The following is a 57,671-nucleotide window of genomic DNA, read 5'->3' on the forward strand; positions in this document are numbered from 1 at the left end:
GATCGCAGCAGTGAAAAGAGGAGAAAAGAAAACACAGGTAAGTCGTTTTTTTAAAATTAGTCGCAACACGTTAGCTCTATGGCTAAAAAAAGAAAGAGAAACAGGAGACTATCAAGCCAGCCCACCTGTAAGAGTAGGAACTGAACCGAAAATTAAAGACCTAGAAAAATTTCGAGAATTTGCCAAAGAAAATAGTGGCAAAACTCAAAAGCAAATGGCTCAATTATGGGGGTGTGGTGCGACGCAACAGAATATTAGTTATGCTTGCCGAAAACTGGGTATAAGCCGAAAAAAAAACTTATGGGTATCGGGAACGAGATGAAGAAAAAAGACGAGAATTTCTTCAAAAACTCGAAAAAATAGAGAAGAGCAGAAAAGTTTATGTAGATGAAGCAGGATTTGATAATCGAGAGGATTACCCATATGGCTACAGCCCAATAGGGGAAAGATGTTATGCACTCAAATCAGGAAAAAAAAGAGAAAGAGTCAGTTGGCTATCAGCATTAAAAGAAGGAAAATTATTGGCTCCTTTAACCTTTGATGGCTCATGTAATAGAGATTTATTTGAAGCCTGGTTAAAGAATTTTTTGCTGCCTGTGCTAGAAACCGGAGACATTATTATTATTGATAATGCCAGCTTTCATAAAGGGGAATCTATTAAAGAACTTGTGGAAAGGGCTGGATGTGAAATTTGGTATCTGCCTACCTATTCTCCCGATTTGAACAAGATTGAAAACTGGTGGGCTGTTTTAAAGACATGGATGAAACAGAGATTACACGAATTTCAAACCGTCAGAGAATGCGTGGATGCTGCCTTTAGGAATTGTCCTAACGTATGCGCGTAGCGCTATATCTCGATGGCATTGGTCAAGCTGAATCCGAATATTTCCCAACAGTAGCCCAATTTATCTCTCATTTGGCTACCCATTTACCAGATAATATTCTGATTATTAAAGGTTTGATTACTTACTCGCCGATGAATCGTCCCTTGACAAAAGGCAGAGTTCTTTCTTTTTTTTGGCGTTTAGCAGATCGCTTACAAAGTTCTAAATCCACAGGCATTTTTGGGGCTTTAATTGCTGCCACAATTAATATTCGCAATACTTTAATTGTTACTGTTTCTGCTGACCAACGCTACGGTCCAATTTATAATCAAGGAACAGCACAAGTAATGTATAACAGTTTAATTGCTCATGGCTATCAATCTGGTAGTGGCGTACCAATTACTCTTCTAGGTTATAGTGGTGGCGGACAAATTGCTATGGGTACTGCACCTTATTTGAAACAAGCACTAGCTGCACCAATTGAAGTTATTTCTATCTCCGGGGTCTTAAGTGGCAATATTAATATCTTAGAATTGGAGCATCTTTATCATCTGGTTGGCGAAAAAGATTTAGTTGAAAAGGAAGGAGCAATCTTTTTTCCACGACGCTGGCGGCTCTTTTTTTTATCCTATTGGAATAAAGCAAAACAACAAGGGAAAATTAGTTTTATTTCTTTAGGTGCTGTGGGTCATAATGGTGCTGGCGGTCCTTTCGATCCGAATCAATTTCTTCGTGATGGTCGCACTCATTTGCAGCAAACTGTGGAATTGGTTGCAGATATTATTCGAGGGCTACCTACTCGAAAAAAAAATACCGCCGTTAAAAAAAACGACAGTATTTCCAAAAAAAGGTGAATGTATATACTTAAATTTACCAAAGTGCGCGGATCGCCGGTTGAACTTGTTGGCGTTCCTCCCTTACTTCTCGCACTTGTTCAACTTCTTCTCGAACTTCAACTTGTTCTCGGACTTCAGGAACAGTTGTTCTTTGTCTGACTCGGGTTTCTTCTTCAATTACTACTCGTTGGCGAACTGTACCTGTTTGCTGTTGTGTCTCAACTCTAGTTTCTGCCGCACGAGTACGCATTCTCGCTTCTAGGGCTGCACTACTCGACTCGGAAACTCGCACCGCCGAACGTCCTGCGAGAGTTACTTCTTGGGCTGCATAAACCATCTCCCCGTCTTCTTCCATCCCTCGGACGCTAAAGGCTACATCCATTTCTCGTCTTAATCCTAGCTCGATCTGATCGAGTTTGGAAATTCTGATATCTTTTAGGTCGCCATCTTCGGTTCTTATCCGGACGATATTACCGACAATCTCTTCGATTTCGCCTTCAATTGTCATGGTTTCACCATTTTCCACTTGACTGATAAGCTGGTTGTCAGGGGTGGAAACATCGGGAAGAGCGATCGCTGCTTCTGTTGCTCCTAGAGAAAGGATCGCAGCTAATCCTACTTTGGCGATAATTTGACGTTTTAACATCCGTTCGCTACCTCACATCTACAATTTTTCCAGACGCAATCGCTCGTTTAAAAGATTCACGCGATCGCGTCTTATCCTTAATCTAAATTACCAGAACTAATTTTACTCGACTCTGTTGGTAATTTAACTTCGGATTGATATAGCATAATCTATAAAAGTCAATAGTTTATTTTTAGCTTGAGCTTTGACTGCGAACATCTACCTTAAGAGAGGAGTCTAAAATCTTAGTTGAAGCTAAAAATTTCCTGAGAACTTAAAAACGATCGAAATGGTAACAGATAAAGGCAAGTTTAAGAATTTTCTGCGGCTTTGTTGTCATGCAGCTATACCGTTAATTTTTTTCCCACCGCAGGTAGAAGCATCAGCCATAAATTCTAACGGCGATCTTGCTACCAACAATATCCTACCTGCAATCCAAATACCAGAGACAAACATACCCGAATTACCACCTCTAGGTGAAGCGGATGAATATCTTCCTCGAGAAGAAAATTTTTCTGAACCTGTTTCTGTTGTTACTCGTTTAGTCATTAAATTAGGATCGCGTCGTGTTTATGTTTATCAAGGTAAAAATGAACTTGTCAGCTATCCAATCGCGATCGGTAGGGCTGGCTGGGAAACTCCTACAGGTAGTTTTCAAGTAATGCAAAAAATGCGCGATCCGGTTTGGGAACATCCTTTAACAGGTGAGTTAGTTCCTCCCGGACCAAATAATCCTTTAGGCGATCGCTGGATCGGTTTTTGGACAGATGGAACTAATTATATTGGCTTTCATGGTACTCCTGACGAACAACTCGTCGGACAAGCAGTTTCTCACGGCTGCATCCGTATGTTTAACCAAGATGTTCGGGCTTTATTTGAAAAGGTAACTGTCGGAACTCCGGTTATTGTCGAACCTTAATTTAGTTACCAATTATCTGCTTTTATTAGTCATCAGTTCCTCATCCCAAATTTTAATTTCCCATGACTAAACCTATTGAAATTACAGTTAAACTTTTTGCTGTTTACCAGGAAGTTTATAAGGTTCCAGAATTGAACTTACAATTTCCTCCTCAAACACCAGTTTCTACTGTTTTAGATCGTTTGCTATCCGAACATCCCGAACTCGAAAAATGGCGCGATCTAACTCGTTTTGGCATTAATTTACAATTTGTTGAACCAGATCGACTTTTACAAGAGGGGGATGAAGTTGTTTTGATTCCTCCGGTTAGCGGTGGCTGATTTTCACGTAGCCGCATTTAATTGTAGAGACGTTGCATTTTAGTCTCTACATCAGTTAAGAGTATCTCGTCTCCCAGTCCCCAATCCCCAATCCCCAGTCCCCAATCCCCAGTCCTCAACTAATCCCGACAAAAAAAGTCGGGTATGATTGACTGGCTTTTTTGTCTGTGTTACTATCAGGCGACGAGAGATGGAAAAAGAGAGAAAACTAAGATGACCCAGGCAATTGAAACCAAGAAAATCAAGACTACAGCCAACTTCGACAAGTTAATCTGTAAAGAATGCGGCGCAGAATACGAACCAAAGGCATTGCACGTCTGTGAGTTTTGTTTTGGTCCGTTGGAAGTAAGCTATAACTATGATGCGATTCGCACTCAGGTTTCTCGCGAAAGTATTGCTAAAGGACCAAATTCGATTTGGCGCTATCGCGATTTCTTACCTGTAGCCAGCGATAATTTCATCGATGTCGGTACGGGAATGACACCATTGGTGAAGTCGAACCGCTTGGCAAGACGCTTGGGGCTAAAAAATCTTTATATTAAAAATGATGCCGTAAATATGCCTACCCTGAGCTTTAAAGATCGGGTGGTATCCGTGGCTTTGAGTCGCGCTAGAGAATTAGGTTTTTCGACAGTTTCCTGCGCTAGTACGGGTAACTTAGCTAATTCTACCGCCGCGATCGCCGCTCACGCAGGTCTAGAATGTTGCGTGTTTATTCCTGCTGACTTGGAAGCTGGCAAAGTTCTCGGTACGCTAATTTATAATCCTACAGTTATGGCAGTTAAAGGCAACTACGACCAAGTTAATCGCCTTTGCTGTGAAGTCGCCAATACACATGGTTGGGGATTTGTCAACATTAATTTACGTCCTTATTATTCCGAAGGATCGAAAACATTAGGCTTTGAAGTCGCCGAACAACTCGGTTGGAAACTACCCGATCGCGTCGTCGTTCCCATCGCTTCAGGATCGCAATACACGAAAATATATAAAGGCTTCCAAGAACTAATTAAAGTTGGTTTAGTCGAAGACAAAGAAGTTCGTTTCAGTGGCGCACAAGCAGAAGGTTGTTCCCCCGTCGCCCAAGCATACCAAGAAGAAAGAGACTTCGTCACCCCAGTTAAGCCGAATACGATCGCCAAATCAATCGCGATCGGCAACCCAGCCGACGGTGTTTACGCCTTAGAAATAGCCAGAAAAACAAACGGTCAAATTGAATCCGTCACCGATGCCGAAATCGTCGAAGGAATGAAACTTTTAGCCGAAACCGAAGGTATTTTCACCGAAACCGCAGGGGGAACCACGATCGCCGTGCTGAAAAAACTTGCCGAAGCAGGTAAAATCGATCCCGACGAAACCACCGTTGCTTACATCACCGGAAACGGACTGAAAACCCAAGAAGCAGTCCAAGGTTACATCGGCGAACCCCTGACAATCGATGCTCAATTAGATAGCTTCGAGCGAGCTTGGGAACGGGCGCAAACCCTCGAACGCCTAGAATGGCAACAAGTGTTAATCTAGTAAATTGTTTGCTTGACAACTTCAAAAACTATAATCTTTTAATTCACGAAGAGAGCGATCGTCTATGGCTGTTAAAGTATTAATTCCCACCGCGTTGCAAAAATTCACCGAAAATCAAGCAGTAATCGAAGCTACAGGTACTAATGTAGCCGAATTACTCGACGCTTTAGAAACAAGTTGTCCCGGTTTCAAAGGACGACTGCGCGACGAAAGCGGACAACCGCGCCGCTTTTTGAACTTATACGTCAATAGTGAAGATATTCGCTTTCTCGACGGAACCAAAACCCAACTTAATGACGGCGACGAAGTTAGCATCGTTCCTGCGGTAGCTGGTGGTTGAAAAGGAAAAGTAGGGTGGGCAACAGCCCACTCTGCTTAACTTTGGGTAAAATAGGATATTCTAGTTGCACTCTAGAAGTGTCAAGCGTCGCAAATCAATCAATTGAATTACTTGAAAGTAATATTTCTCAACGGCTAAAACAACGCAACTACAAACCTATCGTTATTAAAAATGGCAGAAGAGAACAACCAGAACCAAGAAAAAGAGCAAAATAATCAACAGCAAGCTGACGAAAAAACAGCGAAAGCTCAAGCTGCTAAAGAAAAGAAAGCTGCTGCTGCGAAAGCGAAAGCGAAAGCGAAAAAAGAAAAGCCTCCTGCACCAGAAGATAAACCTTTTCCTCAGTTTATCGAAGAAGAGTATAAACCCGCCCTGAAAGAGGCACTTGCTCAACAAGGTATCGAAGATATCGAACTAACTTTTACTAAAGATAAACTGCCGATTGTCGGAGCTGGTAACGATGAATGCTGGCAAGTTATTGGCAATTGGCAAAATGGAAAACGACAGTTTAATGTTTATTTCCTGGAAGAAGATATCAAAGGACAAAAAGCATTTTCTTGGGCGGTTAACGGTCGTAAACCCAGCACAATCGAATCGTTTATGATTGACGAACGTCGGATAAATTTAGACTTGTTAGTTTTTTATACTTTGCAACGCTTAAACGGTCAAAAGTGGCTCGTAAGAAATTAATTTTTGCTCCATCGGGGACAAGTTTTTCAGTTACCAGTTATCACGTAGCCGCATTTACCAGTTGATACTTTAATTCTTCCTTGTCTTCCCCCTCTTCCCCATCCCCAATCCCCAATCCCCAATCCCCAATCACAGTTCTAAAAAGTTATAAATCACTACGCCATTAAGCGGATGATTTTCTATCCCAACATAACCCTTTGTGACCATTTCATTTAAAGCTGCTTCTACTTGTTCAAAGCTAACTTCGGTATCGATAACTGCTTGCGTAACAGAAATTTTACCTCCGCGTACTTGAGCAGCTTTTGCCAACTCGATCATTAGTTGTTCTTTCGGTATATCCTGTTGAATAGGAGATTGTACTGGTGGTTGGTATTGATTGGTTGGTGAATATAGACTCGCACTGACCGCTTGATTGTATAAAGGTACGCCATTAGGTGCTAAACCCAGTCGGTTTCTGATTTTTAGGTTGTGTTCGTTGACCATGTTGGGAATCAAGACAAAATCAATAAATTGTCCGACTCCAAATAAACCCCAAGTACACATCCACAAAAATCCGGAGGCAAGTTTTTTGTTATATAAGCGGTGGAGTCCTCCGAGTCCAAAAAACCAACCTAGCCAAAATAAATAGCTGGTGCCAATATCGTTCATTTGTCGCTTTGATAGTAGAGAAAACTTCACTGTTGTCGGTTGCTACTCTTTAACCTTAGCTTGTTTCTCTGAAAGTTGAACTAATCGCTTAATGTTACAGAATTTTACTAAAGCGTTGTAACTCTTAACGAAAACAGGTTTAATTACTACTTTAGAGATTGGTAGACTTAAACCGAGCCGAGGAATAAGCAACGAGGAGATTGGCTAAAGCAAATTGGTCGCGCCAAATCGCCAGCACGAAGATAAAAAACCAGAAGGAAGCAAAAAGATATGGTAAATACGCTTAAAAAACCAGATTTTGAAGAAATTCGACCGGGGATTAAAGCCCCAACTAAGGATACATTACTGACACCGAGGTTTTATACGACTGATTTCGATGAGATGGCGAAGATGGATATCTCGCCGAATGAAGATGAGTTGATGGCGATTTTAGAAGAGTTTCGCGCTGATTATAATCGCTATCATTTTGTCCGGGATGAGGAGTTTAATCAATCTTGGGATTGTATTGATGGCGAAACTCGTCGCTTGTTTATTGAGTTTTTGGAGCGTTCTTGTACGGCGGAGTTTTCTGGTTTTCTACTGTATAAGGAGTTGGGACGGCGGTTGAAGGAGAAAAATCCTCCTTTGGCTGAGTGTTTTACGCTGATGTCGCGAGATGAAGCGCGTCACGCTGGTTTTTTGAATAAAGCGATGGCAGATTTCGATCTGTCGTTGGATTTGGGATTTTTAACCAAAAATAAGAAATATACCTTTTTTAAGCCGAAGTTTATCTTTTACGCTACTTATCTGTCGGAGAAGATTGGTTATTGGCGTTATATCACGATTTATCGCCATTTGGAAAAGCATCCAGAAGACCGCGTTTATCCGATTTTCCGCTTCTTTGAAAATTGGTGTCAGGATGAAAATCGCCACGGTGACTTTTTTGATGCGATTATGCGATCGCAGCCGGAAATTTTACGGGATTGGAAAGCGAAGTTGTGGTGTCGTTTCTTCTTGCTGTCGGTGTTCGTGACGATGTATCTTAACGATATTCAGCGTTATGGGTTCTATGCGGCAATTGGTTTGGATGCTCGTAGCTACGATAAGGAAGTGATTGAGAAGACAAATGATACCGCAGGACGAGTTTTCCCGGTGATTTTGGATGTGCATAATCCGGAATTTTACGATCGCCTGGAAGTTTGTGTCAAAAATAACGAGCAGCTACGCGCGATCGCTGATTCTCAAACACCGAAATTCTGGCAGTTGTTCCGTAAGTTACCTTACTACGTCTCAAATGGCTGGCAATTCTTGCGTTTGTATTTGATGAAGCCGATTGATGCTACTGCTACTCACGGTGTCGTACGGTGACATCCTCTTCGTATTGACATTCAGGACAAGAATGTACTCTATCTGAGTGTTCTTTCCTCACCGTGATTCCACAGTTAGGACAAGTTTGAGAAGTTCCTTTGTGGTTTACTTCTCCCACAAATACCCCTCTCCTGTTAAATTTTTTCACGTCTGGGCTTGAGTGGTTTAAAGTAAAAGCGGTTCTGTTTTTGACGGAACCGTTTTTTGTGCTTGACTTTTTAGCAGATTCGTGGTAATGAAAAAAGTTACCCTCAATGAGATGGATGAAAAGATAGTCGCAGTTGTCGGTATGGGTATGGTAACAGCCTTGGGGAACAACATCTCTCACACTTGGCAACGGTTACTGCTTGGGGAAACAGGTATTAGTTTGCAGCAGCCTTTCCCAGAGTTACCCAAGCTACCTTTAGCGACAGTTACGCCTCGTCCAACATCGCCTCTGGTATTGTTAGAACAGGCGCTAGAGATGGCTTTAGCTGATGCAGGTTACAAAACCCCCTTAGAAAATTGCGGTGTTGTAATTGGCTCAAGTCGCTCTCAGCAAGGACTTTGGGAAAAATGGGCGGCGGGAAATTATTTAGAAAGAGAATTTCCTTGGTTGTCAAGCTTACCTCAGATGTTAGCCATAGAAGTAGCAAAGAAATTAGGGGTAACAGGATTAGTTAGTAGTCCAAATGCAGCTTGTGCCACAAGTCACTGGGCGATCGCTCAAGCTGTAGAATGGTTACAAACCCAAAAATGTCAGCGAGTCATTCTTGGTGCGGTTGAGTCTTGTATTTCCCCTTTAAATATTGCAGGTTTCGCTAAACTCGGCGCATTAGCAAAAACCAAAGCATCTCCTTTCGACAAACAACGAGAAGGGATGGTATTAGGAGAAGGTGCGGCGGTATTAGTTTTAGAATTGCAACCAATAGCTCATTTTCGCCAAAGCAAAACTTATGGGCGTATTTTAGGCTTCGGTTTGAGTAACGACGCTTATCATCGTACCGCCTTAGACCCAGATTACCAAACTGCCGCCACAGCAATTAAAAATTGTTTGCAGCGTAGTCAGATAGCCACCGAGCAAGTAAGCTTTATTCATACTCACGGCACAGGTACTCGACTCAACGACCAGAGAGAAGCTAACTTAATTAAAGCAGTGTTTCCTAACCACACCTTTATTATCTCAACCAAAGGAGCAACTGGTCATACCCTCGGCGCTTCCGGGATGCTTGGTACAGTTTTCTCATTATTAACTTTACAACAACAAATCTTACCTCCTTGTGTTGGCTTGGAAAAACCAGAGTATAATTTAAACTTTGTGCGAGAAGCCCAAACTGCATCCCTAGAAACAGCACTTTGTTTAAGTTTTGGTTTTGGCGGACAAAATGCAGTTATAGCTTTCGGAAATTAAAAGTTAAACTATTTTTTATGCGCTTAATTAATTTTACTTGTAATTTATTAGTATTTGGGCTAACTGCAACCATCGCTGCTCCCGCTTTGAGTCAAACCCCAGCCGAACAACTAGAATTAGACCCAGAAATAATCGAAAATAGTCCCGTTTTACAGCGTTGGCTAGAAGAAGTTCCCAACGTTTTAGAAGATATTGAAAACGACCCCAGTTTTCGCACCAGAGTCCGTTTTGGTTACTCTCAATTTCCTTCAACTGACGAAGCAGGAGGATTTATTGTTGGTGTCGAAGATATATTTCTTGGTCGCACTAATTTTACACTCAGTGGCGATTATCAAGCTAGTTTCAACGGTGAAAGAGAAAGTTATGGCGCCGATTTAAATTATTATCTCCTTCCCTTGGGTAGTTATGTCAATCTTGCACCAGTCGCTGGTTATCGCTACATCGAAAGCGAAAATTATTCCACAGATGGTGTTAATCTTGGCGCAAAATTACAGTTAGCTTTATCTCGTACTGGTGCAGCAGACATTGTTTTCAATCAAACTTTTATTTCTCCCGGAAGCAGAGACGAAGTAGGTATAACATCCATTTCAGTTAGCTATGCTGTAACTCGCAATTTGCGGCTATCTGCCGATCTTGAAAAACACAATTCTCGTGAAGAAAAAGATAGTCGAGTCGGTATTGTTTTTGAGTGGATGCCTTGAGGAGAAAGTCTTGCTTAGCTTATTGGAATTAGCCTCGACAATAACTTGAATTAAGGACGTCGTTCTGTTCTGTTTAGTTCTTAGTCTTTTGAGCAGAAGGGCAATGACACTGTATTGAAGAAAACATCAAGGGCATATAGCAGCGAACAGTAAACGATAGCAAGGTTTTCCGAAAATGAGGATCTCAACAGCCAACTCGTTCTCTGCTATAGCAAGAGCTTACCGCTACTTAGCATTTCATCAAGATTATCATTATTAATCAGTTTCCTGATACAAGGGTTGATTGTCCACTACCAGTCTTGCTTTCAACCCGCTTGTCACCCCCCTTTCAAGGAAACTCCCAATTTTCACCTCATTGTAAATATTTATGAAGATTTCGGAAACTTGGCATAAAACTCAATGCTTTTTTCCGAAACCTAATTGTCAAGGGTCATCACACTAGGAGGAAAACACTTACCACCAAAAGCCTTTATTTCTAGTTAATAAACCCTAGCTTTAAATAGCTATATAAATTTTTTAATAAGAACGTCTTTTGAATAGCAAGCTATTTGTTTATTCGCTCGACGAACAACTTTTTCTTGTTAAAAAATAGCCAAATAATCTTTATTGAATCTTTAAAAAAACACCCAGAAAAAGCGATTAAAATTACAGATAAAGCAAATAACTTCAGTATAAACATGGAAGAACCGCAGCACTTTCTCCAGGAATCTACCAATTATCTAGGAAATAACTTAGATAACACCTTATTAAGCAATAGCTTTCCGCACCAGCCTTTAGAACCAAATAGCAATAGCATTGGTTCTACCGAAACTTATTCCCTAAGCGAACACAATTTAGAATCTCTGCAAGTAGAAGATAACTCTACAAACCCACTTTTTCCCCAAAAACAGATAGAAATTTACTCACCAACAAATGAAATTTACCGTAACGACTACTTACTTGGTAATAGCGAAGGAGTAAATACCAAAACTATTACCAACGGTTTAAAAGCAGAATATTACAATAATATCGATTTCACCGATCCTGTCCTAACTCGCATCGATGAAACAGTTAACTTTAATTGGAGAAAAAAATCACCAGATCGAGCAATAGAATCTGATACTTTTAGCGTGCGTTGGACAGGACAAATCGAAGCCCCAACAACCGAAAATTATACTTTTTATCTCACTTCAGATGATGGCGTAAGATTGTGGATAAACGATCGATTAATTATTAACAATTGGACAGACCATGCACCAACAGAAAACTCAGGGAGCATCCAGCTTGAAGCTGGAGAAAAATACGACATTCGACTAGATTACTATGAAAATCAAGGCGGTGCAGTTAATAGGCTATCATGGTCAAGCCCTTCAACCGAGAAAGAAATTATTCCCACAGAAAGACTCTTTTCTAGTTTAGCAGAACCAATAGCGCCAGGAGAAGGTGCTGGCTTAATAGCCGAATACTTTGATAACTCAAACTTCAGCAATCCTGTCCTTACCAGAACAGACGAAACAATTGACTTTAACTGGAAATATGGTTCTCCCGATGACAAGATTAAAACCGATACTTTTAGCGTACGCTGGAAAGGAAAAATCCAACCACGCTACGACGAAACTTATACTTTTTATACCAACTCAGACGACGGTGTGAGACTGTGGGTAAATGGAGAATTACTTATCGATAATTGGACAGTTCACCCAACCACAGAAGACCATAGTAAAATCACCTTAGAAGCTGGAAAATTATACGACCTTAAACTTGAATATTACGAACATCAAGGCGGCTCAAATATTCAACTATTGTGGTCGAGTGCATCACAAATCAAAGAAATTATTCCTACCTCTCAGCTTTATCCAATCGTACCAGAACCACCAGAACGAGGTAAAGGAACAGGTTTACAAGCCGAATATTTTGACAACTCAGATTTTACTGATTTAGCATTAACTCGGATCGATCCCACAGTAGATTTTGACTGGGGTTTGGACTCTCCAGATGAAACTATCGAACGCCAAACTTATAGCGTGCGTTGGACAGGAAAAGTACAACCACTTTATAGCGACTACTATACATTTTCCACCTTCGCTGATGATGGAGTCCGTTTGACAGTAAATGGTGAATTATTAATTAATGATTGGACAATTCATCCTACCCAAGAAAACAATGGTGAGATTTGGTTAGAAGCAGGAAGATTGTACGATCTAGAGTTAGAATACTATGAAAATTGGGGACGATCCGACGTTCAGCTTTTATGGTCGAGTGAACTGCAAGATCGAGAGATAATTCCCACATCTCAACTGTATCCAGTGGGACCAGGATCGTTATCAGATTCATTGCTTTTACTAGCTTATGAAATTTATAATCCCCAGGAAGAAGTAGAATTTTTTGCGAAAATTTTCGATACTGATGGTGTCAGCGATCTAGCAGCAGTAGACTTGTGGTTGCAAAAAGATTTTACTGAGTGGATTGAATTAGAAGACGTTACTGAATTTAGTCCTGATAGTAATAATCCAAATGCAACTAGATTTACTTACGATCTACCAGAATTAGAACCAGGACGCTATCAGTTATTTGCAACCGTTTACAACCAAGCAAATCAACCCCAAGAAACTTTAATTGAGACTTTCACAGTTCTCTCACTTCCAGAAGAAGTAGAATTAAGCGATCGCGTCAAAGTAGCCATCGAAAGATCCGCTAACTTAGATAACTACGACCCCGAAGCATTAGCAGCAACTACAGAATGGGTAGTTAGCGTCCAATCTGGACTATCTGCAACCGAATTAGCTACTAGTTTCTCAGCCTCGAATTTAGGTGAAACCGGACATATTCCTAATACCTACATTTGGGAATTTCCTTCAGATATCGATCCTTTTGCAATAGCTGATAAATTAGCTTCAGTAGCAGGGGTAGAATTTGCTTACCCTTTAGTTGAATTCCCTGTCAATTGGAATGCACCAATGAATGAACCATACGTCGCTAATCAAAGACAGTGGCATTTATATAATGCTAAAGTTACTGATGCGTGGCAAAATCATCAAGTAACAGGTAAAGATGTAATTATTGGTGTTGTTGATGATGGTTTCGGAATCGAAGATCCACAGCAAAACCTATACAACCATTGGGATTTCGATAACTATCGACCGGATTTGAGTTATGATTTTGACGAGGAAGATGAGTATCCTTCACCAATTCTGAAGAATACCATTAACTTCAAAAATGTAGCAGATTCCCTTTTAGATATTGAGTCAAATATTTTGGATTTTTCTCCAAGCTTTTTGTCCGGGTTTATTCAAGATTTAACTCTGAATATAGATATTCAGCATAATGCAGTAGGAGACTTAGAATTTTATCTCGTAAGTCCACTTTTACAAGGAGAAATAAACCCGAAAGAGTTTCAAGTGAGAAATATAGGTAATGAGCAATTATCTCTACAAATCAACGAATTTAATGGTCGGAAAGCAGACGGGATTTGGCAGTTAAAAGTTATAGATAATCAACCGGGAGACGATCGCTCGGGAATTATTGAACATTTATCCCTGGATTTTACTACTATCAATTTACACGGTACAGCCGTTGCGGGAGTAGCCGCAGCTAATGGAAATAATAATCGAGGTGGAAGTGGAGTTGCTCCAGATGCACAATTTGCTGGTATCCGAATGGGTGCTGACGGAGTTTCAGAAATTGAAATTACTAATGCTCTTAAACACCACAATCAGGAAATTGATATTTACAACAATAGTTGGGGATTAGGATTTTTTGATATTTTGCCCGGTACTGAATTTATCTTCGATCGAGTGATAGATATTGGGAGAAATGGACTAGGTAATATCTATGTGTTTGCGGGAGGAAATGGAGGTAATCTAGACGGTTTAGAAAATCGTGGTAATGTTAACTATAACAGTCATGCCAACTCTCGTCACACGATCGCTGTTGCCGCGATCGACCGTCAAGGTCGTCAAGCTGTTTATAGCGAAAGAGGAGCGCCACTCTTAGTTTCTGCTTATTCTCAAGGAAAAAAAGGCGACATCGGTATTACCACAACTCACTTAAATCAAGAAGGTTATACTGACGATTTTGGAGGTACTTCCGCATCTGCACCCCAGGTTTCGGGTATAGTTGCACTGATGTTGTCAGCTAATCCCCAACTGAGTTGGCGAGATGTGCAGCATATATTGGTAGAAACTGCACAGAAAAACGATCCACAAGACGAAGAATGGCAGCAAAATGGAGCCGGACGCTGGATCAATCATAAATATGGTTTTGGTGCAGTGGATGCAGCCGCCGCAGTGGAATTAGCCCAAAATTGGCAACCTATTCGTCAGGAAGTTTCGATTAATGAATATATGCCAGTAGGTGAACACATACCCGCCGCTCCCGAAAATGAGGAGGATAATCTTCAGCCAATAACTTCAACAATTGAGATTGAAAACTCAGAAGAAAATTTGATGGTTGAATGGGTAGAAGTTGTTTTTAATAGCAATCATCGCTATTTAGGTGAGTTAGAAATTGTCCTCGAACATACTTACACTAACTCGGAGGGAGAAACGATAACTACCGAATCTATTTTGGCTGAACCACACTTAAATAACGAAAAATATGGAGGAGACAAGCATAACGAATATCTTTGGACATTCACTTCTGCGCGTCACTGGGGCGAATCTTCCGAAGGCGAATGGTCGTTGCGAGTAACGGATACTATTTATCGTAATGATACTGAAAATAGAGATCATGCTCGCCGAAAATTTAATTATTGGACTGATTGGAAGCTGAATATTTACGGTACGACAGAAAACACTCCTCCAGAAATAGATTCTATTGCGACAATGGCTGTTGCTACTGAAAATGAACCTTTTACCATTACTTACGCTGATTTATTAGCTGCTTCTGATGCTACTGATGCAGATGGAGATGCGATTGTTTTCCAAATAGAAGAGACAATTTCTGGTACTTTGCTCAAAAATGGTAATCCGGTTGACGCTGGAGAAACTACTCTAGCTGAAGGTGAAGAAATTGTGTGGATACCTGATACGGCTGGAGACGCAATTGAAGCTTTCACCGTTAAAGCTTTTGATGGAATTAATTACTCGCTCGATACAGCTACTACCTTTATCGAGACAATTTCCAAATCAAATATTTGGAATTATACGATCGATCCTACCTACGATAGTATTGCTGGTGATGGCAACGGTAATCTTGATGTTGGTGAGACAATTTATGAAATTTACGGGATGGGAATGAGTGAAGATGAGGATAGTGTTTGGGTAGCGATTAATACTAATTTGCCAATTACGGGAAGAGAAACCGGACCCATACTTAATGATTTTACAATTAGCAATGGTAATATCGGTTGGGGCGATTTATTCTTTGATTTCTCTGGGTTAGGAGATTTCCAACAAGCTAACGGTGAATTATTTGGAATTCGCTTTGCTGGTACTAATGATTCTCAAGTAGGTAGTACCGGAGTTTATAGTAACGTTACAGCAGTTAGTGTGGTTCCCGATAACGCAGGTTGGTCAAATTTCTGGAATCATAATGCTAAAGTTCAAGAAGTCACTGAACAACCAGCAATGCACGGGGAATTAGCTTGGAATGATGATTATTATCGTGCTTTTAGTAGCGAACAAGGTTCTTGGGATCGACCAGAAAGTTTAGTTCCTAATATAATTCAATCCGGAACAAAAATAGGCGATATTGAGTTGTTAGACTCTTTCCAATTAACCGAAGCTGGTTTCAATTTGAGTCAATTACCAGCAACAGGTAATCTTACATTTGGCTTTAAGTTTGACAAATCTTTGTTACCTGGAGGCGAATTTATTGCAACCTTAATTAGTGAATGTAATAATGACGCGATCGCATTCCAGGGAGAAATGAGTATTCCTACTAATCGCTGGAATGCTAGTTTCCTCAACATCGATGATAATCTTCAAGATCCTCTCACCTATGACTTTAGCAACCCAGTTGCAACTCTCGATCTTGGAGAACAAGGAGAAAATGGCAAAATTGAGCTTGTTAACGACTGGGGGATAGCTAGTCCCGATCCTGCGGTTCAAAATGATTATTTTGCGATGGATGCTTGGACTCGCACCAATTTTGAGGCTGACAAACTCTACAAAATTACGACTAAATCCGATGACGGTACGTGGTTTAGGTTACAGAATACCGAGACAGGGGAATGGATTGATAATTTAGTCGATGGTAACGATGGTGGAGATTGGATTCCAGAGAAATTTGGCGATCGCACAATTCTCTTCAAGGTTCCTGAATCTGGTGAGTACGATTTCCACCTTCTCTATCACGAACAAGCTGGTAATGCGAAAGTCGATTTCAATCTCGAAGAAGTAACTTTCTTCACCGAACCAGTTGAAGAAAGGGAAGAATGGACAGCTAACTTTTTCTGGTTCGATCGTCAGTTAGGAAATACACCCCCAGCAGATTTTCAAGCAACTTTAGGAGGAATAACTGATGAAATTGGCGTAGTAAATCTGGGTGCTAATACTCGTAGTGATTCTTACGAAGGCATTTATTTCGATTGGCAAACCAATTCTCCTAACAACGATTTGCGTCTCCCAGATAACAACTTTATTATTGATGCTTCAACTGATGCTTATTTCCAAGCTGGAAGAATCTATAAAACTCAGGTACAAGGTGATGATGGTTTCCAATTACTTGCTCAAAATCAAGATAGCAAGGAATGGGTTTATATTACTCCGGAAAAACAATGGCAACAAGCTTATGGAGATGCGGAATTTATTCAGTTTACTGTACCGGAAAGTGGCTGGTATGATTTCCACTTCTACTATTACGAAGAACGGGGTAATGCTATCTTTGACTTAGCTTGGAAACCAGAAGACTTTAGTGGGAATGTAATTGCTACCGATGGCGCTAATGTACGTCCCGATCCTAGCACTGAAAACCCACCAGTTGCTACCTTAAATTATGGCACAAGTTTATCTTTCGATAATTTGATAGAAGGTGAGTTTGTTGACTATACCGGAGATCCACAAATAGGAATAGCAAGCTCAATTTGGTATCGTATTGAAGGAACAGATAACTGGATTTCATCAACACTTATTGGCGAAACTTCCAGACAACCAAGTGGAGTTGTAACTGCAACTGTTAATCGAGTAAAAAGCATAGATGACTTTGATGGTGGAAGTAATCTTCCTGATTTCTTTTCCGAACTAACTATTAATGGCGATCTTTGGACAAGTCTTGTGGAAAGAAACGAAGACGATATTAGTCTTAATTGGCAGTCGGAGCAAGAGGTAGCCAAGATAACTGACAATAAAGTTCCAATTACAATTAAAATCAAGGAGGAAGATGTGATTGATATAGGTATTGAGGAATTTACTATCAATACAGATGTTGATATTAACCCGGCTTCTGGTATTAAGGAGATTAACCTCAACTTAGACTTATTAACGGGTGAAATTAGCGGTTCTGGAATTAACGCGATCGCCGGAGAACAAATTCATCTTATCGGTGCGGGGGATAGCGATCGCGCTGAGATTTGGTTCACTATCGACTGGAAACCTAACTTTAGTTGAGGTTAGCGATCGAGAAAAGATTTCGCACTTAAAGTTAAAGTGGCAGTTTGATTAAATCCTCAGATAGGCGCACGATATGGTAAGACAATTACAATCTCAAACTTCAACAAAAGTCATCTATCCCGATAGTGACGGTCAACCAATGGCAGATAATACTGTTAAATTTCGCTGGATTGTCATTATCAAAGAAAACCTTGAATTACTGTTTGCTGACGATCCGAATGTTTTTATTGCTGGAGATTTGTTGTGGTATCCCGTAGAAGGAGACAACACAATTCGCAAAGCGCCAGATGTCATGGTAGTTTTTGGTAGACCAAAAATAGACCGAGGTTCTTACCAACAGTGGTTAGAAAATAATCTTGCTCCGCAAGTAGTGTTTGAAATTCTTTCTCCTAGTAATAGGTTGACCGAAATGGCGCAAAAACTAGAATTTTATGACCGCTACGGGGTCGAAGAATACTATCTCTACGATCCCGAAAAAGTAGACTTAAGCGTTTGGCTGCGTCAGCGCGATCGCCTCAGTACAATTTCGTCTCCGGCTGGTTGGACGAGTCCCAGATTGGGAATTCGCTTTGAACTCACCGCAGACGAACTAGAGATTTTTACTCCTACCGGAGAGCGATTTCTCAGCTACGTGCAACTAGCGCAGTTAAGGAAACAAGCCGAACAGCGAGCCGAACAAGCCGAATCGCGCATAAGAAAGCTAGAAGCACGGTTACGGGAATTAGGAGTCGATCCGGAACGGTAGTGAATTTCTGCCCAAAATTAAGTTTTGTAACAAATAAGACTTTCACGCATAAAAATAGCTTTTCTGCACAAGAGATCTAAATAGTAACCCAGGAGATTGCAAAATGGTTAGTTGGTCTATCGAAGAATCGGATTATCAAGGTACGACAGGTTGGAGTTTTGATACTTCTAGCAGTGGATATCTGCAAATTCAGCCGAATGGTGGTGGCTCTGAACCTACTGCTGTACCTTTTCTCTGGTGGAATGCTAGAAGAAGTAATTATGTCCACGGATTCAACTGGTGGGAAGATTACGACTTTGGTACAGTCCAGAATTCCACGAATTCTTTACTAGAAAATTCACGTTTTATCAAGTTTGAATCTGATGAAGTTCCTGATGAAATCTACTATTTAGTTCTACCCGATCTCGATACCGATTTCTTTATTAATTTGGCTAGTGAATCGCTCGATATAGACAGCTACGATCCTAGTTACGAAAGCGGATTTTTTGATAATATTCTTAGCCGCGAGTATAGCTTAAATGTCGAATACTCACAACCACAACTAGAAATTACCGATTTCTGTCAAACTATTCAATGTCAGGTAACACCCTTACCTCCCGATCCGACTAATACTACTGTTCCCGAACCTAGTTCTACTTTTAGTATCTTAGGATTAGCGGCTATCTTCTTCGTAATAATTATCAAGCGCAGTTTATTACCAAAGCGGAGTAAAATCTTTTCTAGTCAGCGATAACAATCAACACTAGAAAGTTCGGGAGAGTATAATCATGAAATGGATAAATAAGAAGTGCTTTTTGTTACCATTTGCTTTATTTTTACTTCCAGAAGTAGTAACAGCGCAAATTGTTCCAGATAATACTCTCCCAAATAATTCAATTGTCACTCCCAATGGTAACACAATTACGATTGACGGCGGGACAGAATTAAATAGTAATTTATTTCACAGTTTTACTCAATTCTCGCTGCCCACTAATGTCGAAACTTTCTTCAATAATTCGCCACAAATTAGCAATATTTTCAGTCGAATAACAGGTGCATCAATTTCTGAAATTGACGGAATTATATCTGCTAATGGCACAGCAAATCTCTTTTTAATCAACCCCAATGGAATTATATTCGGTCCCAATGCTCAACTTAATTTAGGTGGTTCTTTCTTGGCTACAACTGCTGAAAGTGTCGTTTTTGCTGATGGAACAGAATTTAGCGCGACTAATCCTAATAGTTCGGTTCAACTAACAATTAGTGTCCCAATTGGACTACAATTTGGACAAACACCAGGTAATATTGTTAATCAATCTCAAGCTACTTTATTAATACCACAACCACCCAGTCCTATTCCACAATCGCCCATAGAAAGACCCGTCGGTTTGCAAGTTGCTCCGGAAAAAACTTTAGCACTAATTGGCGGTAATGTTATTATGCCAGGAGGTATTCTAACTGCTTTTGGTGGCGATACTGCACTGGGAGGACGAGTAGAAATTGGTAGTGTTAATAATGAAGGTTTTGTCAGTTTAACACCAGTAGTAGATGGTTGGGAATTAGGTTACGAAGCAGTAGAAACATTTGGCAATATCGATCTTTTTGCACGTAGTGTAATTTTTGCAGGTGGTGCTGGTGGCGGCAATATTAGTTTGCATGGTGGAAATATTAATGTTAGCCAAGGTTCCCGACTAATTTTAAATACTTTAGGGGATATTAACGGTGGCGATATTATCGTTAATGCTACTGACTCAGTACAACTAATAGGCGGCGATCCTAATCGACTGACAGGTTTGAGTATGGAAACTCGCGGCACAGGTGCAAGCGGGAATTTAACCATAAATACCACAAGATTGATAATGGAAGAGGGAGCGCAAGCATCTACTGCTACTTTTAGTACAGGTAATGGTGGAAATATAATTGTTAATGCTTCTGAATTAGTTCAGCTTAGTGGTATAGAAATATCCGGTGAGCCTGGTGGCATCTTATCAGGAACAGTTGGTTTAGCAAAAGGCGGTGATATTAGCGTAAATAGCGATCGCTTAATTGTTGAAAATGAAGCTGGATTATCAACTTTAACCGATCCTAGCAGATTAGTCGATGGACAAAATATAACATTTGACTCTATTGTTGATAATTTTACAGAATATAATCAACCCGCAGGCAATTTAACAATAGAAACAAGAGAACTAATCGTCCGCGAACAAGCGCAAATCCAAACTTCTACTTTCGGTGCTGGTGATGCAGGTAATTTATTAATTCAGGCTAAAGATTTTGTAGAAGTAATTAATGGTGGGATTTTTGCTCAGGTTGAGTTTGTCGAATTAGATGGGGAACTTTTACAAGCAACAGGAGAAAGTGGAGATTTAACTGTTGAAACCTCAAGATTAAGATTATTAGAGGGAGGACAAATTACAACTTCTACTTTTGGTGTAGGAAATGCGGGAAATTTATCTATTTTTGCTACAGAATTAATTGAAGCAATAGGTGGAGAAGAAAATCCAAGCGGTTTATTTACACAAGTTAATACTGCAATATCTAAAGATGAACGCGAATTTGCTACTACCGGAAATGGAGGTAATCTCATTATCGAAACTCTGAATTTAAGAGTTTTATCAGGAGCGCAAATTTCCGTCGGTACTGATAGCATTGGTTCAGGAGGAAATGCTAATATTACAGCAGACACGGTTGAAATAACTGGATTTTTCCCTACTGTTCCAGAAGCAGATTTTAGTGCTATTACTGCGGTTACGGTAGGAGAGGGAGAGGCAGGAAATTTAACAATAAATTCTGAGCAGGTTAGGGTACAGGATGGAGGGCAAATTACAACTTCGACTCGCGGTACAGGAAATAGCGGAACTTTATTTATTAATGCAACAGAGTTTGTCGAGGTTAGCGGTATTGGGATTGCACCTAATCTTACTTTACCCAGTAGGATTTCTGCTCGCACTGAAGGTGTAGGAAATGCAGGTGAAATAACTATTGATACTCCAAAACTTTTGTTAGAAAATGGAGGTGAAATTGCTGCTTCTACTACAATTCCAGAAGATACTAACTTTGAAAATACAGTCTTTGGAGATGGCGGACGTTTACTAATTAATGCTAGTAATTTTGTTGAAGTAACTGGTATTAATGAAACTTTCCCTAGCCGGATTTCTACTCGTACTACGACAAACGGCGATGCAGGCGATTTAACTATTAATAGTCCAAGGATTTCTGTAGCAGATGGAGGTGAAATTTCTGCCTTTACTACTAATGCAGGCAATGGAGGAATTTTATCTATCTTTGCAGAAGATTTGCTTGAAGTAACGGGAAGAAATAGTAGTATTTCTGCTAGTTCGGATGGTAGTGGTGATGCAGGTAATTTACTAATCAATTCCCAAAAAACAAATGTTTTTAATGGAGGAGAAATCTCGGCTTCTACTAGCAATACTGGTGATGCAGGGAGGTTATCTATTGACACTTCTCAGTTAACCGTGAATGGCTTTAATAGCAGCGTATCTACTCGGACTACAGGTGCAGGAAATGCCGGAAATGTAACTATTGATTCACTTCAGGTACAGGTGGAGTCTGGAGGTGAAATTAGTGCTACCACTTTGAGTGAGGGAAATGGCGGTAGTTTGTCGATTGATGCGGAAGATTTAGTGGAAGTAACGGGAATAAATAGTATAGTTTCTGTTAGTTCAGAAGGGAGGGGTAAGGCGGGAGAATTAACTATTAATAGTGAAATAGTTGGGGTACGAGAAGCAGGTGAGATTACTGCTTCTACTACTAATTCTGGAGATGGGGGAAATTTATTTATCAACGCGGAAGAATTGACAATTAATGGCAGAGATAGTAATATTTCTGCTAGTTCTAGTGGTAGTGGTAATGCGGGTGATTTGAGGTTATCAGGATCTCGCATTTCACTCACTAACGAAGCACAAGTGAATGTCAGTGGCGAAGGTTCCGGTGCGGCTGGTAATATATCTATTAATGCACCAAATCTTACCCTGGATAGAGGTGCGAGTCTCCGGGCTGAAACTCGCGCTGGTGAAGGTAATATTGAAATTAACTCTGACGATCTCCGTTTGCTTCGTAATAGCAGCATTATTAGTGATGCACAGGGTACGGCAATTGGCGGTAATATTACTATTACTACTCAGACTTTAACTGCAATTGAAAATAGCGATATTTCTGCAAATGCTGAAGAAAGTTTTGGCGGTCGGGTGATAATTAATGCAGAGGGAATTTTTGGGACGGAATTCCGCGAAGCACAAACTATTGCTAGCGATATTACTGCTACTTCGGAATTGGGACCTCAATTTAGCGGTATTGTCGAAATTAATACACCCGAAATCGATCCTACTTCTGGTTTAGTTGAATTAGAAGATGAAATTGTCGATATTGCTAGTTTAATTGACCAAAATATTTGTCGCGTAAGTGAAGGTAGTCAATTAATAATTCCTGGTAGTGGTGGTTTACCTCCTTCTCCGAATCAACTTATCGAACCCACAAATATTTTTGATGATTTGGGGGATGATGAAACGAAACAATTAAATAACCGAGAAATCGTTCCAGCCCAAGGATGGTTAATTAATTCTGAGGGTAAAATTGAATTAACTGCTCGTCCGATCGAAATAGCTTCTAATAATTGCCAAAACTTGACAAAAAGCAACTTTTCTGATTCGGAAATGATTGTCTCTCAAAATTCAATTCCCGACTCAATTACTGTAGCTCGGTTTCAGTTTGAAGGCAATAGTGTTTTCAGCGACGAAGAGTTAGCAAATGTTACGGAAGAATTTCTGAATCGGCGACTAAGCTTAGGAGAATTACAAGCAGTAAGTTCGGCGATTACCGAATTATACGTCAATAACAAATATATTACTTCTGGTGCTTATATTAAACCACAAACTATTGAAAATGGAGTAGTTGTAGTCCAAGTTTTAGAAGGAAAATTAACTGAAATAAAGGTCAAAACCGACGGAAGATTAAACTCGAATTATATCAGCAGTCGAATCAGACGCACTACAGGAGGCTTAGTTAATCAAGAGCAACTTTTAGAAGGCTTACAATTGTTAGTTTTGGATGAGTTGATTGAAGAAGTAAAAGCAGAATTATTACCAGATGTCCAGCCGGGAACGAATGTTTTAGAAATCGAGATTAAAGAAGCAAACCCTTGGGATTTAAACGTAGTAGCAAATAACGGGCGATCGCCAGCCGTGGGAAGTTTCCGAAGAGGGGGGGGATTGAGTTATAATAACTTGTTAGGAATCGGCGATCGCGTCGCACTCAGCTACGGAAACACTGATGGTAGCGATGAATTCCAAGCTAGTTATACTGTACCTTTAAATGGTCGTAACTCAACCCTATCTTTTCGCTACGCAGAAAGCAGTAATCGAGTAATTGAAGAACCTTTCAATCAAGTAGACATTGCCGCAGACTCTCGCAGTTACGAACTGAGTTATCGCGATCCAATTATTCTCACACCGCGCCAAGAATTAGCTTTAGGACTAACTTTTTCCCGTCAGGAAAGTCAAAGTTCAATTTTAGGTGTAGATTTCCCTCTTTCCCCAGGTGCGAATGCAAACGGAGAAACCAAAATTTCAGCGTTGCGCTTTTTTCAAGTATGGACAAAACAAGGAGAAAATAATATCATAGGTTTGCGATCGGAGTTCAATTTCGGTGTAGATTGGTTCGGTGCTACTGAGAATAATGATGCGCCAGATAGTAACTTTTTTGCTTGGCGAGGACAAGCCCAGTGGGTAAGGCAACTAGGCAATGAAAATACTATATTATTAACACGAGGAAATGTCCAATTAGCTGCCCAAGAATTGCTAGGATTAGAAAGATTTGGTTTAGGTGGTTTAGGAAGTGTGCGTGGTTATCGCCAAGATGCTTTACTAACAGATAATGGTGCATTTGGTTCGTTAGAAATTTGGCTACCTGTAGGTATAATTCCCGAAAATTGGGGAGTTTTGCAACTGACACCTTTTCTGGATATGGGTGCAGCTTGGAATAGCAACAGCGATGTTAATATTGATAACAATTTTTTAGTTTCCACCGGAATAGGTTTACAATTGCGACTGAGAAATAACTTGACACTACGCCTAGACTACGGTATTCCTTTAGTGGATATCGATTCCAGAGACAGAACGTGGCAAGAAAACGGTTTGTATTTCTCAGTTACCTCAAGTCCTTTCTGAGACAAAGTTTCAGCTTAGTTTTGGTAGCTATTCTGGGGTTTAGTTTCAGCCTCAGCCTACATAATTTGCAACCGCTACAGGCAACTCCACCAACGTCTGTCTCAAGCAGCCTGTGTCATTCCCAAGCGCAAGCAACTAACTTAATCCAATTAGGTAAACAAAGCTATCAAATGGGGCGTTTTGCCGATGCTGTGAATTGTTGGCAACAGGCGCTAACAGCATATTCTGACGATTTTGTCAAGCAAGCACAGATATCCAGTCAATTGTCCTTAGCGTATCAGCAAATGGGGCAATGGAAAGAAGCAGAAGAGGCGATCGGGTCTATTCTTCCTCTACTTGACAGCTTACCAGAACGAACTCGCGCCCAAGTATTAAACACCCAAGGACGTTTATTATTAGCAACAGGAAAAGCCGGAGAAGCCTTTGAAACTTGGCAAGAAGCCGAAAAATTATATGAAGAAAGCGATAACCAAAAAGGCGTAATTGGCAGCCAAATTAATCAAGTGACAGCCTTGCAAACATTAGGGCGATATCGTCAAGCTTTAAAGCAGCTAAAAAATTTGCAAGAAACACTCGAAACTCAACCAGATAATCTCCTCAAAGCACGAGCATATCTAAGTTTAGGAAACGCTTTGCAAGCAATAGGGGATTTAGAAAATTCTTACTGTAGTTTAGAAAAAAGTTTGGCAATTACTCAAACAAAAATTTTACCATCTTATCAAACTCTTCAAGGAAAAGTTCTTCTCAGCTTAGGTAATACCGCTCAAGCCCTTGGCAAAAAATTGCAACAAGATCGAGGAAATCTAAGCGAGGGTAATTTTCAAAATATAACTAAAAAGCTTGAATTAGTAGAAAACTGTCAAACTAATGAGCCATCTTTATCTTTATCGGGAAACTCAATTTTGAAGTCTTATCAAGAAGCTGAGAGACTTTATCGCCAACTAATCAAGCAAACATCTACGGATATTACTACTAAAATTCAGGCACAAATTAATTTATTAATTTTATATTCAGTAATAGATAAATACTTACAAGCAACTAATAGAACCTCAGATGATATTCGGCAATCAATCATTGAATTATTACCTCAAATAAAAGATAATTTTCAGTATTTACCAATTAACAGAAATTCAATCTTCTCCCAAATTAATTTTAGCCAAACTACGATTCAACTTAAAAAAAACAAGCCTTACCTAGCTGATAGTGAGCTTATTTCCTGGGATGAAATAGAAAATATTTTGACAAAAGCGAATGAAGATGCTGTAATTCTTCAAGACCAATATGCAGAAGCTTATACTTTGGGGTATCTTGGTATGCTGTATGTGAAACTTGACAAGTTAGAACAAGCCAGAGAATTTACAGAAAAAGCTTTAATCAAAGCTGAAGCTATTCAGGCTTTAGAAATCATTTATCAGTGGCAAGCACAGCTAGGAAACATAGCTAAAATTAAGTCTCCAAGAGATAATAATAAAGCAATTAAATATTATAGTGCCGCCGTCGAAACACTGAACAAATTGCGCGAACAAAATTTAGTTGGCATTGACTTCGATTTGGAAAATTTTAATGCTAACTTACAATTTTATTTTCGGGAAAATGTTGAACCAATTTATCGAGAATTAATTAATTTACTGTTACCATTTCAAGAGAATGTTAGTCAAGAAAGACTTAAAGAAGCTCTTTGGGTAATGGACTCACTGCAATTAGCTGAAATTGAAAACTTTATTGAATGTCAAGTACAACCAGTAGCCAATAAGTTAGAAATAGAAGAACTAGAAGAAGTTTTCAGTAAGTTTGATGCGACTAATGCGGCGCTGATTTATCCAATTATTTTGGGTGAGAGAATAGAAGTTATTATTTACCTACCTCAGCAAGGTATTTTAAGGTATTCTCATTTAATAAATAAAGAAAAAGCTGAAGAGACAATTGAACAATTACGCAAGAATTTGTTTGATAAAACTCAACCTAATCCAGAAACCTATATCTTACCTAATGCTCAAAAGATTTATCAATGGTTGCTAGCAGATGCGGAAGAAGAAATAGCCAAAAGTCAAATCAAAACTTTAGTATTTGTCTTAGAAGATTCTTTGCGAAATATACCAATTGCTGCTCTCCATGATAGTGGGCAATATCTAATCCAGAAAGGGTACGGAATAGTATTACTTCCTAGTTTAAGACTGTTAGAAACTGACCCTTTAGAGCGAAACGAATTAACTGCTTTAGCTGCCGGATTAACTGAACCGCGTAACGGTTTTTCTCCATTACCTTATGTGGAAAATGAATTAAGCGGAATTAAAGAGGTTTTAAAAGATACCGAGCAACCCTTACTCAATCAAGAATTTACTGAGAAAAATCTCCATAATCAACTGAAAAACTCTTCTCAGGCTATAGTTCATTTAGCTACTCATGGAAAGTTTCACTCTAACCCAGAAGAAACATTTATTTTAACTGGCAATAATAAAATCAAGGTAAAAGAATTAGATGAATTTCTCAGAAGTCAAACTCGCACTAGAAAAGAAAAAATTGAACTATTTGTTCTCAGTGCTTGTGAAACTGCTCAAGGTAATAAACGAGCAGCTTTGGGACTTGCTGGAGTAGCTGTTAAAACAGGAGCAAAAACTACTTTGGCAACGCTGTGGCAAGTTGCCGATGAATCTACAGCTATGTTAATGATTGAGTTCTATAAAAAGTTAGTTAGTGAAGAGGAGGTAAGTATTGCAGAAGCACTCCGCAGCGTTCAGCAAATTTGGTTAGAAAATGAGAATAAGGATGGCAATGATTGGTCACATCCTTATTATTGGTCTCCATTTGTTTTAGTCGGTAACTGGCAATAAATTTGGGTTGATAGTTTACTGAGGTTTAAATCTAACAGTAACTTTGTCTTCAATTGGGTCTGAACTACCGATCGCCTCAACTTTAACAGTATAAGCAAATTCAGTTTGTAAAGACTCTTCTTCTTGAGGATAATCAAGCTGAATTTGAGAAGCATCTACTTGTTGTACTTGTCTTTGCCAGTTAACACCAGGTCCTTCGATGCTAACGATGTAGGCGATCGCGCCATCTACTCGCTCCCACCTTATTGGCGGTCGCGGATTTTCTGTCTCGCCGATAGGACTAACAATCACTTCTCCAGAGCGAATGATAACATCGTTGTTTGATAATACGGTACGACATAAAGGAGTAATACTCTTAAATTGCCGAGAAATAATTTCTCTTTCTCTAGAATCTTGGTTGCAGTAAATTCTAACTTCTCCTGATAATCGTTGTACTCTATCCCTGTGACAAAGCCTTTCACCGTCAGCAATATTGCGAACTGATTCGTTATAGCGATCGAGTAAAGCTTGACCACCTGGGGAAATTTCGATCCTCGCTACTGGATCGCAACTTTCACCTTTTGTTTGTGCTGCTACCTGCCGAAGTTGCAGTTTACCGAGAGTTACCCAATTTCCGGTAACTAAAGTTAAACATAAAACTACTGAAATTGATACTCTAGTTTTCATCGCCGATTGTCTACCGTTTCTAATCGTTCTTCTGCTGTTTGAAGCCATGATTTTTCCTCTGGAGATTTCGGATCTGTAAGTCGTCTACATAGATCCCAATTATCGAGTTCTTTTTGGTATTTTTTTTGCGCTTTTTTTACTTGTGCTAGTAAACAGTAAGGAGAACCTTCCTCTTCTTCTTTCATCAAAGACTTTGCTTTTTCTAAATAAGGTTCTGCTTCTTCATATTTTTCTTGTTCTACTAACGACCAGCCTAAATTTTTATATGCAACAAATTTTATTTCATCATTGTCAGCACGCGATTCTACTATACGAATAATTATATTTTCTGCTTTTTGAGGATCTCCATACAAAATCTCCCAACGAGCTAAGTTATTGCAACCTTCAATTAAGCCACCTTCACAAGCTATATTGTATTTCTCGCCAGCTTTGTATGGTTGATTCATATCTTCGTCATATCTTCCTTTATTGCTATTAGCTTTTGAGTGTTTTGGATTAAGTTTTAGGGCTTGATTAAACTCCTGTACGGCAAGCTCTTTTTTATCCAATTGATAATATCTGACACCACGACGATTGTGAATATCAGCCCTTAAATTGTTAAAAGTAAAAATCAGCTTTTGAAAAGTAGATGGCAAAATTAGTCCCAATAACAAAAATCCTACTATGGCTAGTTGATACTGTTTTATGTAACTTGGTAAACCGTGGTTGGTACTTTCATTAACATCAATTTCTTTACACTCTTGATAAATGTTACCATTATCATTATTTGTTAAGTCATCTTTTTTCTCAGTTTGATTCGCAATCACATGACCTAAAAATGACCTCCAGGTGGGCATTTCTGTAGCGGGGTTGTGGCAAATTAGTGGTAGCATACTGGCACAGAAATATTTATCTTCTATTTCGCGCAATCTTTCTCTGGCTTCGCGGACTGAGGCGGATAAGGTTTTATCTTTAATGGCGAAGGCTTTGAGAAAATATTCGAGGAATCTTTGGGCGACGATATCTAGAACTGGTTCTCGCATGACGATGGTTGCTGGAAGCTGTAATTCCATTAATTCTCTACCTAGTCCGATGCCGTCGCAGGAGTTGAAAATAGCGAGTTGTAAGCCGTTTTTAATCGCGTTTTCTAGACCGTGTTTGAGTTCTTCGATGGTTAGTTTTTCTTGGGGATTAATTTGAAATTCTCCAGGGATTTCCCCTCCTTCGCTAAAACTATGTCCGGCAAAAAAGAGGATATCCCATTCTTGTTCCCAAAGTTCCTTTCTCACTTCTGTTTTGCGTGGTTGTAGCAGTGACTGAATGTAAGCGTGGGGAAGTTCCTTTTGCAGTAAAAGCAAATCTGATTTGACATCAATATTAGTGCTATCTCCCAGAATGACTAAGATTTTTACTTCGTCTTTGGGTTTAATCTTTCTTACTTGGGGAAGTTTTTCGTATTGGGAAGCACTGAGAATCACTTCTATTTTCTTGTCGTCTAAAACGTCCCAGAGATGCCAAGGAATGCGCCAAAACCAAACATCATCTGTTTGCATAATAATCTCTTTTTGCTCGTTTTGGTGACTCAATGCTATGATTTTATCTCGCAGAGGACGAAATTCTGGTTCGGCTGAGTTTAGCCAGGTGTTGATACTATCTTTTAAGTCACTATTGGAATAGTTAGTTACTTGCACCGGGATGGGTTTTATCGTACGAAAACGATGAGTTCCCGGACGAGTATGATAATTTAACTGCCAAGTTTTGTAATCTTGGGGGAGGTTGGGTGCTGCGGGTAAAGTTCCTTCTATTTCGAGATTTTCTCCTTGACGTAAAATAATCGGAAAACCTTGTTCAAAATCACCGCTAACTACTTTTATGGCTAATTTATTCATCAGTGCTTCCTCGTCACTATTTTGAGAAATTATAAGTTAAACTCTTGGCTAAAGCTAGTTTCTCCTAAGATTAGTTTAACAATGAAACGATCGCCAGGTTCGCCGCTAAGTTCTAGTTGCATCCAGTTATCCTGTTCTCTGGATTCGGTTTTTAATAAGGCTTCTTTTTTTTCGTTTAGTAGAGACATTTCTAAATTGGGTGGTAGGTGAGTTTTTCCTGTGGGACGAACTTGCAAATGAACGTTAGTTTCTTGGCTATTTTCAGGTACGATAGTAACTATTAAGGCTACATGACTCTCACCAAATTGCATTCCTAGGTCAATTATTTTTCCCCGTCTGACACCAGCTAATTTATGATTTGGGTCAATTTTACCTAAACTTACGGCTGCTTGACGACGCAGTTCGCGATCGCTGCTACTATCGACTAGATTAGTTAGCGCAAATATTGCTTCTTGACTCCCTATTCCTATACGACCTAATAAATCTGCAATTTGCAATTTTGTCAATTTATCTCGACTATTTTCTAATAGTTCAATCAATGTCGGAACGGCTTTTAAGGTTGCCTCTTGTCGAAAGTTAGTTACACCAACTAACTCTATGGCTAAATTAGTTTCTTGCATCTGGAATGTTTCAATTATTTCCTCTACTGTTTGCCAACCAGTTTCAAATTGAGCTTTGAACCAGTTTCGTAAGTTAATTGCTTTGTGCATTAATTCTTCTTTTTCGGCTTTTCTTAAGCGTAGTTTATACAACTCATGTCGCCATGTTTCATTAGCAAGTAAGGCTCCCCATTTGACAAAATCTACTTGTAGTCGTGGTATTTCCACTTCTGGTTCGCTCAAGCGATCTAATAAAGATTCTACTTGATTTAAACTGGGTAACTCCGCGACGGATAATTTTCTACTCGCAACAATTTTTCTGGCTACAAATAACATTGTCAGATCTTCGATTAGTTCTTCTTTAGCCAGTGAATAATACCGTAAGCTAGGATTATAAACTGCTTTTTTCTTCAGTTCTCGATGGGTGGTATATCCCAAAATTTGCATCCAAGAATCTTCTTCGTCTGCTTCTAAATTCAGTTGGACTGCTAGGTAATAATCTGCTTCCCATCCGGGAATATCAATCCATTCTTGGGGAATACAAAAAGTTGAAAAATCGTCAGTTTCAAAAGGTATTAAGACTATTTTTGTTTCTCCCCATTGGATTGCACTACCCGTTACTAATTCCCAACAAGTTGGTAAGTTGACTTCTGGAAGCCACGATTTTACTTGTTCGCCTAATTCCTGAAACCAACTAATAATTGTATCTAAACAAAGGCGATTGCAATAACCATTCCAGAGTGCAGCATTATTCGAGTAAAAACTATGCTCTAGCCAAGCTGTGTCTATAGTTTTGTCAGTTACTGTTAAAAAGATTTTTTCTGATTGATTTATTTTAAGTTCGTTAGTATTAGTCATTTGGAACACTCCTTCACTGAGTTAATTTTTTACATTCGACAGTTTCTTTAGCCCAATTTGTAACTACTAAATTCACTTTTTGGTCTATTTTTATCAACTTAGGTTCTAAATCAAGATCGATCTTGAAATTTGAAACGAACCACTTATTTAGCTCAAACCGCAATATTTGCTCGAATTTTTCTCTGGTTTTGGTATCTGGATCTACCGTGATGAGAATTGTACTATATAGCCAGTAATTGCAGATTTCTTTTAACAAATTGTCAATTTCTTTTTTCAAGTACTTTTTATTGTTTTTGAGAAATTCTTGAAAGTAAGGCTGTTTTTCTAATTGCTCTTCTCCTTCACTTAAATCTAAGTTTTCTCTGAGGGCTTCTGGTATGGATACAACAATTTTTAGGATAATTTTGAGCCGAAAGTTATCTAAGAAACGGCTAATAGTTGATTGGTCAATTGGTAGTTGATTGGCGGTGAGTAAGTTAGCCGTCAATTGCTGCTTGAGATTTAAACCGTAGTTAAGCAGGAAGATTGTCCAGTGAGGAATCTTGGCTTTGCCGATGGTAGCTCTAGGATTAGTTTGAAAGGCATCGGCTTCGACTTTTCTTAATTCGCTTTCAAGCACAGACAAAACTTTTTCCTGCTCTTGTTTGGCGACAAAAATTTCTACTTCTACATTGGTTTGTTCGTCCACAGCTCGATCGATTGGTTTTGTTTTAGTTAGGTAGAGGCTTTCTTCAGTTTGAGAACAATTAAAAGAGATAGTGGTAATTAGGTTGGTTTTGCCAATTTCTTGGTCTATCCATTTACTTATATTACGCTGACAAATTATTTTTATGTACTCTTTGGTAGAAATTTTTGGTTGAAAATTGTGTAAGTCTTTGGCAATTCGCTCTAAATTGTGAAAGGTTTCTCCTCCATGCTGAAAAAAATCTTCCCAATCCCAGATAGGTAAGGTTTCCCATTGGTGAATGTTGCTATAAAAATAGCGACAAGATTTTCTGGTTGTCCAAAAGCAAACTTCTTGATAATAAGCCCAAAGATGTTTTCTGGCTATTTCTCTTTCTGGGGTAAATTTCGCTGAATCTCGCACGATTCCCAGGAAGTAAACTAGCCAAGCTTTTTCATCGCGATCGGGATATAATTTAAGTAAGGTTTTGAAGTTTTTTTCTAGTTCATAATCAGTTACCCATAGAGACATTTGACGAAGATTTAAGGGCGAAAACATTAAGAAATTTGAAAATTTGTCGATAATGTTTTTGCGGCGTGATGGCGGAGAGGGAATTTGATTTTCGATGCCAAAATTATACATTCTCAATTGCTCCTGAAGCGATCGCCAATTTTGATTTAGTCTCGGTAATGTCCCTGCGACTTGGTAAATGCTTTTCGTCTGAAATGTACGTGGTAGTTCAGTTTGACAGCGATTAACATTTGTTTTCACCCGATAGATGCACGTCAGTGAAGTCCAAGTGCGATCGCTCCGTACGATCGCTGACTCCTATTTACTTCTCTGTTCCCCACCCTCGGTTCTTATGCAAGGTGGTCTTTTTTGTAATAATTCTTTACATTATCTGCGGATTTTGCTTAATATATTGACAAATATTAGTTACTGTGCATAAAATCGCTCTCTTTTTACAGAGAACTAGATAAGAGCAGTTAAAAATTCTAGGAGTTCAAGATGAACTTGAGAGCGATGAAGGAAGAAGTAAAATTATTTTCTACACCGATCGTGGCGATAGTAGAGGTGGCGATCGCGCCTTCTCATTCTGGACGCGTTAAGTGCATGGGTACTTATTGGCCTGCCCGACTTTACCACAACGACTGTAACCTAACCCTAGAACCCAACCAAAAAGTTCAAGTTGTCGGGATCGCCAATATCACCCTGCTGGTAGTTCGGTGAAAGTGACAAAAATTAAGCAATCCCCTGTAAAGTCACAAGCCTACACTCACCCGTTTCGGGTGAGTGTAGGTAGTTCACTTAGTTACGCCTTGCTGCTGTTGATAAGTAGGAAAATCAATATATCCTTCGCGATCGAAAGAATACCAAACTTTCATCTCAGCATCAGGGTTTAAGGGCAAATTATGAGCAAAACGGGCGACTAAATCGGGATTGCTAATCAAAGGTCTTCCAAAGGCAATTAAATCGGCTTTACCTTCTCGAATTGCTGCTTCTGCACTTTCTTGAGTGTAGCCGCAATTTCCCATCAAAGTACCTTGAAATACTTGCCGAAATTCAGTCAAAGTCATCGGTTCGCCTAACTCATGAAAGCCAAATGCTAAACCATCGATAACGTGCAAATAAGCTAAATCGTAGTCATTTAACTGTTGGGCTACATAAAGAAAAGTTTCTCGAAAATCCGGCGAACCCATATCATTATAATTACCGTTAGGCGAAAGTCGAATTCCGACTCGATTTGCCGACCAAACGGTAAGAATTGCTTCGACAACTTCTTGAAGAAAACGATAGCGATTTGCTAAACTGCCCCCATAGCGATCGCTACGGTGATTGGTTTTGCTTTGCAGAAATTCATCGATTAAATAACCATTGGCGCTATGTATCTCGACACCGTCAAATCCCGCCATTTGCGCCAATTCCGCCGCCCGACGATAATCTGCGACAATTCTCGGAATCTCTTCAGTTTCTAACGCTCTCGGCGTTTCATAAGGTTGTTTCCCTTGAGGTGTGTGCGCCATACTTCCCTCAATTTTAATCGCCGAAGGAGCAACAGGGAGTTGATTATTTTCCTGATAGCTGCTATGAGAAGCTCGTCCAGTATGCCAAAGTTGCAGAAAAATCGGCGTTCCTTCTTCATGTACCGCGTCAACAACTTGTTTCCAAGCTTCTGCTTGTTCGGTGGTGTAAATACCAGGACTATGTTGCCAACCATAACCCTGTATGGAGATTTCCGTCGCTTCGGTAATAATTAAGCCAGTGGAGGCACGCTGGCGATAATATTCAGCCATCAACGCATTTGGTATGTGTTTCTCTCCTGCACGAGAGCGAGTCATCGGAGCCATGACGACTCGGTTTTTCAGGGTAATTCCTGATAAGTCAAAGGGACTCAGAAGTTGAGGTGAGCTAGTTTCAGTCGTCATTTGCTTTGTAAATATTTCTTTACAAACGGTATTTTAGCGTACCGTAAGGTCGGCGTAGCGATCGCGTCTCGTTTTTCATCACCCTCAGCAAAACTATAATTTCCCCGATAACTTTTAAGCATCAAATTGTCGGGCATAAAACTTGGCATAACGACCATTTTGTGCTAATAATTCTTCGTGGGTTCCAGATTCCACAATTTGACCTTTTTCTAATACGAGAATGCGATCGGCATGGCGAACTGTAGCGAGGCGATGGGCGATAATAAATACAGTGCGATCGCGCATAATTCTTTCTAAAGCTTGTTGTACTAATGCTTCTGATTCTGAGTCTAAAGCTGAGGTAGCTTCATCAAGAATCAAAATTCTCGGATTATTAAAAACAGCCCGCGCGATCGCAATTCGTTGTTGTTGTCCTCCTGATAAGTTTACTCCTCTTTCGCCCACGTAGGTGTAGTAACCTTGAGGAAATTGGCTGATAAATTGATGCGCGTTAGCAATTTTAGCTGCTGATTCGATATCTTTGAGGTTATAGTTATTATGACCGAAGGCAATATTTTCGGCGATCGTACCCGAAAATAAGACAGTTTGTTGGGGAACAATCCCAATTTGACGACGCAAACTTGACAACGTAACTTCGCTTATTCCTATGCCGTCGATGAGGATTTCTCCTCCTTGAGTATCGTAAAAGCGAGGTAATAAATTAACTAAGGTGGTTTTCCCTGCACCCGATGCACCAACTAAGGCGATCGTTTCTCCTGGTTGAGCGAGTAAACTAATCTTATTTAAGACTAAATTTGTCTCTCGGTCTAGATTTTTTTGATAAGCGAAATTTACCTGACGATATTCTACTCTTCCCGTAACAGCCGGAAGCAATTTTGCTTCGGTTTTTTCGATTACACTTGGTTGCAATCTTAAAAGTTCAAAAATTCGGTCTACGGATGCTTCTCCTTGTTTGAATTCGTTGTAATTACTGGTAATATGAGAAATTGGATCGATTAATAAAGCTATCCCGGCAACATAACTGAGAAATTCGCTACCTGTAAGATTTCCTTGGGAAATTTGCCAAGCACCAAGAAAACAAACTAAAATTACACTCATTGCTTCTAAGAAACCGACAACGACAAATTGAATTGCTTTCAAGTTTTCTGCTAAATATTTTGCCCGTCGATTTTGTTCGGCTTCCTGGATAAAACGCTGAATTTCATACTCTTCTGCGGCGAAAGCTTGAACTAAGCGAATTCCGCTCAAGACTTCGGTTAATAAGGATGATAAATTTGAGATTCGGTTGGAAGCGCGGCGCGAAAATTTTAATAACTGTTCCCCGAAAATGCCGATTAGGATTGCCATTAAGGGGACAATAATTAACACGGCTACGGTTAATTGCCAGTTGAGATAAAACATATATCCCAAGACAACAATTAACTGCAAAATGCAGGGGATAAAATCGTGAAATAGTTTATTGACGACTTCGCCAATGCGATCGATATCTTCTGTTAAACGGTAGGAAAGATCGCCGGTTTTTGCTGTTTCAAAATAGTCGAGACTTAGCCTTTGTAGATGAGTGTAAACCACTGTGCGTAAATTGAGGGCGATATGTAAAGCAGCTTTCGCCATGAGCGCATCTTGTCCGTACTGTACCGTACCGCGAACGAAAAAAACGATCGCCGCGACAACTGCAATTTGCGCGATCGCTTTTACGTCTCCCTCAGCGATATATTCCCCTACTCGCCCCACTAACCACGCTAAAATGGGCCAAAAGACAGTAAAGGCTAAAGTGCAAGTCAAGGCTTGCGCGATCGTCTTGCTTTGCGGACGAATAAATGGTATCAGTTGCCAGTAATTAGAGCGTGTTTTCAAGCTGCTATTTCCCGAACTATCTTGCAATCTCTGACTTTATCATTAACTATCCTTGTTCCGCAGTCTTAATTGTGCCCAATATTACTTAGGGAGGATGCCCTCACCTCAAAATTGGAAAATTTCTTTTCAGCTTTCATTTTTTAGCTAATTGTTAACGGCTAACAACTAATCGCTGTCAAGAGGACTTGATTTTACTGCTTCTCCCGTGATATTATTACTATATCTTCTCTCTAAAAATTATAAAGCAAATCAGCAAAAATTTCTAGTCAATGTGATAATTTATTAGCAAATTTGTCCCTGTAATCAAGAGAAAAAAAATGACCGAAGCAACCAACGTTTTAGGCGGAAAATTAGAAACTTGTTGCACTTCTCCGATGACTGGATTTTATCGAGATGGGAAATGCAACACCGGAGCAGGTGACATGGGCGCTCATATAGTTTGCGCTCAAGTCACCGAAGAATTTCTCACCTTTACAAAAAATAGAGGAAACGACTTAAGTACACCCATGCCAATGTATAATTTTCCTGGATTAAAACCAGGCGATCGCTGGTGTTTATGTGCCTCGCGTTGGCAAGAAGCCCTCGAAGCTGGTGTTGCGCCACCAGTAGTTTTAGCGGCAACTCATGCCTCAGCTTTAGAATACGTTTCTTTAGGCAAACTTAAACAACACGCTGTGGAAAATGTGTAAATTTATATTTAGTTAAAATTAGGAGCGATCGTGGCTGAAAAACAAATCAATATTTCTCTGCCTGACTCACTTTATCAAGCTTTGAATACTTATCAAAAACAACAAAATCTTGACTCTCCCAGCCAAGCAGCCATCGAGATTTTGCTGCATTTTTTCCTTCTGGAAAGTAAAACTCAACCCTACGCTACCAAAGAGCAGTTAAAAAATTTAGAAAATAAATTTAACCGTTTGAGCAACCAAGTAAGCCAACTAAATAAAAGCTATAGTCAGCTAATTTTAAGCCAAAAAACTCAATTACTTTCTCTAAGTGAGAGCGAAAAAAAAGTGCAGCCAGAGTCAATAAATTTTCCCGATCCTAACTGGGATGATGAAATAGAAGACGAACCAGACGAAATTCTCTATGACTTTCTTCTGCCCGATGACAAGTAGTTTACTTGCGAGCAGTAGGAGGGGCTATTTAAAGTTAAAATTAAAGATATTTCTTTAGTCCCACTACCAGAGTTTGGGGATAAGTCAGAAATGGCAAAAAGTTTGACGAATGCGATCGCCGACTTAAATCTACGAATTAGATCGGCAACGAATGGTATTATTGACCTGAGCCTCATTTTTCCTTTAATTACTGGAAATTACCAGCCAGCCATTTCTACCAACTCAACGCAAACCTCATTAAGCTTTTCTCTATTGACGTAACTTGGCAAATCCGTTGACACTTCTTGTAATTCATTAAACAAATTATCAGCCAATTCTTTAACTTCCTGGTAAGCAACATCACCTTGTCTAATTGTCAGCAAATAATCAGCATCGCCGACTTTTTTCCGATTAACATTAATTACCCCATCTCTCAAAACTTCGATCCCCATTTTAAGCAAGCGAATGCAATGGGACATATGTTTGGCATCGTAGCCACACTTTCGTTCTAACTCTTGCCGTTCGGGATGTCTACGCTTCCGCCACTGACAATAAGCCTCCCACTCCCGCAGCGATCGCCGATAGGCTTGGGAAACGTGCAACAAACGAATAAAATCGTCAGTCGAGCGCGTATATTCTTGTACTTTTGGCAATACTTCTTCTGGTAAATTATGTTGTTTCAGTAAACCTTTATAATCAATTTTTTCCAGTAACAAGATCCGCAATTCTTCCGCAGCATCCAAATATTCAATGCAATCCCTGACCAACATATAAAGAAACTCTAGAAAAGCATTCATCTCGCTTTTTGTCAAGGGTTTATAATCATCTTCATTCAAACCAAAATCTTGCGGCACTGGCTTACATTCCGGCGGATTAAGTAACCACTTCCGGTGACTTTCTACCTTTTTAATTTGCGCGTAAGCATAACCAGCAAACGAACCTCTGACTTTCTGCGATAAGAAATCTTCGCGATAGTCAATTAACCTTTCGCCAAGGGGGGTAAGATATAAATAAAACTCTGGATCTAACCACAAAATTTCTAAAATATTCGGATTATTATTACCGATTAGAGTTAGAAACTTTCTTAACTCATAAGCAACACAATCTTGAACCTTATCTAAAAAAGGAAACAGACCACTTCCCGCTTCACTCTGCCAACCAGCATCTTTTTGTTCGATAGTTTTAAAACCCAAATAATACTCTTTCGGTGCGATAAATATTCCTTTGTAATCGCGGTCAGAAGTAGGCGTAGCCGTACCGTATGCCTGACTGCCTACCAAAGCGAGTAAAATCATTCTCGGCTCGATTTCTTTTCGGTGCATCAGCCCTCCTAAAACTTTTCTGTATTATTAATGTAACATGAAAACTGCCAAAAGCCAATTTGTAATTTTTCGGTCAATCCCCACAATAGGCGCAGTAATTTGTAGCATGAGAAAAGTGAACCGAATAAAATCCCGAACCATGATCGAGATATTTGCAAATTTTTGGCGATCGCTACGCCGACATTGTGGCACGCGGTTACATCAACTAATCGCCCTAGGGCTACTCAGCTTCTTCCTAGTCACAGGCTGTAGCCTCCAAGAATTTAGAACCGAAGCCGCACAAGTCTCGCAATTAGTATTCGTTAGCCCCAGCGATCCTGCCACCTTTAACGCACCCTTAAACACCTCCGCTTACAGCATCTTTGGCTTTATCAACGAAGGCTTAATCACCCAAAACGGACTTACTGCCGAATTAGAACCCGGATTAGCCGAATCTTGGGAAATTTCCGACGACAATCTCAGCATTACTTTTACCCTACGGGAAAACTTAAAATGGTCCGATGGCGAACCTTTAACTGCTGATGATATCGTCTTTTCCTACAACGATGTTTACCTCAACGAAAAAGTCCCAACGGGAATTAAAGACATTCTGCGTATTGGTAGCGAAGGTAAATTTCCTACAGTGAAAAAAATCGACGACAGGCAAGTACAATTTACCGTCCCCGAACCTTTTGCACCTTTTTTAAGATACGCAGGCGGAATCTCAATTTTACCTAAACACGCCCTAGAAGAAGCAGTGCAAACCACTGAAAAAGACGGAGATTTAAAGTTTCTTTCCACTTGGGGAACCGACACAGATCCAACTAAAATTGTCGGTGCAGGACCTTACAGAATGATTGAATATGTTCCCTCCCAGCGCGTAGTTTTTGAGCGTAATCCCTACTACTGGCGCCAAGATGAACAAGGAAATCAACAACCATATATCGAGCGAATTGTTTTACAAATTATCGAATCTGACGACAACCAATTAATCGCTTTTCGCTCAGGAGAATTAGATAGTTTAGACGTTAAAGCCGAGCAATTTCGCTTGCTAAAGCGAGAAGAAGATCGAGGCAAATATAGCATTTACAACGGCGGACCAGAATCAACAACCAGATTTATCAGTTTCAACCTAAATAAAGCTCTAGATGCTAATGGAGAACCATTTGTAGACCCAATTAAATCTCAATGGTTCAATACATTAGCTTTTCGCCAAGCAGTAGCTTATGCGATCGATCGCCAGCGCATGATTGACTACATTTATCGCGGTTTAGGAACCTTTCAAAATTCGCCAGTTAACCTGAAAAGTCCTTTTTATCTTTCCGAAGCAGAAGGATTAAAGGTTTATAACTATAATCCTGAAAAGGCAAAAGAATTACTGGTGAATGCTGGCTTTAAGTATGACTATCGAGACGAGTTATACGATGCCGAAGGTAATCGAGTTAGATTGACTTTGTTAGTTAAATCTGAGGAAAAATCACGAGTAGATACAGCAGTTCAAATTCAACAAGACTTGAAAAAAATTGGCATCCGCGCTGACTTGCAAGTTGTTAATTTTAACACCGTCATTCAAAGGCTTCAAAGTCGCAATTGGGAAGCTTATGTTGGTGCATTTGGTGGCGGCGGTGTCGAACCTCATAGCGGTTATAATATCTGGTATAGTCGCGGTTCTCTCCATCAATTTAATCAAGCCCCACAACCAGGAGAACAAGGAATTACAGGCTGGGAAGCATCCGATTGGGAGTTAGAAATCGATCGTTTATTCCAGGAAGGTGTGCGCGAATTAGACGAAAGCAAGCGCAAAGAAATTTATGGAGAATTTCAGCAAATTGTCGCCGAACAACTGCCATTCTTTTATTTAGTTAATGCACTTTCTTTTGAAGCAGTGCGCGATCGCATTCAAAATGTGAAATACTCATCACTAGGAGGAGCTTTCTGGAACCTCTACGAACAAAAAGTAGATGATTCGGTGAGACAATTGAACCGATAAAGCTTAAAATATTCTTAGGAGTGCAAAGTTTTGTACTCCTACTCACTAGCAAAGATAAAATAAAAAATGGTTAGCCATGATTTTTGGTTTACTGAAACTAAAAAGGGTAAAATTAAAATTAATAGGATTACTATTTATCAAGATTTGTCCTCAGAAATAGTAAATAAGCTAGAGCAAAATTTATCTGTTAGTGAAATTATTGCTTGGTTGAGAAGTATCTCCAGAGAAAATTTTAGGAATGCTACTCTTACAAATTTTTTCTGAAAGTATTTCCCTGAGATAGTTTTACTCAGTTGTTTGGGTGATGGTTTCTTATTTATACGTCCCCGATCGCGTTTGGTAATTGTATGAAGGTTTAACTATTCTTCCCTCAGAAAGCGAATTAATTTGGATAAGTTATTTACTATTTCTAAAGATTGTCGTTTGGATTGGCAATTACTGTCTAGAGTTAGCACAATTTATCGTTTGTTATGTTGGGAAATTTTTGACAACAACTAATAGATTTTTACAAAATATCTTAAATAGTAAACTTTATTAGATCTTAGTATCTATTTTCAGGCAATCAAATCTTACCGATATTACTTGTAAATTTATATAAAATGCCTCTAGCAAGTTATCAACTCTCTCTTTCATTTTTGGTGGTTTGTCGCGATTTTTTCGGATAGTAATTGTTGGCGATTATACTTGATTTGGGGGACTAAAGTCCCCAAGCTAATTTAATGGTTGTTATTTGGGGTGGTTTGTCGCGATTTTTTCGGATAGTAATTGTTGGCGATTATACTTGATTTGGGGGACTAAAGTCCCCACTACAAGCTAATTTAATGGTTGTTATTTTTGGTGGTTTGGCGCGATTTTTTCGGATAGTAATTGTTGAATATTAGGCTTGATTTGGGGGACTAAAGTCCCCAAGCTAATTTGATGGTTGTTATTTGGGGTGGTTTGTCGCGATTTTTTCGGATAGTAATTGTTGAATATTAGGCTTGATTTGGGGACTAAAGTCCCCAAGCTAATTTGATGGTTGTTATTTGGGGCGGTTTGTCGCGATTTTTTCGGATAGTAATTGTTGAATATTAGACTTGATTTGGGGACTAAAGTCCCCAAGCTAATTTAATGGTTGTTATTTGGGGCGGTTTGTCGCGATTTTTTCGGATAGTAATTGTTGGCGATTATACTTGATTGGGGGACTAAAGTCCCCAAGCTAATTTAATGGTTGAATGTCATTAATTCTAATTGAGGTATCGGCTGTTGGTTTTGCTTCCGGGTTGTCTTTTTCGGCGTAGCGAATTGTACGATTAGTTAAGAGGTAATAACGACCTATTTTTTCGTGAAAATCGCGCACATCTTCTCTTTCTAATATTTCTCCGGTGTTAGCATCGCGGAAAATTGTTTGAAAATGAGTAACTAAATAACCTTCGGGATTTTTAGCTGTACCAAGGGTATCTACGGTGACAGCAATGTCGCCAAGTTTGCGATTAACTTGGGTAATAATATTATCTTTTACTTGATAATAGGAATTCATTTTGTCTCCTATTTCGACAATTGTAGCTGCTCCGGATGGTTCGGTTTCTGCTAGTTGGAAGGTATCATTTTCGTGGGCTTTTGCGAAGGGAATCCGGCGGCGATGAATTATTTCCATGCGGATTTGATTGGTAATTAATTCGCGTAAATTTTCGTTATCGATATTGATTACTTCTACTTCTAAATCTGGCGAAATGCGAACAATTCCTTGGTCTAATATTCCCTCGTGATTAATAGATACTTCCCCAGAAAATCCCGGAAATTTTTTATCCCAAGTGTAGCGATTTTCGTAGGCTGTGCGAAACAATTCTTCCGCAGATGCGGCATAAGCTATACTAGGTTTGGCGATGATGAAACTAGCGATCGCGAAAATTAAACTAATACTGAAACACAGCCACTGCTTGATTTTTATTTTACCAGTTTTGTGTAGTTTTCTTGTTTGATTTAATGGCATAATTGTCTATTGCGCTTAAAATTACTTAGATTAATTATATTTCTAAATCGCGATCGCCTACAACTAGACGATAAGTGATTTGAGTTTATCTATCTTTAGGTAGTTGTTTGGGCTAGACGATCTGTTAAGGGAAATCTTGATGATTACACATAATTGAAAAACATGGAAATCAAGACGTAGCAATGCTACGTCTCTACATAGAGCTATATTTTAGCTTTTTAAATTGAAGAAAAACTAGTGACTGGTAACTGTAAATGCGGCTAAGTAAATTAAGCAAGACAAGCTGCTAAATCTTCATCGGGGGTAGTAATTGCTTGCAGGTGATATTGTTCTGAGAGTAACTTAAAGACATTGGGTGAAATAAAAGCTGGTAAAGTGGGACCCAAACGGATATTTTGAATTCCTAGATAGAGAAGTGTTAGCAAAATTGCGACTGCTTTTTGTTCGTACCAAGAGAGAATCATCGAGAGGGGTAATTGATTGACATCAACATCAAAAGCATTAGCTAAAGCGAGGGCAATTTGAATAGCAGAATAAGCATCATTACATTGTCCCACATCCATTAAGCGAGGTATACCGCCAATGTCTCCTAACTGCTTATCAAAAAAGCGGAATTTGCCACAAGCAAGAGTTAAAACTACGCAATCTTTGGGTACTTTTTCGACAAAATCGCTGTAATAATTGCGTACAGATTTCGCACCATCGCAACCACCAACGAGGAAGAAATGACGAATATTACCTTGTTTAACTGCATTAATCACTTCATCAGCTACACTGAGAACAGCATTACGCGCAAATCCTGTCATGACAGTGCGACAGTCGCCAGTTTCAGTAAATCCAGGCATTGCTAAAGCTAGGTCAACGATCGCGCTAAAATCATCGTTATCGAGATGGGTTAATCCCGGATAATCCACAGGACCGAGAGTAAAGACGCGATCGCTGTATGATTTATTTACTAGATCGAGAAGGTTTAAAAATTTTAGCCACAGGTAAATAAATGCAAGCTACACATCATCAACTTGTAGAGACTGAAAACCAATAATAATCGCGAACAACACAGGTTTAACAGCATGAATTTAACTCAATTTGATTAACCGCCACTTGCTGTAAAATTTTTAAACCTCGGAGGGAACCGCGAATTAAACGGGCTGCGGCTAAAGGTTGTCGGAGAAAGCTTGTTGCTAAAGGAAAAGCGCGTAATTTACCTGACTCAGTAATCGCTGAAGTCAGGTTAGGTAAATCATAAAGCGTATCATCGCTAACTACTCGAATAATTGCAGTTGCTACTTGTTTACTTTTCCAAGCTGATAAAACGGCAAATCCTTCCATATCAACCACATCAGCTTGATAGAGGTTTCCCAAACGTAGTTTTTCCTTCGCAGTACAAATCGGGATTTCCGTACTCAATCCAGTTACCAGCGCAGCGCGAGATGCCAAAGATCGGTAAACTTGGTTAGAGAGAACGCGATCGCACAAAATTTCTTCACCGTTGCTTGCTTGAATACAGCTTTTATAAACGACAACATCGCCAACTCGATAGCGAGACGATAAACTCCCACACAAACCCATCAGTAAGACTTTCTGCGGTGGTTGCTGCCATTTTTTTAACTCTCTACTGACAGCCTGAAAACCAATAGGAATCGGTAACACCACAGGTTTGCTAGAGTTAATTTGGCTTAGTCCGCGACTGACAGCCTGCCATTCTGCTCCTTGAGGAACTAAAATCGCATCTAGGGCTAAAGGCAAACTCTGTTCGTCGTTAAAATTCAAACTCATACCCGCAAAGGATACCACATGAAAACCACAACTCTTAAATTACTCGCGATCGCCACTTGTTTACCGATCTTATCGGCTGCGAGTTTACCCGTAGCTAATGCACAAACACCACAACAAAATACTCGCAACCGCTATCCCCAAGAATTAGTCAATAATTACACCAGAACTTGTTTAGCCAATTCTGTTGACTCTGGCTTAACCGAACGACAGGCACAAATTTTATGTAATTGTACCCTAAGAGAGTTCCAAAACCGTTATACTCTCGAACAGTTTAGCGAGATCATGCAGCAAGCGCGTGGTGGTGCAATTCCGCAAGCAGTCACAGAAATTGGTTTATCTTGTGCGGAAGAGTTGATTAACTAGGTTTTTGGGGACTGGGTTCAGTGAACAGTGAACAGTTAGCAGTGAACAGTTAGCAGTGAACAGTTTATCTTCCAATTCTCCCCAATTTCCCAGTCCTCAGTCCCTACTGATAATTGATAACTGATAACTGATAACTGAAAACTGAAAACTCCCTAATCCCCAATCCCCAATCCCCTATGTTACGCGATCGCTTAAATATCTCCCGGTTAGCAATTAAATATTCTTGGTTGACTATCTGCTTTTGGCTGGCTATAACTATGGCTGGGCTTTTGGCTTTTAGTTCGCTGAAGTATGCTTTATTTCCAGATATTACTTTTCCGGTAGTTGTGGTAAATGCGACTGCGGATTTTTCGACGGCTGGGGAAACTGAGAATCAGCTTACTATCCCGATTGAAAAACAACTTCAGTCTTTGTCAAGGTTAGACGATATTCGCTCGTCAACTTATCCCGGTAGAGCAGTTGTTAATGTATCTTTTACAGTGGGGACGAATATCGAGTCGTCGGTTAAGCAAGTAAAAACGGCTTTAGAAAACGTAGAGTTACCAGCCACAGCCAGTTTTGAAGTAATTCCGGTTAACTTGAACCAATCAGCCGCAGTTAGTTATGCGATCGCGTCTACTAGTTTTGATTTGAATCAGTTAACGGAAATTACCGAAACCGCCATTATTCCTGAAATTACTAATTTACCTGGTGTCTTACGAATCGATTTGTTGGGAAATGGTACCCACTCGGAAACTACGGAATTGGAATCTCCAGCTACTTTGGTTCGTTTTAATGGCGAAAATGCTCTAGCTTTCCAAGTGATTAAAGAAAGTGAAGCTAATACTTTGGAAGTAGTGAATCGAGTTGAAGAGATAGTCGCCAATTTACAAGCAGAATTACCAGAAGTAGAATTAACTTTAGCCGCTACCCAAGCAGATTATATTCGCGAAGCAACTCAAGCAACGATTGATGCTTTAATTTTAGCAATAGTTCTCGCTGTTGTAGTGATTTTCGTCTTTTTGCGAAATTGGCAAGCGACGCTAATTACAGCTTTAGCAATACCTGTTTCTTTGCTAGGAACTTTTATTGTCATGGCGATCGCCGGATTTAATCTCGAAACAATTACACTGTTGGCATTAGCCTTAGTAATTGGGATTATCGTCGATGACGCGATCGTTGATGTGGAAAATATTATGCGTCACATTGAAGCGGGAGAAACGCCAAAACAAGCAGCAATTTCTGCTACTAAGGAAATTGGTTTAACTGTTTCTGCTTCGACACTAACAATTGTCGCCGTATTTCTCCCGGTAGCTTTGATGGGGGGAACAATCGGACAATTTTTTAAGCCTTTTGGTTTAACAGTTTCCGCCGCAGTTTTGTTTTCTTTATCAGTTGCGCGAACTTTATCCCCCGTATTAGCAGTTTACTGGCTGAAAGGGACTGGCGATCGGGAATTGGGGACTGGGAATCGGGAATCAAAAGACAAGTTTAATTATTTTGAACGAAATTATCAGAACTTACTACAATGGTCGCTGAATCATCGTCAAATTGTCGTGGCGATCGCGGTTTGCAGTTTGATCGCGGGAGTAGCTTTAATTCCTTTAATTCCCAAAGGATTTATCCCGAAACTCGATCGCGGTGAATTCAATATTGTTTATACCACTGCTTTACCTCAATTATCAGGAGGTGCGAATGAAAATGTTAGTAAAGAGGAAGAAAATATCAATCTTCAATCTAACTCAGTTGTCAACGAAGAAACCGAATTTACAAATCAAGACACAGGAGATTCATTATTTGGTGAAGGTGCATTTGACTGGTTAGTAGATATCGCCAAATCGCCAACCAAAGTCTTATTAACTCGCACCCGAAAAGTAGGCGAACAACTCGAAGAAATAGTCCTAAACTTAGCAGAAGTAGAATCAGTTTATACAGTTGTCGGTGTTCGTGGCGAACCGAATCGAGGTAGATTGTATGTAAAATTAAAACGCGATCGCACTAACTCAACTACCGAAATTCAAGCCCAACTTCGCACCAGTTTACCTCAACTCAAAAACGTTACTACCAGCATTGAAGATATCCAATTTATCGAACTTGAAAGTACCAAACCTTTACAAGTAGCTTTTCTGGGAAATAATCACCAACAATTGCAAGAAATCGCCCAAGAAGTTAAAACCAAACTGGAAGAAATCCCCGGATTTGCAGATATAACCGCTTCGGGCGAAGATGATAACCAAGGAATCGAACGGCTGAATAACCAACCAGTTGCTTACTTAACAGCAAACCTCAACGAAAACCTAGCATTAGGAAAAGCCACAGATGAGGTAGTAGCGAGATCCAAACCAATTTTACCTGCTAATGTCATTTTAGACCTCAAAGGCGACTCGGGTCTCAGCAATCATGTCCTGAAAAACTTTACAGGTACAATAACTTTAGCAGTAATTTGTATGCTTGGTTTACTGCTATTACTCTTCGGCAGATTACTAGAACCAATTGTCGTTGCTTTATCACTTCCCCTCTCAATTGTTGGTGCAATGTTAGCACTTTTGCTAACTCAAAGCGACTTTGGCATGATTTCTTTAATTGGCTTAATTTTTCTCATCGGTTTACTTGACAAAAACGCACTTTTACTGATGGATTATGCCAATCAATTAAGACAACAAGGCTTAAATCGTACCGAAGCAATTCTCAAAACTGGAACCGTACGTTTGCGACCAATTTTAATGACTACCGCCTCAACAATTTTAGGAATGCTTCCCCTAGCAGTAGGCATAGGTGCAGGAGCAGAATTACGTCAGCCAATGGCGGTAGCAATTATTGGTGGTTTAGTTACTTCTACCTTACTGAGTTTAATTGTTGTTCCAGTCCTGTATACTTTGCTTGAAGACTTAGGGAAATTTAGAACCACAGATAAAAATCACCTTGGCTAAATTTCAACCCATGTTGCGCGCGTCAATATGAAGTACAAAGATTACCAAAAGTTAGATAGGATTAATGACGTAAATTTTGAAGTTTACATCATCTCTCAAAACAAGGAAGCATCGCGGTAGGATTTGTTTGTTTCCTGAAAGTTCCGTTGACGTAAAAGCTTTGCTGATAGTGTCTGATAATTTTTTTCTTCCTCTATGCTGTCTAAGTCCCGATAAAAAAACTTTTTCTCCTCAAAAGCTGGCATTAACTCTGTTAACCAGGTTGACTTATGGTCATATTTAGCAAAAAAGGGTCGCTTACACCAATCACTATTACGAGCCTGCAAAAACGAAAGCACAAATACCTTTTGATTATAAATCTCAGCTATACCGTCAATAACTACTTTTCCAGGCAAAGCCGACATCACCGGTCCTCGAACAGTTCTGCTAAGTCCAGACACTTTCTGAAGAGCCCCCTGAAATATTTCCCAAGCCAGAACTAGTGGAATCTCAAAATATGTTTTCGCTCCTGTTTGTCGCTCCACAAACATATAGTAGGGAATACAGCCTAGGCGAACTTGTGTTTTCCACATTCTGATCCAAACTTCTTTCGCATCATTAATATGACGTACTAAAGGACTTTGAGTTCGGATTTGCGCCCCTGTACCACGAATACGCCGTATAGCCTCTTGTGCGATCGGAGTTTCGAGTTCCCGCCAGTGGCTATAATGACCCATAACAGCCAAATGTTTTCCCGCCTTGACTACCTTCTCAAATAGAAGCAGAACTTCATCGGCATCCGGGTCTGTAACAAATCGATAAGGCCAGTAACCTAGCGATTTAGTGCCAATACGAATCGTCTGAATATGCTCAAATCCCGGACCGAGTAATGGCTCAATATATAGAGCAAGCTGCCAAGCCTTCATCGTCATCGGATCGCCACCAGTAAGGAGAATATCTGCGATCTCTTGATGTTGCTGTATATATTCTTGGAAGCGACCTGACTCACGAGTAGCAAACTTCCAGTCATCCACACCAACAAACTGTGGCCAGCGAAAACAGAAAGTGCAGTAGGCATGACAGGTTTGAGCAGCCGTAGGGAAAATCAAAACAGTTTCCGCGTACTTATGTTGCAAGCCTGCTACAGGTTTTGAGTCAAGCATCGGGACATTATACTCTTTCTGTCCCGATGGGTGAGGATTGAGACGACGACGAATTTCGTTAGCAGTTTCTCGGATTGCTTCTTTCGGCGCACCCTGCTCAAGCAGTTTAACCATTTGGTTAAAGTCTTCAGGATACAGCATATCCTGATGTGGGAAGGTTAAGCGAAAAATAGGATCGTCAGGAACAGCGTCCCAATCAATCAGTTCCTCTACCACATAGTTATTAGTTCTGAAGGGAAGAACTTGAGCAACTGTTTTCATTGCCCTTATTTCGGTCTCTGAAAACATCGATTTAATTTGGGGTAAATGATCGATGTTTCTCTCGTTATAAAAGCAAATTTTTTTCGTAAGACTATGTTTATTCATAATTGGTTAGTTGTTTTCTCTGTCTTGCGTTCATTTTCGGGTCTTAAAGAAAGCGTGAAAGTCAGGAGTTATCATCCGCTATACACAACTGCCATGCAAAATTGCAAAGATAGCGCTAAGGATTTTTGTGAATATTTAGACTCCAGGTTGTTCCCTCGTTTCCGAGACTTAGGAAATCAAGAATATGGTTTAGTTGGGAGCAAGTCTAACCGTAAAGAATTAGACAAGTTGGTAAGATCTAAAGTTTGCTCCAGGTAATTTCCCTGAAGCCAAGTTTGAACGCGATCGCGATAATAGGGACTCAAAGGATGACCTGCTTGACCTGGACTCAAAATTGCCCAGCTACGATCGGGGGTAGACAAGTCAGCAACAAATCGCCAAGTAGCAGCAATGATGACGGGGAAGTCCGGTTTAGTTCGATCGCTTGATTGTTTGTTGATGCTAGAAGAGCCACCACCGATAGCGAAGGAACTAGTATTGAACAAAAGATCTAAAGGTTTCACAACCCCTAAAGGATGAGTAAAAGTAACAGTATGCAACTCTCCCCATTTCCAATCAGCGATCGCTGAACCGAGTCGCTTTTGCAGATGTTCTAACGTAGTATCAAAACTACGCTCAGCCACTCCAGTCAGACCATCAGCAGGAAATATGGAGGCAACTTGTCCGCGACTGGCTTGAAGAATAAGGCGATCTGTAATCCCCTCAGCAGTAAGAAACATTCTCTCCCACAGGTTCGTACCAATAACCGGAACTAATAGCTCCTTCTGAAACTCCCGATACCAGGTTTGCCAAATTGCAGTAGCTGCACTGTCAGCGCGAGCCACAAAGTCCCAATTGGACAGAATCTCGATCGCCTGCTGCTGAACAGGCGTGGCTGCTGATTCCAAAGACGACAGCAAAATGGGGAGCAAATTCGCAGCCTGTAAGTCTGTAAAGTCATTTTGGAGAGCCTGCATATCTTCGACACGCCAATTTTCCGCAGTCTCTAGTTGCGAGACAATGCGCTGCTGTCGGTAGGGAGGAGCCCAGACAGAAGTAATGAAGTACGGATACCCATCATCTATAACCTTGTTATTTGCAGTAGCAATAAACCCAGCTTGGGGATTAACTACTTCTGGAAGCTCATCAAAGGGAATGAAACCCTCCCATTCGTACTCATCAGTCCATCCTGGCACGGGTAGCGTGCCATTTCCTTGACGACGAATGGGAATTTCACCATTCCCCCGGTAAGCGATCGTGCCGTCAACGCTAGCAAAAACAAAGTTCTGGGCGGGAGCTTGGAACAGGCGCAGGCTAGAGCGAAACTCTTGCCAATTGCGGGCATAGTTCCAGCCGAGTATGGCAGGAATCTCAGTGGTTGGCTTATGCCCAGTCCACTTTAGCGCTAGCATGACATCCAGTGGTTCCTTAACCTCTGTAGACAGGGGAGTAATAATCGGACCATGCCGCGTCACCAGGACTTCATGAAGGATAGGCTCTGACCTGCCTTTGACGTAGATCGGCTCTACCAAAACCTGCGCGGGTTCATAACTACCTTGATAGAGAAATTCCTTCGGGTTGTCGGGATTGGGTCTTTCAATGTACAAATCCTGAACATCTGGCTCGAGGTTGGTTAAGCCCCAAGCAATCTCCTGGTTGCGTCCCACAACAATCCCAGGCATACCTGCAAATGTGACTCCCATCACATTCAATTCTTCACCTGGCAAAACTAAATGGCTTTGATACCAAATCGCTGGAGTCTGGATGTAAAGATGAGGATCGTTCGCTAGCAAAGGTAAGCCAGTGGCAGTGTGCTCCCCAGCCAACACCCAATTATTGCTACCCAAATTGAGATTAGGTAGTGGAGCAGTAGCCAGCAGCTCTTCTAATGGAGGATGATATTGGCTGACATAGCGCATGATTGTCGGGGCATCTGCTGGATATTCTGCCAGTAGTTCTGAGGCTTGCTCAGCCCCAATGCGTTGAGTTACCTGGTAGCGCCAAACTTCATCTGACCAGTTGGTTCCTAAGTTGTACGCCATGAGCTTAGGAATGCAGATCGAGTCGATAATCGACCAAGGCTCTGGCTCATATCTCAACAGCGTGAATTCTGGGGGCAGTCGTAGTTCGCGCTTAGCTTGCTCGATCCAGGCATTTACCCCTTCAGTGTAAGCTTCCAAGATCTCCACAATATCCTGGGGATAAGCAGCTAATGATTCTTCTGATGCCCGCCGTAACATCAAGTCGCGGAAGAAGCGATCGGTTTCAATGGTTTCAGAACCAAAAATTTCGCTCAACTGACCTGATGCCGCTCTACGGCTGAGATCCATCTGAAAGAGGCGATCTGTGGCTGTGATGTATCCTTGAGCAAAATAGAGATCGTGGCGGTTGTCGGCAACGATGTGGGGAACTCCCGAAGTGTCACGGTAGACTGTCACCGGAGCTTGAATGCCAGCGACGGTTAGAGTTCCTGAAACTGGGGGCAGAGAGCGACGCAAGTACAAGTAACCGCACCCAATTATTCCCGCCGTTAGCACAAACACCATTAGCAGTCCGTAGATTAGCAGCCGTCTGAGTAGACGACTCCAAGAAGATGTCTTTATTAGTTTGAACATAATACCGTTTCACTTCAGGAGATGATCTAAAAGTTAATTAAGGGAAAAATTTTCGCCTTACCTTTTTGCCACTTCTTTTAACAATTGATATGTCTTCATTGGTTTGAAACCTTCATAGTATTGTTTGACTTCAGGAGAGGATTTAAAATTTAACCAATGTACGAATTCCAGCATTGCCCACCATCGGGTTTGGAAAGACCGTTTAGATAAAGAAAACTTGAGACCTTCAGGTAATAGATTAACTTGCTCCAAAAGGTTTTCTAGATTTTTTTGGGCGGCTTCTGGAGATAAAGTTCCTTTTTCTACTTGTTCTATTTCCTTAACCGCCTGTTTCAGGAAATAATTTACCTCTTTTATGTTGCCAAATTGATCGATTTTCAAGAAAGCTTCTCGATCTCCTTCTTTAAACTTTAGACGAGCAATCGCTAACTCAAAGAAACTGACGAATTCGGGAATTTGCCAAACTCCGTGCCAAGTTTTCCAAAGTTCAAAATCCTTAAAAGATATCAAAGCTCCGTAAACTAATTCATCGTTAAGATCGAGCAGGCGAGAATAAATTTCATTTAATTCTTCAAAGCGACTTTCAGAGAAATCGTTGTCTTTTACAGCTTCCAATATCAATTGGGCTACGTGTTTAACGCAATCGCAAGTTGAAGCGAGTCCTCTAGAGAATAAAGGATCGACAAAGCCGTAGGAATGATGAAGTAGACAATACCTGTCTCCAACGCATTTTTTAGAGGAATACTGTAGCCTATCTGTTGAAATCCATTCTCTCACCGATTTAGCATTTTTGAATTGCTCGTAAATACTTGGATATTGAGATATGAATTCAAAAAATTCTTGCTCTGGTGGAATATCTGTTTTGGGAAACCGTCGAGAATCTAACTGCAAACCGACACTACAAAGAGGATTTGTCGAGTTTTTATGGTTGTTAAACGGTATTACCCACATCCACCCTCCATCAAATAGATGATGGAGTGTTCCTTCATGAAAATTACCGGGCATCCCATGTACTTTTTGAGAATGAACGCAGGCTTCAAACTGTGACACGTCTAGCATATGCGTAAACAAAGTACGTGTATGAGTTTTCAGATGCGTTGGTTTTTCTCGCAAGTCAAATTTTTTAGCCAGTACGGAAGAGTATCCGCTTGCATCTACAACATACAGACCTGAAAATTTTTCTCCTTTTTCACTAGCGATGAAAACATCCTTGCCATTTGAATCAAACTCAATATCTGAGATTTGGCAATTTTGTTTGACGACAGCGCCATAATGGATAGCAAGATGTAGCAGATAGCTATCCAAGTCTTGACGGAAAAAATGAAGTTCTGCGCCATCTAAGTTAGCTTGTGTTATCTGATCTTTTTGCTGTTCCTGCCCTAAATGATGGTAGGCAAAGGAAACATTCTTTTTAACACCACAACTGCGTTCGAGTTTTTGCCCAATAACACCAGGATGTAATTCAGGTATATCAAATAGATCTGAAATTCCAGCTATAGCCTGAGTGGTGTAAGGAATGGTCGATTCACCGATAGTAAATTTCGGGTGAGAGCCTTTATCAATAATCAGAACTTTGACTTTATTTTTGGCTAAAATAGTACCCAATATCGTACCAGCCATGCCAGAGCCTAAGATGATAACTTGGTATTTTTCCTGCATATTTGTCTACCTCAAACAATATTTTTCAACTAACAATTGTTGAGCATGAAGTTCCATTTGATTCTGTGTATCCTTTTCTTGCCATAGTTAGCTCCACTTCATGCCATTTTTCATTTTTCTGGATAACACAGTTCTCTTTTTTTCTACCTCTTGCTAAAGCTAAAAAGATTTTGTAGTGCCTTCCGGAGCGGAGCCTACACTTTTTCATATTCAAGATTTTTGTTGATTAGTAAATACCTCATCAAGACAGATTTTTAACTGTTGTCCTAGTTCTTGAATATGCGGTTCGGCGAACATTGAAAAATGATTGCCTGGAACTTCAATAACCTTGATTGGTTGTTCGGAATATTTACTCCAACCTAAAAATGGATCGTCGCTATACAACTCTGCACTTTGGAAATCGTGAGGAATTTCTTCTCGAGCGCGGAACAGAGTAATTTCATTGGTATAAACCTGCAAAACATAATCTCGCATGGCTTGAACATGAGCTTTGAAAAGCTGGTAATAACGAAAATGTTGCTGAATTTCTGTGTTGCTGACGATGTTCGCTTTCTTCATCAAAAGATTGAATTGTTCCTCTGGTGTTAGATGGGAAATTTCGTTATAGGAAACTGACAAATCGATGCCGAACAAATATTTAAGTGCTTCAGCAGAACGAATTATAAATTTAGCATCATCATCTTTTGTCGGCTGAGGTTTAGTTTCTGGAATTATAGCATCAAATACTGCAAGCAAAGCTATTTTTTCTCCCTGCCGTTGCAGTTGTTGTGCCATCTCAAAAGCAATCAAACCACCGTAACACCAACCTGCCAAAAGATACGGACCTTTGGGTTGTACCGCCCGAATTTCTTCAATGTAATGAGTTGCTGTTTCCTCTACAGAAATAATCTCAGGTTCCTGTTGGATAGGACTCTGTTCTAAGGCATAAAATGGTTGTTCTGCATCGAGTTTACTGGCTAAGTTTGGGTAGGTGATGATATTTCCTCCGGCTGGATGTACGCAGAATAAAGGAATCCTTGAACCGGAAGACCGAATTGGCACTAAAGGAGAATCCGAATTTGAACCAATTTGTTGCTGGAGAACCTTAGCTAGGTTTTCAATTGTTGCGCCTTGAAAAAGAATAGAAAGAGGAAGTTTCTGCCCAAACCGCTCGTTAATTTGAGCTATTAAACGTGCAGCTAAAAGAGAGTGACCTCCCAATTCAAAGAAATCGTCCGTGACTCCAATTGAGCTGATATTCAGAAGATTTTCCCAAATCTGTACCAGAGCAAATTCCCAAGTATCCCGAGGAGGAACGAAGGATTCAGTAGAGTTAGCTCGGATAAGATCTTTAGTTGGAAGCGATCGCTTGTCTACTTTTCCACTTGGTGTGAGGGGGAAGGCATCCAAGACGGCGAAGGCAGAAGGCACCATATAGTCCGGCAGATTCTTGCGTAGGTAGCTGCGCAGTTTTGGCACTATATTGTCTGCATCTGTAACCACATAAGCGATGAGACGCCGCTCTCCGCGATCGTCTTCACGAGCAATGACAGCAGTCTCTTTAACATCAGGATGTTTAGCGATCGCTGCTTCAATTTCACCCAGTTCGATCCGGAAGCCGCGAATTTTTACGCGATCGTCGCCGCGACCTAAATATTCCAAATTACCGTCGTTCCGATAACGCACTAAGTCGCCAGTTTTGTAAAGCTTAGTTCCTGGTAAAAAGGGGTTATCGAGAAAATGTTTCTGGTTTAATTCTGGTCTATGCAAATAACTCCTCGCTAAGGGAACACCGCCAATGTATAATTCCCCAAATACTCCGATCGGAGTTGGTTGTTGATGACGATCCAAGACATAAACTTGCGTATTATCTATCGGACGACCGATGAAAACGCTGTTAGCTTTTTCCGGTAAGCAACTGGTGTCGTAGCAAATCACATTGGCAGAGACTTCAGATAAACCGTAAAAGTTGAGCAGTTTTGCTGACGGCATTAATTGACGGAAAGTTTGTGTTAAGTCGAGAGCAAGCGGTTCTCCACTGGTAATCCAAATTTTCAGCTTCGATAACTTCTTGGTTAGATCGCGGTAAGTATCTAACATTACCCCCAACAATGAGGGGACAAGCATGATTCGCGTAACCTGGTGGCGAGCAAGGGTTTCGATGAAAAGTCGGGTGTCTTTAACAATGGCATCGGGAATAATTACGGCTTGAAGTCCCTGAAGTAAGGGACCAAAAATCTCCCAGATTGAGTCTCCAAAACTAATAGCGGTTTTATGACAACAAATTTCCACTCCTTGGGGAGGGTAAGTTTTCCACATCCAGTTTAAGCCATTGACCGTACCTCGATGGGTGCCGAGAACGCCTTTGGGAGTTCCAGTTGAGCCAGAGGTATAGAGTACATAAGCAAGATTATCGGCACTGGATTTACTGACAGGGTTTTCCTGGCATTCTCGAGCGATTGAATCTTGGCAAGTATCCAGGCAAACAGTTTTAGCTGTGCTTTCCCCTTCGAGAGATTCTGAGAGTTTTTCTAATATTTCCTGTTTAGTTAATAGCACCGATGCTTGGGAATCAGAAAGCATGAAAGCAAGGCGACTGCTTGGATAGTTGGGGTCGAGGGGAATGTATGCACCGCCAGCTTTGAAAATCGCCAGCACCCCGACGACCATTTCCACCGAGCGTTCTAGGCAAATAGCGACTAGGGTTTCGGTTGTGACTCCTAACTTTTGCAAGTAATGGGCGAGCTGATTTGCTTTCTGGTTGAGCTGGCGATAGGTAATCTGTTCCGCTCCATCAATTAAAGCTAAGGCATCAGGGGATTTTTCGACTTGCTGCTCGAATAATTGATGGAGAGAGGCATTCTCTGGATAATCTTGGTGAGTATCATTCCACTCCACTAATAGTTGCTCTCGCTCTTTAGCTGTCAATATTGGTAATTCAGAGATGTGCTGATTGGGGTCGGCAACAATGCTCGACAAGAGAGTTTGGAAATTACCACTCCAGCGAGCAATCGTTGCTGAATCAAACAGATCGGTGTTGTACTCCCAAAAGCCCGTTAATCCTTGCTCGGATTCAGCGATCGACACGGAAAGATCGAGCATGGCTGTGCCGCTATCGATCTCCAAAGTCCGTAAGGTTAAACCAGCAACCTCTCGAACTGGTATGGGGGCATTTTGTAGCACAAACATCACCTGAAATAGAGGATTAAAGCGATCGTCTCGTTTAGGTTGTAATTCCTCTACCAATTTCTCGAAAGGTAAATCCTGATTTGCATAAGAGTCAAGAGTTACCTCTCGTACCCGACTTAGAAGAGTGCGAAAACTCGGATTGCCACTGAGATCGGTACGCATCACCAAAGTATTGACAAAAAAGCCCAGTATCCCTTCGAGTTCGGGTCGATTGCGGTTAGCAATGGGAGAACCGATCGGGATGTCTTCTTGCTCTGTATAGCGATAAAGCAATGTATTAAAGGCTGCTAGCAAAATCATGTATAAAGATACTTCTTCTTGCTGGCTTAATTTATTAAGTGCCTCTGTCAAAGTTTTGGGGAACCTAAAGTATTGCTTTGCACCATTAAAAGTGGCAACAGCAGGTCGCGGACGATCCGCAGGCAACCGCAATACGGGTAGTTCGCCCCCTAATTGTTGCTTCCAGTAATTTAGTTGGGTTTCGATCTGTTCCCCTGGCAAATTTTCCTGTTGCCAAACAGCAAAGTCTGGGTAATGAATGGGAAGTTCGGGTAGGGGTGAAGGTTGACCTGTGGAGAAAGCAGCATATAGCGTTGCTAATTCCTTTAGGAATACACCTATAGACCATCCATCCGAAACAATGTGGTGCATAGTCAACAGGAAAATATGCTCTTTTTCACTGATGCGCAGTAAAGTTGCTCGTACCAGGGGTCCTTGAGTTAAGTCGAAAGGTTTTTTAGCTTCGGAAGTTGCTAGTAAGTGAACTTCTCTTTCCCAGTCTTGACCCGATAAATGTTCGAGGTTGACTTTCGCTAACTCCCAAGATAATTCAGGCGCGATCGCTTGCATTGGCTGCCCATCTACGATCGCAAAAGTCGTGCGCCAACCTTCGTGACGTCTCAGAATTTCGTTAAGACTTTGCTGGAGAGCTGTCACATTGAGCGTCCCCTTTAAATGAAGGGCACAGGG

The 57,671-nt window shown here is 40.4% G+C and carries 38 protein-coding genes and 1 pseudogene (1 of these 39 running past the window's edge); 22 read left to right on the plus strand and 17 right to left on the minus strand.

Features of this window, described 5'->3' with window-relative positions:
* Nucleotide 1 precedes the first annotated feature (1 nt).
* Nucleotides 2-845, plus strand: a protein-coding gene (locus G3T18_RS12725) for an IS630 family transposase (RefSeq protein WP_224410936.1) whose coding sequence is annotated in 2 segments (ribosomal slippage) — nucleotides 2-289 and nucleotides 291-845 — 843 coding nt in all. Because the reading frame shifts where the segments join, the coding sequence is not laid out codon by codon here.
* Entirely contained in the window at nucleotides 836-1,678 is an 843-nt protein-coding gene (locus G3T18_RS12730) for a hypothetical protein (protein ID WP_224410937.1), read from the plus strand. Before G3T18_RS12725 ends, G3T18_RS12730 begins: the two co-directional genes overlap by 10 nt.
* Before the next feature lie 16 nt (nucleotides 1,679-1,694).
* Here G3T18_RS12730 and G3T18_RS12735 read toward each other — a convergent pair whose 3' ends face one another.
* Entirely contained in the window at nucleotides 1,695-2,306 is a 612-nt protein-coding gene (locus tag G3T18_RS12735) for a hypothetical protein (RefSeq protein ID WP_224410938.1), read from the minus strand.
* Between the two features lie 268 nt (nucleotides 2,307-2,574).
* Here G3T18_RS12735 and G3T18_RS12740 point away from each other — a divergent pair, with 268 nt between their 5' ends.
* The 5 genes from G3T18_RS12740 to G3T18_RS12760 all read left to right on the plus strand — a co-directional run bounded on the left by G3T18_RS12740 (nucleotide 2,575) and on the right by G3T18_RS12760 (nucleotide 6,072).
* Entirely contained in the window at nucleotides 2,575-3,204 is a 630-nt protein-coding gene (locus tag G3T18_RS12740) for a L,D-transpeptidase (protein WP_224410939.1), read from the plus strand.
* Between the two features lie 62 nt (nucleotides 3,205-3,266).
* Nucleotides 3,267-3,524 (plus strand): MoaD/ThiS family protein, encoded by a 258-nt coding sequence (locus G3T18_RS12745; RefSeq protein ID WP_224410940.1) that lies wholly within the window; start codon nucleotides 3,267-3,269, stop codon nucleotides 3,522-3,524.
* Nucleotides 3,525-3,737: 213 nt separating this feature from the next.
* Complete coding sequence (gene thrC / locus G3T18_RS12750; RefSeq protein ID WP_224410941.1) at nucleotides 3,738-5,042, plus strand: threonine synthase; 1,305 nt, start codon at nucleotides 3,738-3,740, stop codon at nucleotides 5,040-5,042.
* 64 nt (nucleotides 5,043-5,106) lie between these two features.
* Nucleotides 5,107-5,382, plus strand: coding sequence for a MoaD/ThiS family protein (locus tag G3T18_RS12755; RefSeq protein ID WP_224410942.1), 276 nt, complete (start codon nucleotides 5,107-5,109; stop codon nucleotides 5,380-5,382).
* 171 nt (nucleotides 5,383-5,553) lie between these two features.
* Nucleotides 5,554-6,072, plus strand: coding sequence for a DUF2996 domain-containing protein (locus G3T18_RS12760; protein ID WP_224410943.1), 519 nt, complete (start codon nucleotides 5,554-5,556; stop codon nucleotides 6,070-6,072).
* Between the two features lie 129 nt (nucleotides 6,073-6,201).
* Here G3T18_RS12760 and G3T18_RS12765 read toward each other — a convergent pair whose 3' ends face one another.
* A complete protein-coding gene (locus G3T18_RS12765) occupies nucleotides 6,202-6,720 on the minus strand; it encodes a TM2 domain-containing protein (RefSeq protein ID WP_224410944.1) in 519 nt (172 codons plus the stop codon).
* A 270-nt stretch (nucleotides 6,721-6,990) separates the two neighbouring features.
* Between G3T18_RS12765 and acsF the strand changes: the two genes are divergently transcribed.
* Nucleotides 6,991-8,067 (plus strand): magnesium-protoporphyrin IX monomethyl ester (oxidative) cyclase, encoded by a 1,077-nt coding sequence (gene acsF / locus G3T18_RS12770; protein ID WP_224410945.1) that lies wholly within the window; start codon nucleotides 6,991-6,993, stop codon nucleotides 8,065-8,067.
* Here acsF and G3T18_RS25560 read toward each other — a convergent pair.
* On the minus strand, nucleotides 8,045-8,395 hold the full coding sequence (locus tag G3T18_RS25560) for a zinc ribbon domain-containing protein (RefSeq protein ID WP_318013961.1): 351 nt from the start codon (nucleotides 8,393-8,395) through the stop codon (nucleotides 8,045-8,047). The two genes, acsF and G3T18_RS25560, sit on opposite strands and share 23 nt — an antisense overlap.
* Here G3T18_RS25560 and G3T18_RS12780 point away from each other — a divergent pair.
* From G3T18_RS12780 to G3T18_RS12810, 7 genes are all read left to right on the plus strand, one after another.
* Nucleotides 8,303-9,457, plus strand: a complete 1,155-nt coding sequence (locus tag G3T18_RS12780; protein ID WP_224410947.1) for a beta-ketoacyl-ACP synthase — start codon at nucleotides 8,303-8,305, stop codon at nucleotides 9,455-9,457. The two genes, G3T18_RS25560 and G3T18_RS12780, sit on opposite strands and share 93 nt — an antisense overlap.
* Nucleotides 9,458-9,474: 17 nt before the next feature.
* Nucleotides 9,475-10,158 carry a hypothetical protein gene (locus G3T18_RS12785; RefSeq protein WP_224410948.1) on the plus strand — a complete coding sequence of 228 codons (684 nt, stop codon included), beginning with the start codon at nucleotides 9,475-9,477 and terminating at the stop codon, nucleotides 10,156-10,158.
* A 677-nt stretch (nucleotides 10,159-10,835) separates the two neighbouring features.
* Nucleotides 10,836-17,684, plus strand: a complete 6,849-nt coding sequence (locus G3T18_RS12790; RefSeq protein WP_224410949.1) for a PA14 domain-containing protein — start codon at nucleotides 10,836-10,838, stop codon at nucleotides 17,682-17,684.
* Nucleotides 17,685-17,760: 76 nt separating this feature from the next.
* On the plus strand, nucleotides 17,761-18,432 hold the full coding sequence (locus G3T18_RS12795) for a Uma2 family endonuclease (protein WP_224410950.1): 672 nt from the start codon (nucleotides 17,761-17,763) through the stop codon (nucleotides 18,430-18,432).
* A gap of 103 nt (nucleotides 18,433-18,535) precedes the next feature.
* Complete coding sequence (locus tag G3T18_RS12800) at nucleotides 18,536-19,165, plus strand: hypothetical protein (RefSeq protein ID WP_224410951.1); 630 nt, start codon at nucleotides 18,536-18,538, stop codon at nucleotides 19,163-19,165.
* Between the two features lie 34 nt (nucleotides 19,166-19,199).
* Complete coding sequence (locus tag G3T18_RS12805; RefSeq protein ID WP_224410952.1) at nucleotides 19,200-24,596, plus strand: two-partner secretion domain-containing protein; 5,397 nt, start codon at nucleotides 19,200-19,202, stop codon at nucleotides 24,594-24,596.
* Between the two features lie 20 nt (nucleotides 24,597-24,616).
* Complete coding sequence (locus tag G3T18_RS12810; RefSeq protein WP_224410953.1) at nucleotides 24,617-27,427, plus strand: CHAT domain-containing protein; 2,811 nt, start codon at nucleotides 24,617-24,619, stop codon at nucleotides 27,425-27,427.
* Nucleotides 27,428-27,442: 15 nt separating this feature from the next.
* On the opposite strand, the gene G3T18_RS12815 is transcribed toward G3T18_RS12810, so the two are convergent.
* From G3T18_RS12815 to G3T18_RS12830, 4 genes are read right to left on the minus strand one after another with little or no spacing between them, the layout of a single operon-like run.
* Entirely contained in the window at nucleotides 27,443-28,093 is a 651-nt protein-coding gene (locus tag G3T18_RS12815) for a hypothetical protein (protein WP_224410954.1), read from the minus strand.
* A complete protein-coding gene (locus tag G3T18_RS12820) occupies nucleotides 28,090-29,961 on the minus strand; it encodes a CHAT domain-containing tetratricopeptide repeat protein (RefSeq protein WP_224410955.1) in 1,872 nt (623 codons plus the stop codon). Before G3T18_RS12820 ends, G3T18_RS12815 begins: the two co-directional genes overlap by 4 nt.
* Nucleotides 29,962-29,990: 29 nt before the next feature.
* A complete protein-coding gene (locus G3T18_RS12825; RefSeq protein WP_224410956.1) occupies nucleotides 29,991-31,418 on the minus strand; it encodes a DUF1822 family protein in 1,428 nt (475 codons plus the stop codon).
* A 13-nt stretch (nucleotides 31,419-31,431) separates the two neighbouring features.
* Nucleotides 31,432-32,853: a hypothetical protein gene (locus tag G3T18_RS12830; protein ID WP_224410957.1), complete on the minus strand. Its 1,422-nt coding sequence runs from the start codon at nucleotides 32,851-32,853 to the stop codon at nucleotides 31,432-31,434.
* Between the two features lie 237 nt (nucleotides 32,854-33,090).
* Between G3T18_RS12830 and G3T18_RS12835 the strand changes: the two genes are divergently transcribed.
* Nucleotides 33,091-33,312, plus strand: coding sequence for an NfeD family protein (locus G3T18_RS12835; RefSeq protein ID WP_224410958.1), 222 nt, complete (start codon nucleotides 33,091-33,093; stop codon nucleotides 33,310-33,312).
* Between the two features lie 74 nt (nucleotides 33,313-33,386).
* Here G3T18_RS12835 and G3T18_RS12840 read toward each other — a convergent pair whose 3' ends face one another.
* Together G3T18_RS12840 and G3T18_RS12845 are read right to left on the minus strand one after the other, a co-directional pair.
* Nucleotides 33,387-34,508 (minus strand): alkene reductase, encoded by a 1,122-nt coding sequence (locus G3T18_RS12840; RefSeq protein WP_224410959.1) that lies wholly within the window; start codon nucleotides 34,506-34,508, stop codon nucleotides 33,387-33,389.
* Between the two features lie 114 nt (nucleotides 34,509-34,622).
* The gene (locus tag G3T18_RS12845) at nucleotides 34,623-36,365 is read right to left on the minus strand and encodes an ABC transporter ATP-binding protein (RefSeq protein WP_224410960.1); all 1,743 of its coding nucleotides are present in this window, start codon (nucleotides 36,363-36,365) and stop codon (nucleotides 34,623-34,625) included.
* Nucleotides 36,366-36,682: 317 nt separating this feature from the next.
* Between G3T18_RS12845 and G3T18_RS12850 the strand changes: the two genes are divergently transcribed.
* Both G3T18_RS12850 and G3T18_RS12855 read left to right on the plus strand, forming a co-directional pair.
* Entirely contained in the window at nucleotides 36,683-37,054 is a 372-nt protein-coding gene (locus G3T18_RS12850; protein ID WP_224410961.1) for a DUF2237 family protein, read from the plus strand.
* A gap of 30 nt (nucleotides 37,055-37,084) precedes the next feature.
* On the plus strand, nucleotides 37,085-37,483 hold the full coding sequence (locus G3T18_RS12855; RefSeq protein WP_224410962.1) for a hypothetical protein: 399 nt from the start codon (nucleotides 37,085-37,087) through the stop codon (nucleotides 37,481-37,483).
* Nucleotides 37,484-37,680: 197 nt separating this feature from the next.
* Here the strand turns inward: G3T18_RS12855 and G3T18_RS12860 are convergent, their stop codons facing one another.
* Complete coding sequence (locus G3T18_RS12860) at nucleotides 37,681-38,784, minus strand: nucleotidyltransferase domain-containing protein (protein ID WP_224410963.1); 1,104 nt, start codon at nucleotides 38,782-38,784, stop codon at nucleotides 37,681-37,683.
* 139 nt (nucleotides 38,785-38,923) lie between these two features.
* Here G3T18_RS12860 and G3T18_RS12865 point away from each other — a divergent pair, with 139 nt between their 5' ends.
* Both G3T18_RS12865 and G3T18_RS25895 read left to right on the plus strand, forming a co-directional pair.
* A complete protein-coding gene (locus G3T18_RS12865) occupies nucleotides 38,924-40,753 on the plus strand; it encodes an ABC transporter substrate-binding protein (RefSeq protein ID WP_224410964.1) in 1,830 nt (609 codons plus the stop codon).
* Between the two features lie 66 nt (nucleotides 40,754-40,819).
* Complete coding sequence (locus tag G3T18_RS25895) at nucleotides 40,820-41,017, plus strand: Cfr10I/Bse634I family restriction endonuclease (RefSeq protein ID WP_224410965.1); 198 nt, start codon at nucleotides 40,820-40,822, stop codon at nucleotides 41,015-41,017.
* 934 nt (nucleotides 41,018-41,951) lie between these two features.
* Here the strand turns inward: G3T18_RS25895 and G3T18_RS12875 are convergent.
* The 3 genes and pseudogenes from G3T18_RS12875 to G3T18_RS12885 all read right to left on the minus strand — a co-directional run bounded on the left by G3T18_RS12875 (nucleotide 41,952) and on the right by G3T18_RS12885 (nucleotide 44,501).
* Nucleotides 41,952-42,725, minus strand: coding sequence for a DUF3386 family protein (locus tag G3T18_RS12875; protein WP_224410966.1), 774 nt, complete (start codon nucleotides 42,723-42,725; stop codon nucleotides 41,952-41,954).
* A 269-nt stretch (nucleotides 42,726-42,994) separates the two neighbouring features.
* Nucleotides 42,995-43,672 (minus strand): annotated as a pseudogene (gene hcp / locus G3T18_RS12880) (hydroxylamine reductase); the annotation flags it as partial.
* 115 nt (nucleotides 43,673-43,787) lie between these two features.
* Nucleotides 43,788-44,501 carry a 5'-methylthioadenosine/S-adenosylhomocysteine nucleosidase family protein gene (locus G3T18_RS12885; protein WP_224410967.1) on the minus strand — a complete coding sequence of 238 codons (714 nt, stop codon included), beginning with the start codon at nucleotides 44,499-44,501 and terminating at the stop codon, nucleotides 43,788-43,790.
* Nucleotides 44,502-44,519: 18 nt separating this feature from the next.
* On the opposite strand from G3T18_RS12885, the gene G3T18_RS12890 reads away from it, so the two are divergent.
* Complete coding sequence (locus G3T18_RS12890) at nucleotides 44,520-44,864, plus strand: hypothetical protein (RefSeq protein WP_224410968.1); 345 nt, start codon at nucleotides 44,520-44,522, stop codon at nucleotides 44,862-44,864.
* Between the two features lie 176 nt (nucleotides 44,865-45,040).
* Nucleotides 45,041-47,773 (plus strand): efflux RND transporter permease subunit, encoded by a 2,733-nt coding sequence (locus tag G3T18_RS12895; protein WP_224410969.1) that lies wholly within the window; start codon nucleotides 45,041-45,043, stop codon nucleotides 47,771-47,773.
* Between the two features lie 95 nt (nucleotides 47,774-47,868).
* Here G3T18_RS12895 and G3T18_RS12900 read toward each other — a convergent pair whose 3' ends face one another.
* The 4 genes from G3T18_RS12900 to G3T18_RS12915 form a co-directional block, all read right to left on the minus strand.
* Nucleotides 47,869-49,176, minus strand: coding sequence for a KamA family radical SAM protein (locus G3T18_RS12900; protein WP_224410970.1), 1,308 nt, complete (start codon nucleotides 49,174-49,176; stop codon nucleotides 47,869-47,871).
* A gap of 281 nt (nucleotides 49,177-49,457) precedes the next feature.
* Nucleotides 49,458-51,875, minus strand: coding sequence for a penicillin acylase family protein (locus tag G3T18_RS12905; protein WP_224410971.1), 2,418 nt, complete (start codon nucleotides 51,873-51,875; stop codon nucleotides 49,458-49,460).
* A 57-nt stretch (nucleotides 51,876-51,932) separates the two neighbouring features.
* Nucleotides 51,933-53,534 (minus strand): NAD(P)/FAD-dependent oxidoreductase, encoded by a 1,602-nt coding sequence (locus G3T18_RS12910; RefSeq protein WP_224410972.1) that lies wholly within the window; start codon nucleotides 53,532-53,534, stop codon nucleotides 51,933-51,935.
* 210 nt (nucleotides 53,535-53,744) lie between these two features.
* Nucleotides 53,745-57,671, minus strand: the 3' portion of a protein-coding gene (locus G3T18_RS12915) for a non-ribosomal peptide synthetase (RefSeq protein ID WP_224410973.1). It continues 186 nt past the right edge of the window; the window shows 3,927 of its 4,113 coding nt (coding positions 187-4,113); the start codon falls outside the window, past its right edge — the gene reads right to left on this strand; its stop codon occupies nucleotides 53,745-53,747.

Origin of the sequence: Oscillatoria salina IIICB1 (genome assembly GCF_020144665.1) — a bacterium.
Lineage (GTDB): Bacteria > Cyanobacteriota > Cyanobacteriia > Cyanobacteriales > SIO1D9 > IIICB1.

What these genes read in the sequence shown, in the direction of transcription:
- G3T18_RS12730 (WP_224410937.1), top strand. Translation starts at nt 836, where the DNA reads ATGCGCGTAGCGCTATATCTCGATGGCATTGGTCAAGCTGAATCCGAA.
- G3T18_RS12735 (WP_224410938.1), bottom strand. Translation starts at nt 2,306, where the DNA reads ATGTTAAAACGTCAAATTATCGCCAAAGTAGGATTAGCTGCGATCCTT.
- G3T18_RS12740 (WP_224410939.1), top strand. Translation starts at nt 2,575, where the DNA reads ATGGTAACAGATAAAGGCAAGTTTAAGAATTTTCTGCGGCTTTGTTGT.
- G3T18_RS12745 (WP_224410940.1), top strand. Translation starts at nt 3,267, where the DNA reads ATGACTAAACCTATTGAAATTACAGTTAAACTTTTTGCTGTTTACCAG.
- thrC (WP_224410941.1), top strand. Translation starts at nt 3,738, where the DNA reads ATGACCCAGGCAATTGAAACCAAGAAAATCAAGACTACAGCCAACTTC.
- G3T18_RS12755 (WP_224410942.1), top strand. Translation starts at nt 5,107, where the DNA reads ATGGCTGTTAAAGTATTAATTCCCACCGCGTTGCAAAAATTCACCGAA.
- G3T18_RS12760 (WP_224410943.1), top strand. Translation starts at nt 5,554, where the DNA reads ATGGCAGAAGAGAACAACCAGAACCAAGAAAAAGAGCAAAATAATCAA.
- G3T18_RS12765 (WP_224410944.1), bottom strand. Translation starts at nt 6,720, where the DNA reads ATGAACGATATTGGCACCAGCTATTTATTTTGGCTAGGTTGGTTTTTT.
- acsF (WP_224410945.1), top strand. Translation starts at nt 6,991, where the DNA reads ATGGTAAATACGCTTAAAAAACCAGATTTTGAAGAAATTCGACCGGGG.
- G3T18_RS12780 (WP_224410947.1), top strand. Translation starts at nt 8,303, where the DNA reads ATGAAAAAAGTTACCCTCAATGAGATGGATGAAAAGATAGTCGCAGTT.
- G3T18_RS12785 (WP_224410948.1), top strand. Translation starts at nt 9,475, where the DNA reads ATGCGCTTAATTAATTTTACTTGTAATTTATTAGTATTTGGGCTAACT.
- G3T18_RS12790 (WP_224410949.1), top strand. Translation starts at nt 10,836, where the DNA reads ATGGAAGAACCGCAGCACTTTCTCCAGGAATCTACCAATTATCTAGGA.
- G3T18_RS12795 (WP_224410950.1), top strand. Translation starts at nt 17,761, where the DNA reads ATGGTAAGACAATTACAATCTCAAACTTCAACAAAAGTCATCTATCCC.
- G3T18_RS12800 (WP_224410951.1), top strand. Translation starts at nt 18,536, where the DNA reads ATGGTTAGTTGGTCTATCGAAGAATCGGATTATCAAGGTACGACAGGT.
- G3T18_RS12805 (WP_224410952.1), top strand. Translation starts at nt 19,200, where the DNA reads ATGAAATGGATAAATAAGAAGTGCTTTTTGTTACCATTTGCTTTATTT.
- G3T18_RS12815 (WP_224410954.1), bottom strand. Translation starts at nt 28,093, where the DNA reads ATGAAAACTAGAGTATCAATTTCAGTAGTTTTATGTTTAACTTTAGTT.
- G3T18_RS12820 (WP_224410955.1), bottom strand. Translation starts at nt 29,961, where the DNA reads ATGAATAAATTAGCCATAAAAGTAGTTAGCGGTGATTTTGAACAAGGT.
- G3T18_RS12825 (WP_224410956.1), bottom strand. Translation starts at nt 31,418, where the DNA reads ATGACTAATACTAACGAACTTAAAATAAATCAATCAGAAAAAATCTTT.
- G3T18_RS12835 (WP_224410958.1), top strand. Translation starts at nt 33,091, where the DNA reads ATGAACTTGAGAGCGATGAAGGAAGAAGTAAAATTATTTTCTACACCG.
- G3T18_RS12840 (WP_224410959.1), bottom strand. Translation starts at nt 34,508, where the DNA reads ATGACGACTGAAACTAGCTCACCTCAACTTCTGAGTCCCTTTGACTTA.
- G3T18_RS12850 (WP_224410961.1), top strand. Translation starts at nt 36,683, where the DNA reads ATGACCGAAGCAACCAACGTTTTAGGCGGAAAATTAGAAACTTGTTGC.
- G3T18_RS12860 (WP_224410963.1), bottom strand. Translation starts at nt 38,784, where the DNA reads ATGCACCGAAAAGAAATCGAGCCGAGAATGATTTTACTCGCTTTGGTA.
- G3T18_RS12865 (WP_224410964.1), top strand. Translation starts at nt 38,924, where the DNA reads ATGATCGAGATATTTGCAAATTTTTGGCGATCGCTACGCCGACATTGT.
- G3T18_RS25895 (WP_224410965.1), top strand. Translation starts at nt 40,820, where the DNA reads ATGGTTAGCCATGATTTTTGGTTTACTGAAACTAAAAAGGGTAAAATT.
- G3T18_RS12875 (WP_224410966.1), bottom strand. Translation starts at nt 42,725, where the DNA reads ATGCCATTAAATCAAACAAGAAAACTACACAAAACTGGTAAAATAAAA.
- G3T18_RS12885 (WP_224410967.1), bottom strand. Translation starts at nt 44,501, where the DNA reads ATGAGTTTGAATTTTAACGACGAACAGAGTTTGCCTTTAGCCCTAGAT.
- G3T18_RS12890 (WP_224410968.1), top strand. Translation starts at nt 44,520, where the DNA reads ATGAAAACCACAACTCTTAAATTACTCGCGATCGCCACTTGTTTACCG.
- G3T18_RS12895 (WP_224410969.1), top strand. Translation starts at nt 45,041, where the DNA reads ATGTTACGCGATCGCTTAAATATCTCCCGGTTAGCAATTAAATATTCT.
- G3T18_RS12900 (WP_224410970.1), bottom strand. Translation starts at nt 49,176, where the DNA reads ATGAAAACAGTTGCTCAAGTTCTTCCCTTCAGAACTAATAACTATGTG.
- G3T18_RS12905 (WP_224410971.1), bottom strand. Translation starts at nt 51,875, where the DNA reads ATGTTCAAACTAATAAAGACATCTTCTTGGAGTCGTCTACTCAGACGG.
- G3T18_RS12910 (WP_224410972.1), bottom strand. Translation starts at nt 53,534, where the DNA reads ATGCAGGAAAAATACCAAGTTATCATCTTAGGCTCTGGCATGGCTGGT.